The organism is Streptomyces sp. NPDC006332 (assembly GCF_040612855.1).
GTDB lineage: Bacteria > Actinomycetota > Actinomycetes > Streptomycetales > Streptomycetaceae > Streptomyces.
The window spans coordinates 1-56,148 of the sequence record NZ_JBEXRA010000020.1 but is presented as its reverse complement, the minus strand read 5'-3'; the positions used below and the strand labels follow the sequence as shown (position 1 = coordinate 56,148).

At 70.8% G+C, this 56,148-nt stretch carries 54 protein-coding genes and 1 pseudogene (1 of these 55 only partly in view); 35 read left to right on the top strand and 20 right to left on the bottom strand.

What is annotated here, in order from left to right; genetic code table 11:
* From ABZ027_RS19685 to ABZ027_RS19625, 13 genes are all read left to right on the top strand, one after another.
* Positions 1–459, top strand: the end of a protein-coding gene (locus ABZ027_RS19685; RefSeq protein WP_356769919.1) for an FAD-dependent oxidoreductase. It extends 1,326 nt beyond the left edge of the window; only the last 459 of its 1,785 coding nucleotides appear in the window; its start codon lies beyond the left edge, outside the window; it ends in the stop codon at positions 457–459.
* Complete coding sequence (locus ABZ027_RS19680) at positions 456–2,306, top strand: transketolase (RefSeq protein ID WP_356769917.1); 1,851 nt, start codon at positions 456–458, stop codon at positions 2,304–2,306. Before ABZ027_RS19685 ends, ABZ027_RS19680 begins: the two co-directional genes overlap by 4 nt.
* Entirely contained in the window at positions 2,303–3,232 is a 930-nt protein-coding gene (gene ligD / locus ABZ027_RS19675) for a non-homologous end-joining DNA ligase (RefSeq protein ID WP_356769915.1), read from the top strand. Before ABZ027_RS19680 ends, ligD begins: the two co-directional genes overlap by 4 nt.
* Before the next feature lie 45 nt (positions 3,233–3,277).
* Complete coding sequence (locus ABZ027_RS19670) at positions 3,278–3,706, top strand: gas vesicle protein (RefSeq protein ID WP_356769914.1); 429 nt, start codon at positions 3,278–3,280, stop codon at positions 3,704–3,706.
* Between the two features lie 67 nt (positions 3,707–3,773).
* Positions 3,774–4,199, top strand: coding sequence for a gas vesicle structural protein GvpA (locus ABZ027_RS19665; protein WP_356769912.1), 426 nt, complete (start codon positions 3,774–3,776; stop codon positions 4,197–4,199).
* Positions 4,196–4,966: a GvpL/GvpF family gas vesicle protein gene (locus ABZ027_RS19660; protein ID WP_356769910.1), complete on the top strand. Its 771-nt coding sequence runs from the start codon at positions 4,196–4,198 to the stop codon at positions 4,964–4,966. The genes ABZ027_RS19665 and ABZ027_RS19660 overlap by 4 nt, the downstream gene beginning before the upstream one ends.
* A gap of 7 nt (positions 4,967–4,973) precedes the next feature.
* Positions 4,974–5,237 (top strand): gas vesicle protein GvpG, encoded by a 264-nt coding sequence (locus ABZ027_RS19655; RefSeq protein ID WP_356769908.1) that lies wholly within the window; start codon positions 4,974–4,976, stop codon positions 5,235–5,237.
* Positions 5,234–5,938 (top strand): DNA primase, encoded by a 705-nt coding sequence (locus tag ABZ027_RS19650; protein WP_356769906.1) that lies wholly within the window; start codon positions 5,234–5,236, stop codon positions 5,936–5,938. The genes ABZ027_RS19655 and ABZ027_RS19650 overlap by 4 nt, the downstream gene beginning before the upstream one ends.
* Positions 5,938–7,047 carry an SRPBCC family protein gene (locus ABZ027_RS19645; RefSeq protein ID WP_356769904.1) on the top strand — a complete coding sequence of 370 codons (1,110 nt, stop codon included), beginning with the start codon at positions 5,938–5,940 and terminating at the stop codon, positions 7,045–7,047. Before ABZ027_RS19650 ends, ABZ027_RS19645 begins: the two co-directional genes overlap by 1 nt.
* The gene (locus ABZ027_RS19640; protein ID WP_356769902.1) at positions 7,044–7,379 is read left to right on the top strand and encodes a gas vesicle protein; all 336 of its coding nucleotides are present in this window, start codon (positions 7,044–7,046) and stop codon (positions 7,377–7,379) included. The genes ABZ027_RS19645 and ABZ027_RS19640 overlap by 4 nt, the downstream gene beginning before the upstream one ends.
* Positions 7,376–8,161: a GvpL/GvpF family gas vesicle protein gene (locus ABZ027_RS19635; RefSeq protein WP_356769900.1), complete on the top strand. Its 786-nt coding sequence runs from the start codon at positions 7,376–7,378 to the stop codon at positions 8,159–8,161. Before ABZ027_RS19640 ends, ABZ027_RS19635 begins: the two co-directional genes overlap by 4 nt.
* Positions 8,158–8,346 carry a gas vesicle protein gene (locus ABZ027_RS19630; RefSeq protein WP_356769898.1) on the top strand — a complete coding sequence of 63 codons (189 nt, stop codon included), beginning with the start codon at positions 8,158–8,160 and terminating at the stop codon, positions 8,344–8,346. The genes ABZ027_RS19635 and ABZ027_RS19630 overlap by 4 nt, the downstream gene beginning before the upstream one ends.
* The gene (locus ABZ027_RS19625; protein WP_356769896.1) at positions 8,343–8,627 is read left to right on the top strand and encodes a gas vesicle protein K; all 285 of its coding nucleotides are present in this window, start codon (positions 8,343–8,345) and stop codon (positions 8,625–8,627) included. Before ABZ027_RS19630 ends, ABZ027_RS19625 begins: the two co-directional genes overlap by 4 nt.
* A 77-nt stretch (positions 8,628–8,704) precedes the next feature.
* Here ABZ027_RS19625 and ABZ027_RS19620 read toward each other — a convergent pair whose 3' ends face one another.
* Positions 8,705–8,875, bottom strand: coding sequence for a hydrophobic protein (locus tag ABZ027_RS19620; protein ID WP_356769894.1), 171 nt, complete (start codon positions 8,873–8,875; stop codon positions 8,705–8,707).
* A 48-nt stretch (positions 8,876–8,923) separates the two neighbouring features.
* The gene (locus tag ABZ027_RS19615) at positions 8,924–9,739 is read right to left on the bottom strand and encodes a class I SAM-dependent methyltransferase (protein ID WP_356769892.1); all 816 of its coding nucleotides are present in this window, start codon (positions 9,737–9,739) and stop codon (positions 8,924–8,926) included.
* 176 nt (positions 9,740–9,915) lie between these two features.
* Between ABZ027_RS19615 and ABZ027_RS19610 the strand changes: the two genes are divergently transcribed.
* Positions 9,916–11,535, top strand: coding sequence for an ATP-binding cassette domain-containing protein (locus tag ABZ027_RS19610; RefSeq protein WP_356769890.1), 1,620 nt, complete (start codon positions 9,916–9,918; stop codon positions 11,533–11,535).
* A gap of 89 nt (positions 11,536–11,624) precedes the next feature.
* Here the strand turns inward: ABZ027_RS19610 and ABZ027_RS19605 are convergent, their stop codons facing one another.
* A complete protein-coding gene (locus tag ABZ027_RS19605; protein WP_356769888.1) occupies positions 11,625–12,740 on the bottom strand; it encodes a Vms1/Ankzf1 family peptidyl-tRNA hydrolase in 1,116 nt (371 codons plus the stop codon).
* A gap of 58 nt (positions 12,741–12,798) precedes the next feature.
* On the opposite strand from ABZ027_RS19605, the gene ABZ027_RS19600 reads away from it, so the two are divergent.
* Positions 12,799–13,077: a DUF6158 family protein gene (locus ABZ027_RS19600; RefSeq protein ID WP_356769886.1), complete on the top strand. Its 279-nt coding sequence runs from the start codon at positions 12,799–12,801 to the stop codon at positions 13,075–13,077.
* Between the two features lie 37 nt (positions 13,078–13,114).
* Here ABZ027_RS19600 and ABZ027_RS19595 read toward each other — a convergent pair whose 3' ends face one another.
* The 4 genes from ABZ027_RS19595 to ABZ027_RS19580 all read right to left on the bottom strand — a co-directional run bounded on the left by ABZ027_RS19595 (position 13,115) and on the right by ABZ027_RS19580 (position 16,797).
* Positions 13,115–15,214: a catalase gene (locus ABZ027_RS19595; protein WP_356769884.1), complete on the bottom strand. Its 2,100-nt coding sequence runs from the start codon at positions 15,212–15,214 to the stop codon at positions 13,115–13,117.
* Positions 15,214–15,756 (bottom strand): type 1 glutamine amidotransferase domain-containing protein, encoded by a 543-nt coding sequence (locus ABZ027_RS19590; RefSeq protein ID WP_356769882.1) that lies wholly within the window; start codon positions 15,754–15,756, stop codon positions 15,214–15,216. Before ABZ027_RS19590 ends, ABZ027_RS19595 begins: the two co-directional genes overlap by 1 nt.
* A gap of 190 nt (positions 15,757–15,946) precedes the next feature.
* Positions 15,947–16,399, bottom strand: coding sequence for a CBS domain-containing protein (locus ABZ027_RS19585; RefSeq protein WP_356769880.1), 453 nt, complete (start codon positions 16,397–16,399; stop codon positions 15,947–15,949).
* Positions 16,396–16,797 carry a DUF2795 domain-containing protein gene (locus tag ABZ027_RS19580; protein WP_356769878.1) on the bottom strand — a complete coding sequence of 134 codons (402 nt, stop codon included), beginning with the start codon at positions 16,795–16,797 and terminating at the stop codon, positions 16,396–16,398. The genes ABZ027_RS19585 and ABZ027_RS19580 overlap by 4 nt, the downstream gene beginning before the upstream one ends.
* 130 nt (positions 16,798–16,927) lie before the next feature.
* On the opposite strand from ABZ027_RS19580, the gene ABZ027_RS19575 reads away from it, so the two are divergent.
* On the top strand, positions 16,928–17,104 hold the full coding sequence (locus ABZ027_RS19575; RefSeq protein WP_356769876.1) for a hypothetical protein: 177 nt from the start codon (positions 16,928–16,930) through the stop codon (positions 17,102–17,104).
* 56 nt (positions 17,105–17,160) lie between these two features.
* On the opposite strand, the gene ABZ027_RS19570 is transcribed toward ABZ027_RS19575, so the two are convergent.
* The 3 genes from ABZ027_RS19570 to ABZ027_RS19560 form a co-directional block, all read right to left on the bottom strand.
* Positions 17,161–17,886 (bottom strand): SDR family NAD(P)-dependent oxidoreductase, encoded by a 726-nt coding sequence (locus ABZ027_RS19570; RefSeq protein ID WP_356770053.1) that lies wholly within the window; start codon positions 17,884–17,886, stop codon positions 17,161–17,163.
* 100 nt (positions 17,887–17,986) lie between these two features.
* Positions 17,987–18,313, bottom strand: coding sequence for a carboxymuconolactone decarboxylase family protein (locus ABZ027_RS19565; RefSeq protein WP_356769874.1), 327 nt, complete (start codon positions 18,311–18,313; stop codon positions 17,987–17,989).
* A 42-nt stretch (positions 18,314–18,355) separates the two neighbouring features.
* Positions 18,356–18,763, bottom strand: coding sequence for a cupin domain-containing protein (locus tag ABZ027_RS19560; protein WP_356769872.1), 408 nt, complete (start codon positions 18,761–18,763; stop codon positions 18,356–18,358).
* 192 nt (positions 18,764–18,955) lie between these two features.
* On the opposite strand from ABZ027_RS19560, the gene ABZ027_RS19555 reads away from it, so the two are divergent.
* The gene (locus ABZ027_RS19555; protein ID WP_356769870.1) at positions 18,956–19,843 is read left to right on the top strand and encodes a helix-turn-helix transcriptional regulator; all 888 of its coding nucleotides are present in this window, start codon (positions 18,956–18,958) and stop codon (positions 19,841–19,843) included.
* A 57-nt stretch (positions 19,844–19,900) separates the two neighbouring features.
* Here ABZ027_RS19555 and ABZ027_RS19550 read toward each other — a convergent pair whose 3' ends face one another.
* From ABZ027_RS19550 to ABZ027_RS19540, 3 genes and pseudogenes are all read right to left on the bottom strand, one after another.
* Entirely contained in the window at positions 19,901–20,404 is a 504-nt protein-coding gene (locus ABZ027_RS19550; RefSeq protein ID WP_356770051.1) for a zinc-binding dehydrogenase, read from the bottom strand.
* 48 nt (positions 20,405–20,452) lie between these two features.
* A pseudogene (locus tag ABZ027_RS19545) lies at positions 20,453–22,009 on the bottom strand (oxidoreductase).
* Positions 22,010–22,139: 130 nt separating this feature from the next.
* Entirely contained in the window at positions 22,140–23,936 is a 1,797-nt protein-coding gene (locus ABZ027_RS19540; protein ID WP_356769868.1) for a thiamine pyrophosphate-requiring protein, read from the bottom strand.
* Positions 23,937–24,178: 242 nt separating this feature from the next.
* On the opposite strand from ABZ027_RS19540, the gene ABZ027_RS19535 reads away from it, so the two are divergent.
* From ABZ027_RS19535 to ABZ027_RS19520, 4 genes are all read left to right on the top strand, one after another.
* A complete protein-coding gene (locus tag ABZ027_RS19535) occupies positions 24,179–24,976 on the top strand; it encodes an RNA polymerase sigma factor SigF (protein WP_356769866.1) in 798 nt (265 codons plus the stop codon).
* A gap of 211 nt (positions 24,977–25,187) precedes the next feature.
* Complete coding sequence (locus ABZ027_RS19530) at positions 25,188–26,009, top strand: hypothetical protein (RefSeq protein ID WP_356769864.1); 822 nt, start codon at positions 25,188–25,190, stop codon at positions 26,007–26,009.
* 235 nt (positions 26,010–26,244) lie between these two features.
* Positions 26,245–27,498, top strand: coding sequence for an aminotransferase class I/II-fold pyridoxal phosphate-dependent enzyme (locus ABZ027_RS19525; RefSeq protein WP_356769862.1), 1,254 nt, complete (start codon positions 26,245–26,247; stop codon positions 27,496–27,498).
* On the top strand, positions 27,495–28,571 hold the full coding sequence (locus ABZ027_RS19520; protein WP_356769860.1) for an MBL fold metallo-hydrolase: 1,077 nt from the start codon (positions 27,495–27,497) through the stop codon (positions 28,569–28,571). Before ABZ027_RS19525 ends, ABZ027_RS19520 begins: the two co-directional genes overlap by 4 nt.
* 68 nt (positions 28,572–28,639) lie before the next feature.
* Here ABZ027_RS19520 and ABZ027_RS19515 read toward each other — a convergent pair whose 3' ends face one another.
* Complete coding sequence (locus tag ABZ027_RS19515) at positions 28,640–29,251, bottom strand: VTT domain-containing protein (RefSeq protein WP_356770049.1); 612 nt, start codon at positions 29,249–29,251, stop codon at positions 28,640–28,642.
* An 11-nt stretch (positions 29,252–29,262) separates the two neighbouring features.
* Positions 29,263–30,036 (bottom strand): MBL fold metallo-hydrolase, encoded by a 774-nt coding sequence (locus ABZ027_RS19510; RefSeq protein WP_356769858.1) that lies wholly within the window; start codon positions 30,034–30,036, stop codon positions 29,263–29,265.
* A gap of 85 nt (positions 30,037–30,121) precedes the next feature.
* Between ABZ027_RS19510 and ABZ027_RS19505 the strand changes: the two genes are divergently transcribed.
* The 6 genes from ABZ027_RS19505 (at position 30,122) to dnaK (ending at position 37,589) form a co-directional block, all read left to right on the top strand.
* Entirely contained in the window at positions 30,122–30,553 is a 432-nt protein-coding gene (locus ABZ027_RS19505; RefSeq protein ID WP_356769856.1) for a hypothetical protein, read from the top strand.
* Between the two features lie 83 nt (positions 30,554–30,636).
* Positions 30,637–32,742, top strand: coding sequence for a phage holin family protein (locus ABZ027_RS19500; RefSeq protein WP_356769854.1), 2,106 nt, complete (start codon positions 30,637–30,639; stop codon positions 32,740–32,742).
* Positions 32,743–32,864: 122 nt separating this feature from the next.
* The gene (locus tag ABZ027_RS19495; protein ID WP_356769852.1) at positions 32,865–33,293 is read left to right on the top strand and encodes an OsmC family protein; all 429 of its coding nucleotides are present in this window, start codon (positions 32,865–32,867) and stop codon (positions 33,291–33,293) included.
* 169 nt (positions 33,294–33,462) lie between these two features.
* Positions 33,463–34,851 carry a hypothetical protein gene (locus tag ABZ027_RS19490; protein WP_356769850.1) on the top strand — a complete coding sequence of 463 codons (1,389 nt, stop codon included), beginning with the start codon at positions 33,463–33,465 and terminating at the stop codon, positions 34,849–34,851.
* Between the two features lies 1 nt (position 34,852).
* Positions 34,853–35,611, top strand: a complete 759-nt coding sequence (locus tag ABZ027_RS19485; protein ID WP_356769848.1) for a glycerophosphodiester phosphodiesterase family protein — start codon at positions 34,853–34,855, stop codon at positions 35,609–35,611.
* A gap of 103 nt (positions 35,612–35,714) precedes the next feature.
* Positions 35,715–37,589, top strand: coding sequence for a molecular chaperone DnaK (gene dnaK, locus ABZ027_RS19480; RefSeq protein WP_356769846.1), 1,875 nt, complete (start codon positions 35,715–35,717; stop codon positions 37,587–37,589).
* A gap of 8 nt (positions 37,590–37,597) precedes the next feature.
* Here the strand turns inward: dnaK and ABZ027_RS19475 are convergent, their stop codons facing one another.
* Entirely contained in the window at positions 37,598–38,461 is an 864-nt protein-coding gene (locus ABZ027_RS19475; RefSeq protein ID WP_356769844.1) for a helix-turn-helix transcriptional regulator, read from the bottom strand.
* A gap of 180 nt (positions 38,462–38,641) precedes the next feature.
* Entirely contained in the window at positions 38,642–39,475 is an 834-nt protein-coding gene (locus ABZ027_RS19470) for a helix-turn-helix transcriptional regulator (protein WP_356769842.1), read from the bottom strand.
* A 237-nt stretch (positions 39,476–39,712) separates the two neighbouring features.
* Between ABZ027_RS19470 and ABZ027_RS19465 the strand changes: the two genes are divergently transcribed.
* The 4 genes from ABZ027_RS19465 (at position 39,713) to ABZ027_RS19450 (ending at position 43,787) form a co-directional block, all read left to right on the top strand.
* Positions 39,713–40,018 carry a 4a-hydroxytetrahydrobiopterin dehydratase gene (locus tag ABZ027_RS19465; protein ID WP_356769840.1) on the top strand — a complete coding sequence of 102 codons (306 nt, stop codon included), beginning with the start codon at positions 39,713–39,715 and terminating at the stop codon, positions 40,016–40,018.
* Between the two features lie 5 nt (positions 40,019–40,023).
* Positions 40,024–40,776, top strand: coding sequence for a class I SAM-dependent methyltransferase (locus ABZ027_RS19460; RefSeq protein ID WP_356770047.1), 753 nt, complete (start codon positions 40,024–40,026; stop codon positions 40,774–40,776).
* 297 nt (positions 40,777–41,073) lie between these two features.
* Positions 41,074–42,936, top strand: coding sequence for a rhamnogalacturonan lyase (locus ABZ027_RS19455; protein ID WP_356770045.1), 1,863 nt, complete (start codon positions 41,074–41,076; stop codon positions 42,934–42,936).
* Between the two features lie 179 nt (positions 42,937–43,115).
* Entirely contained in the window at positions 43,116–43,787 is a 672-nt protein-coding gene (locus ABZ027_RS19450) for a hypothetical protein (protein WP_356769838.1), read from the top strand.
* A gap of 69 nt (positions 43,788–43,856) precedes the next feature.
* Here the strand turns inward: ABZ027_RS19450 and ABZ027_RS19445 are convergent, their stop codons facing one another.
* Both ABZ027_RS19445 and ABZ027_RS19440 read right to left on the bottom strand, forming a co-directional pair.
* A complete protein-coding gene (locus tag ABZ027_RS19445) occupies positions 43,857–46,514 on the bottom strand; it encodes a cellulose binding domain-containing protein (protein WP_356769836.1) in 2,658 nt (885 codons plus the stop codon).
* A gap of 257 nt (positions 46,515–46,771) precedes the next feature.
* Positions 46,772–49,687, bottom strand: coding sequence for a glycoside hydrolase family 48 protein (locus tag ABZ027_RS19440; RefSeq protein WP_356769834.1), 2,916 nt, complete (start codon positions 49,685–49,687; stop codon positions 46,772–46,774).
* Positions 49,688–49,938: 251 nt separating this feature from the next.
* On the opposite strand from ABZ027_RS19440, the gene ABZ027_RS19435 reads away from it, so the two are divergent.
* From ABZ027_RS19435 to ABZ027_RS19420, 4 genes are all read left to right on the top strand, one after another.
* Positions 49,939–51,438 carry a cellulase family glycosylhydrolase gene (locus ABZ027_RS19435; protein ID WP_356769832.1) on the top strand — a complete coding sequence of 500 codons (1,500 nt, stop codon included), beginning with the start codon at positions 49,939–49,941 and terminating at the stop codon, positions 51,436–51,438.
* Positions 51,439–51,467: 29 nt separating this feature from the next.
* Entirely contained in the window at positions 51,468–53,189 is a 1,722-nt protein-coding gene (locus tag ABZ027_RS19430; protein WP_356769831.1) for a glycoside hydrolase family 6 protein, read from the top strand.
* A gap of 259 nt (positions 53,190–53,448) precedes the next feature.
* Entirely contained in the window at positions 53,449–54,372 is a 924-nt protein-coding gene (locus tag ABZ027_RS19425; protein WP_356769829.1) for a class I SAM-dependent methyltransferase, read from the top strand.
* A gap of 124 nt (positions 54,373–54,496) precedes the next feature.
* A complete protein-coding gene (locus tag ABZ027_RS19420; protein WP_356769827.1) occupies positions 54,497–55,207 on the top strand; it encodes an SDR family oxidoreductase in 711 nt (236 codons plus the stop codon).
* Positions 55,208–55,220: 13 nt separating this feature from the next.
* Here ABZ027_RS19420 and ABZ027_RS19415 read toward each other — a convergent pair whose 3' ends face one another.
* Complete coding sequence (locus ABZ027_RS19415; protein WP_356769825.1) at positions 55,221–55,916, bottom strand: glycoside hydrolase family 75 protein; 696 nt, start codon at positions 55,914–55,916, stop codon at positions 55,221–55,223.
* Positions 55,917–56,148: the final 232 nt, after the last annotated feature.

The window sequence follows — 56,148 nt, the reverse complement described above, 5'->3', positions numbered from 1 at the left end:
CAGGACGCGAAGGCCCGGTCGGGTCCCGGCGCGGCCGTCCCCGAGGACGTGACCGACGGGCCCGGAGGCGGCGCCGACTACCAGACGATCACCGCGCCCACGCCGGACGTGGCGAGGGAGGGCGCCGACCCCGAGATCGCCGAGGCGGCCCCCGGCGCCGCATCCGTCGACGGGCCCGCGCAGCCCGACGAGCAGCAGACGATCACCTCCCCGACCCCCGAGGTGGCCCAGGACGAGGCCGGGCCCGAGGAGGCGGGGAACCGATCCGGCGCCGAACCCGCCAGGAAGCAGCCGGGCGGCGAACCCGCCAAGAACCAGCCGGGCGGCGAACCCGCCAAGAACCAGCCCGGCGGCGAACCCGCCGGTGACCCACCGGGCGGTGAGCCTCACCCGGCTCCCGGCCCCGTCAAGCGGACCGAAGGCACCCCCGACGGCACTCCCGCGGAAGGAAACTCATGAACACCGGTGAACTCGTCGAACTCGCCCAGCAGTTGCGCGTGGACAGTGTGCGCGCCTCGGCCGCCGCGGGCTCCGGGCACCCCACGTCCTCGATGTCCGCCGCCGACCTGATGGCCGTACTCCTCGCGAATCACTTCCGCTACGACTTCGACCGCCCCGCCCACCCGGGCAACGACCGCTTCGTGCTGTCCAAGGGCCACGCCTCACCCCTGCTCTACTCCGCCTACAAGGCGGCCGGCGCCGTCGACGACGAGGAACTGCTCACCTTCCGCAAGTTCGGCAGCCGACTCGAAGGGCATCCGACGCCCCGGCAGCTGCCGTGGGTGGAGACGGCCACCGGTTCGCTCGGGCAGGGACTGCCCGTCGGCGTCGGCATCGCGCTGTCCGGGAAGCGGCTGGACCGTGTCGGTTACCGCGTGTGGGTGCTGTGCGGCGACAGCGAGATGGCCGAGGGCTCCGTCTGGGAGGCCGCCGAGCACGCGGGGCACGAGCACCTGGACAACCTCACCGTGATCGTCGACGTGAACCGGCTCGGCCAGCGCGGCCCGACCCGGCACGGCCACGACCTCGACGCGTACGCCCGCCGCTTCCAGGCCTTCGGCTGGCACACCGTCGAGGTGGACGGCCACGACGTCGACGCGATCGACCGGGCGTACGGCGAGGCCGCGTCCACCAAGGGCCAGCCGACCGCGATCCTCGCCCGCACCCTCAAGGGCAAGGGCGTCGAGTCCGTCCAGGACCGCGAGGGCCTGCACGGCAAGCCGCTGCCGGAGGCCGACGAGGCGATCGCCGAACTCGGCGGCCGCCGGAACATCCGCGTCAAGGTGCACGAGCCGCAGGCGGCCCGCATGCTGCACTCCGTACCGGCCGGACACCTCGAACTGCCCCGCTGGGACAAGGGCGGCGACGACGTGGCCACCCGCAACGCCTTCGGGCAGGCACTCGCCGCGCTCGGCTCCGGACGCGGCGACGTCGTGGCCCTCGACGGCGAGGTCGGTGACTCGACCCGCGCGGAGTTCTTCGCCAAGGAACACCCCGACCGCTACTTCGAGTGCTACATCGCCGAGCAGCAGATGGTCGCCGCCGCCGTCGGGCTCGCCGCGCGCGGCTGGGTGCCGTACGCCACCACCTTCGCCGCGTTCCTCACTCGCGCGTACGACTTCATCCGCATGGCGTCGATCAGCGGCTCCGGCATCAACCTGGTCGGCTCGCACGCGGGCGTGGCGATCGGGCAGGACGGGCCCAGCCAGATGGGCCTGGAGGATCTGGCGATGATGCGGGCGGTGCACGGCTCGACCGTGCTGTACCCGTGCGACGCCAACCAGACCGCGCGCCTGGTCGTCGAGATGGCCGGGCTGGAGGGCGTCCGGTACATGCGCACCTCGCGCGGCGAGAGCCCGGTGATCTACGGCCCCGACGAGGAGTTCCCGATCGGCGGCAGCAAGGTGCTGCGCTCCTCCGAGCAGGACCGGATGACGATCGTCGCCGCGGGTGTGACGCTGCCGGAGGCGCTGGCCGCCGCCGAGGCGCTGGACGGCCAGGGCATCCCGGTCCGGGTGATCGACCTGTACTCGGTCAAGCCCGTCGACCGGCTCACCCTGCGCCAGGCCGCCGAGGACACCGGCTGCCTGCTGACCGTGGAGGACCACCACGAGGAGGGCGGCCTCGGCGACGCCGTCCTCGACGCGTTCACCGACGGCCGGCCGGTGCCGCGCCTGGTGCGCCTCGCCGTCCGTACGATGCCGGGTTCGGGCTCCCCGGAGGAACAGCTGCACGCCGCGGGCATCGACGCCGAGTCGATCGCGGCGGCCGGGAAGCTGCTGGTGGAGGAGGCGGTCGTGCGGTGAGCGGCGACAGTCCGCGCACGGTCCGGGCGGGCCGGCACACCGTCGAGGTGCACCGCCCGGACAAGGTGCTCTTCCCCGGGGACGCAGGCGCGAAGGAGTACACCAAGGCCGACCTGGTCGACTACCACCGGTCCGTCGCCCCGTTCATGCTGCCGCATCTGCGCGGTCGCCCGCTGATGGTGGAGCGCCACCCGGACGGCATCGACGGTCCGCGCTTCATGCAGAAGAACACCCCGGAGAACTACCCGGAGTGGATCACCCGCGTGGAGGTCGCCAAGGAGGGCGGCACCGTCTGCCACACCGTGTGTGACGACACCGCCACCCTGCTGTACCTCGCCGACCAGGCCGGCCTCACCCTGCACCGCTGGCTGTCCCGGGTCGACAGTGTCGAGCGGCCCGACCGGATGGTCTTCGACCTCGACCCCTCCGGGGACGACTTCGAGGCGGTGCGGGAGGCGGCCCGGCTGCTGGGCGCCCTGTTGGACGAGCTGAAGCTGCCCTCCGCGCTGATGACCACGGGCTCGCGCGGCCTGCACGTGGTGGTGCCGGTCGACGGCCGTCACGACTTCGACGAGATCCGCGCGTTCGCCCGGGACATCGCCGACACCCTCGTCGCCGCCCACCCCGACCGGCTCACCACCGCCGCCCGCAAGAAGGACCGCGGCGACCGCCTCTACCTGGACATCCAGCGCAACGCCTACGCCCAGACCGCGGTCGCCCCCTACACGGTCCGCGCCCTGCCGGGCGCCCCCGTCGCCACCCCGCTGACCTGGGAGCAGCTGGACGACCCCGGCCTCGACGCCCGCCGCTGGACCATCGCCGACGCCGTCGAGCAGGCCCGCAGCGACCCGTGGGCCGACATCATGCGCAAAGGCCGCGCTCTGGGACCGGCGCGCCGCCGCCTCGACGCGTTGATGTCCTCCTGAAGGTTTGGCCAAGGAACGAGCGGCCACCCGGAGTGAGAGGTGGCCATGTCGAACACAAGAAACACATCACAATCACAGCGTTCACAGGACGCTCCCGCACGGAAGCCGTCCTCGGAGCACTCGCCCGAGGACACCGAAGGCGACGACATCGAGCAGGAGGACACCGGACGGCGCGCCGAGCACCGCGAGGCGCACCGCCGTCGGCCGAGCACCATGGACGTGCTCCGTGGCGCGCGCGCCCAGCTCCAGGAGCTGACCGGCATGTCCGCCGAGAACGTGTCCTCGTTCGAGCAGACCGAGGACGGTTGGTCGCTGGAGGTCGAGGTCCTGGAGCTCTCCCGGGTGCCCGACACGATGAGCCTGATGGCGAGCTACCAGGTGGAGCTCGACCCGGACGGAGAGCTCACCGGTTACCGGCGCGTTCGCCGTTACGAACGCGGGCGGGCCGACGCACATCGGCAGGGCGGTCGCTAGGCCGTCCGCCCGTACATCCAATCGCTCACCATCCCCAGACACACACAGACAAGGAGGCGCGGTCGACATGACCGTTGTCCCGGCCCAGCAGAGCGGCGGCGGAGGCGGCAGCAGTGGCCTCTACGACGTCCTGGAACTCGTCCTCGACAGGGGTCTCGTCATCGACGCGTTCATACGGGTCTCCCTGGTCGGCATCGAGATCCTGAAGATCGACATCCGGGTCGTCGTGGCCAGCGTCGACACCTACCTGCGCTTCGCCGAGGCGTGCAACCGGCTCGACCTGGAGGCCGGGCCGCGCAAGGACCCCGGCCTGCCCGACCTGGTCGGCGAGATGACCGAGTCCGGCGCCCGCGGCAAGTCCAAGGGTGCGCTGTCCGGTGCCGCCGAGACCATCTCCGGAGCCTTCAAGGAGGCACGCGAGGAGGGACGCGGCGAGTCCCGGCCCCGTGCCCGTAAGTCGACCGCCTCACGCCGGAAGGAGGAAAGCGAGTGAGCACCTACGTCTACGGCATCACCGCCGCGTCGCATCCCGCGCTGCCGGACGGCCTGGGGGGTGTCGGCGACCCGCCGCAGCCCGTGCGCGTGCTGGAGGAGGGCGAGCTGGCGGCCGTCGTCAGTGACGCGCCGGAGGGGCTGCGCCCCAAGCGCAGGGACCTGCTCGCCCACCAGAACGTCCTCAGCGAGTCGGGCGCCGACGGCTGCATCCTGCCGATGCGGTTCGGCAGTGTCGCCCCCGACGACGCCGCCGTGACCGCGGTCCTCGCCGAGCGCGCCGACCACTACAAGGAGCGGCTGCGGACTCTGGACGGCAAGGTCGAGTACAACGTCAAGGCGACCCACGACGAAGAGGCCGTCCTGCATCTCGTGATGTCCAAGAACCCGGACATCCGATCCCTGACCGAGGCCAACCGGCAGGCCGGTGGCGGTAGTTACGAACAGAAGCTGCATCTCGGCGAGATGGTCGTCGCCGCCGTGAAGGCCCGCGAGGCCGAGGACGCCGTCGCGGTGCAGCAGGCCCTGGAACCGCTCGCGGACGCGACCAGTGTGGGCCCCGAGTCCACCGGCTGGCTCGCCAACGTGTCGTTCCTGGTGGAGCGGGACTCGGCCGCCGGGTTCCTGAACGAGGTGGAGCGGATCCGCAAGGACAACCCGCACCTGGATCTGCGCGTCAACGGCCCGCTGCCGCCGTACAGCTTCGTCGACCCCGGACCCGCGGAGCCCGCGGGCACCAAGGTCGGCCGGGAGAGCGCGAGGGAGTGACCGAGCCGTGGGACTGATCGGAGAAGTGCTGCTGCTGCCGTTCGCACCCGTGCGCGGCAGCGGCTGGGTGATCAGACAGGTGCTGGAGGAAGCCGAACGCCTGTATTACGACCCGGCCGCGGTCAGGGCCGAACTCGCCCGGCTGGAGGAGCGGTTGGAGGCGGGCGAGATCGACGAGGGGGAATTCGACCGGCAGGAGGACGAACTCCTCGACCGACTGGAGATCGGCCTGCGCGGTGGCGCGGGGACTGGCGATGGGACGGCACGATGAACCGAACGGCAATGGGCCTCGCGGTAGGGGCCGGATACCTCCTCGGACGTACGAAGAAGATGAAGCTGGCGTTCGCGGTGGGATCCCTCGTGGCCGGCAAGAAGATGAACCTGACCCCGAAGGGAGTCGCGGAGCTCGTCTCCCAGCAGCTGCAGAACAACCCGCAGTTCAAGGAGATCGGCGATCAGCTGCGCCAGGATCTGCGCGGGGTCGGCAAGGCCGCCTCGGGCGCCATGGTCGAGCGGCAGATCGACGCCATCGCCGACCGCTTGCACGGCCGTACCGCCCAGGTCCGCGACCAGCTCTCGGGCGTGGCGCCGGACGTGGGCGCCGAGGACGAGGACTCCGAGGACGAGGAGCGGGACGAGTACGAGGAGCCCGAGGCGGAGGAGAGCGACGAGGGCGACGAGGGCGACGACGAGGCCACCGCCGAGGACGAGGACGAGGACGAGGGCGGAGAGGCCGAGGAGGAGCCGCGCAGGAAGCCTGCGGCCAGGAAGGCGCCGGCGAAGAAGGCCCCGGGCAAGAAGGCGCCCGCCAAGAAGCCGGCGGCGGCCAGGAAGACTCCGGCCAGGAAGGCTCCCGTGAAGAAGACGGCGGCCAAGAAGACCGCCTCGAAGCAGACGGCCGGCAAGAAGACCGCCGCGGCCCGCAGCGCCGGCCGTGGCGCCCGTCGGCTCCCGAAGGGAGGCGGTGAGTGATGTCCGAGACGAACAGCAATCCGCTCACGGACGTGGCCAAGAGCGAGGCGGTCGACCGGCTCAAGGCCGAGGTGCAGGAATACCTCGCGGCCCAGGCTCAGCGCGTGCTGACCGGCGCCGGCCGCAAGCTCGGCGAGACCACGGGCAAGCTGAACGACATCGCCGAGGGCAACAGCCCCGGTTTCGCCAAGCTAGCCCTCGACGGCGGCCGCAAACTCGCCGAGGGCAAGGGGCCCTTGCGCAGTGCGCTGGAGGTCGGCGCCTCACGCGCCAAGGACAGCGTGACCGGCGCGTTCAAGAACCTCGGTGGCGGCGGCGACGGCAAGAGCAAGAAGAAGCGCGGGGCGGGCGGGAAGCCCACCGTCATCATCGAGTACGTCGACGTCGGCGTGCCGCTGCGCACGGCCTACGACCAGTGGACCCAGTACCAGGACTTCAGCACCTTCGCGAAGGGCGTCAAGAGCGCGAGCAAGGCTGACGACACGATGTCCGACTGGCAGTTGAAGGTCCTCTGGTCCAGCCGCAGCTGGAAGGCCACGACCACTGAACAGGTGCCGGACGACCGGATCTCCTGGACGACCGAGGGCGCCAAGGGCAACACGAAGGGCGTCGTCTCCTTCCATCGGCTCGCCGACAGCCTCACCCGCGTCCTGCTGGTCATCGAGTACTACCCCTCGGGTTTCTTCGAGAAGACCGGCAACATCTGGCGCGCCCAGGGCCGCCGGGCCCGGCTCGACCTCAAGAACTACGTCCGCTTCATCACGCTCAAGGGCGAGGCTGAGGACGGCTGGCGCGGTGAGATCCGTGACAGCGAGGTCGTCCGCGAGCACGACGACGCGGTGGCCGAGGAAGAGGAGGCCGCCCGCGCGGAGGGGGCGGACGAAGAAGAGGCCGCCGAGGACTCCGCCGAAGAGGGCGACGAGGAGTACGAGACCGACGCCGAGGACGCGGAGGGCTCGTACGACGAGGACGAGCCCGCCGAGGAGGACGAGGACGCCGAGGCCGAGTACGACGAGGACGCGGAGGACGCCGAGGAGCCGGACGCCGAGGCCGCCGAGGACGAGGAAGAGTACGAGTACGCCGACTCCGATGGAGGGAGCCGACGATGAGCACACCCAGCCGCCTGCCCGAGCCCTATGGCCAGGGCGGCGGCTCCAACCTTGCCGACATCCTGGAGCGGGTGCTCGACAAGGGGATCGTGATCGCCGGGGACATCCGGATCAACCTGCTCGACATCGAGCTCCTCACCATCAAGCTGCGGCTGATCGTCGCCTCGGTGGACAAGGCGAAGGAGATGGGCATCGACTGGTGGGAGGACGACCCGGCGTTGTCCACTCGGGCCAGGCGTGACGAACTCGCCCGGGAGAACGCGGAGTTGCGGGAACGACTGGAGCGCCTGGAGCAACTCGAGCCGTCCCGGGCCGAGGAGGAGTCGTCATGACCGGACTGCGGTATGTGTACGCCGTATGCCACCCCTTCGACACGCCTCTGCAGGCCCAGTTGACGGGGGTGGCCGGCGATCCGCCGAGACTGCTGCGGCATCACGGTCTGATCGCCGTGCTCAGCCGGGTACCGGAGCGGGACTTCGCCGAAGAACCGCTCCACAGGCATTTGGAGGACCTGGACTGGCTGACCGCGACCGCCCGCGCCCACCAGGGCGTGATCGACGCTCTCACCGTCGTCACCACCCCGCTGCCGTTGCGGCTCGGCACCGTCTTCCGCGACGACAGCGGGGTCCGCGTGATGATCGAGGAGCGTGAGGAGGCCTTCCGGCGCACCCTCGACCGACTGCACGGCCGGGTCGAATGGGGCGTCAAGGTGTACGCCGAGACGGACGCCGCGGGCGCGGAGAACGCCGGCGACGCGGACGGCGAGGCACCCGCGGAAAAGGCCATGTCGGGTCGGGACTATCTGCGTCGGCGGCGTATGCGGGTGCGCTCGCGCGAGGAGATGTGGCAGCAGGCGGAGGCTTTCGCGACCCGACTGCACGAGAAACTCTCCGAACACGCCGAGGATTCCCGGCTGCATGCCCCGCAGAATCCCGCTCTTTCTGGCGCCTCGGGGCAGAACGTACTCAACGCGGCCTATCTCGTGCCACGATCGGATTCCGAGAAATTCGTGGAAATGGTGGACCGCACCAAGGATGAGGCCCCGGGAATGCGGGTGGAGCTCACCGGCCCCTGGGCCGCCTATTCCTTCGCGGGCGAGGAGGAGATCCGGTGACGGTGATCGAACGCCGTGAGGTCGCCCTGGTGGACCTTCTCGACCGGCTGCTGGCCGGCGGGGTCGTCATCACCGGGGACATCACCCTGCGCATCGCTGACGTCGACCTCGTCCGTATCGACCTCAACGCGCTGATCAGTTCGGTGAACGCGCAGGTGCCGTCACCGTGGGGGGAGTCGTCGTGACCGAGCGCCGCAACCGGCTGGACCTCGAACCCGACACCGTCGAGCGAGACCTGGTCAAACTCGTGCTGACCGTGGTGGAACTGCTGCGTCAGCTGATGGAGCGCCAAGCGCTGCGCCGATTCGACGAGGGCGACCTCAACGAGGACCAGGAGGAGCGCATCGGGCTCACCCTGATGCTGCTCGACGACCGCATGACCGAACTGCGGGAGCGCTACGGACTGCGGCCCGAGGACCTGAATCTGGACCTCGGGCCGCTCGGACCGTTGCTTCCCCGGGAATGAACCCCTGGGAATGAATCCCGGTGCTTTCCCCGGAAATGAATCCCGGTTGTCGGGCCGGGATTCATTTCCGGGTCACTTCACCACCTGTACCAGCGACCCCTGCCGCCACCCGCGGTCGTACCCCGCATCAGGAAGCCCAGAAGCCACAGCACCAGAACAACCAGCGCAATCCACCACAGCAGTTTTACCGCGAAACCGGCACCGAAAAGGATCAGCACCAGCAGCGCTACCAGCAGGATCGGAACCATAGTGTGAACCTCCTGCACTTCTAGTTTCCGGAAATCTGGGATTCAGGCTTACTTTCGGCACAGAATTTCTCCGTGCAACACACTGAACCACCCGTCTTCCCGCGCGCCCCATTCTCGCCAGGCCTCCGACACGGCCCGCAGCTGCTCATCGGTGGCGTGACCGCCCTCCGTGGCCCGCTCCGCGTAGTCGGAGGTCAGGGTGCGGTCCGCCCACAGGCCGCTCCACCAGGCCCGCTCCTCGGCGGTGGCGAAGGTCCAGGTGCCGGCGGTGGCCGTGACGTCCGACAGTCCCGCCTCGAGCGCCCAGGCCTTCAGCCGGCGTCCGGCGTCCGGCTCGCCGCCGTTGGCGCGGGCCACCCGGCGGTACAGGTCGAGCCAGTCGTCCAGGCCCGCCGACGCGGGATACCAGGTCATGGCCGCGTAGTCGGAATCGCGGACGGCGATGAACCCGTTCGGTCTCGTCACCCGCCGCATCTCGCGCAGCGCCCGCACCGGGTCGCCGACGTGCTGGAGCAGCTGATGGGCGTGGACCACGCAGAAGGTGTCGTCGGGAAAGTCCAGTGCGTGCACGTCGGCGACCGCGAAGTCGACGTTGGTCAGGCCGCGCTCGGCGGCCGTGGCCCGGGCCCGGTCCAGGATGCCGGGCGCGTGGTCGACACCGGTGACCTGGCCGTCGGGGACCAGTGCCGCGAGGTCGGCGGTGATGGTGCCCGGACCGCAGCCGATGTCCAGGACCCGCATATGGGGCTTCAGCGAACCGAGCAGGTACGCCGCCGAGTTGGCGGCGGTGCGCCAGGTGTGCGACCGCAGCACCGACTCGTGGTGCCCGTGCGTGTAGACGGCCCTCTCCCCTGCCTCGGACATGGCTGATCCCCTCTCGACGCACCGGCTCACCGGGCCCCACGACCCCACCGGCAACACGCCTCACCGTACGCCCGCATGTCAAATTATGAGACCCCGTGTCTTGCTATACGGACAACTCGGGACCGGAGGGAAACCAGCTTGTCGGGGCCGGGCCCGGGACCGCAGACTGACTCCTCATGGGATATCTGGAAGCCGCGCACCTCGAGTACCACCTCCCCGACGGGAGGACGCTGCTCGGCGATGTGTCCTTCCGGGTGGGCGAAGGGGCCGTCGTGGCCCTCGTCGGACCCAACGGCGCGGGCAAGACCACCCTGCTGCGGCTGATCTCCGGCGAGCTGAAACCGCACGGCGGGACCGTCACCGTCACCGGCGGCCTCGGGGTGATGCGGCAGTTCGTGGGATCCGTACGGGACGAGACGACGGTACGCGACCTGCTGGTGTCGGTGGCGCCGCCCCGCATCCGCGAGGCCGCGCGCGCCGTCGACCAGGCCGAGCACGGCATCATGACCGTCGACGACGAGGCCGCCCAGCTGAGGTACGCGCAGGCCCTGTCCGACTGGGCCGAGGCACGCGGCTACGAGTCCGAGACGCTGTGGGACATGTGCACCACGGCCGCGCTCGGGATGCCGTACGAGAAGGCGCAGTGGCGGCAGGTGCGCACGCTGTCCGGCGGCGAGCAGAAGCGGCTGGTCCTGGAGGCCCTGCTGCGCGGCACCGACGAGGTGCTGCTGCTCGACGAGCCCGACAACTATCTGGACGTGCCCGGCAAGCGGTGGCTGGAGGAGCGGCTGAAGGAGACCCGCAAGACGGTCCTGTTCGTCTCCCACGACCGGGAGCTCCTCGCCCGCGCCGCCCAGAAGATCGTCTCCGTCGAGCCGAGCCCCGCGGGCGCCGACGCCTGGGTGCACGGCGCCGGCTTCGCCACCTACCACGAGGCCCGCCGTGAACGCTTCGCCCGTTTCGAGGAGCTGCGCCGCCGCTGGGACGAGAAGCACGCCCAGTTGAAGAAGCTGGTGCTCAGCCTCCGCCAGGCGGCCTCCATCAGCCATGAGCTGGCCTCCCGCTACCAGGCCGCCCAGACCCGTCTGCGCAAGTTCGAGGAGGCGGGACCGCCGCCGGAGCCGCCGCGCGAGCAGGACATCACGATGCGCCTGAAGGGCGGCCGGACCGGAGTACGGGCCGTCACCTGCGAGGAACTCGAACTCACCGGCCTGATGACCCCCTTCGACCTGGAGGTCTTCTACGGCGAGCGGGTCGCCGTCCTCGGCTCCAACGGCTCCGGCAAGTCGCACTTCCTGCGGCTGCTGGCCGGCGAGCCCGTGGCCCACACCGGCCGGTGGAAGCTGGGCGCCCGCGTGGTGCCCGGGCACTTCGCCCAGACGCACGCACACCCGGAGCTGGAGGGCCGTACGCTCCTCGACATCCTGTGGAAGGAACACGCCCAGGACCGGGGCGCGGCCATGTCCCGGCTGCGCCGCTACGAGCTGACCAACCAGGCCGAGCAGACCTTCGAGCGGCTCTCCGGAGGCCAGCAGGCCCGCTTCCAGATCCTGCTGCTCGAGCTCCAGGGCGTCACCGCCCTGCTGCTCGACGAGCCGACCGACAACCTCGACCTGGAGTCCGCCGAAGCCCTCCAGGAGGGTCTGGAGGCCTTCGAGGGAACCGTCCTCGCCGTCACCCACGACCGCTGGTTCGCCCGCTCCTTCGACCGCTTCCTGGTCTTCGGCAGCGACGGCCGGGTCCGTGAGACGGCGGAGCCCGTGTGGGACGAACGACGCGTGGAGAGGGCCCGGTAACCCATCGACGCGTGGAGAGGGCCCGGTAACCCATCAGGTCACCGGGCCCGGCCCCACGGCCACGGACGTGTCACGAGCACATCGGGGGGTTACTTCCAGCGCAGCAGGGCGCCCATACCGCCCACCGGCATCTCCATCTCCTCGGCCGCCGGAGCCGGGGTCACCGAGAGCACCGGGGCGCCCGTCGCGACCGCCGACCGGATCAGGGCGTCGTCCGCCCGCGCGGCCCAGGAGTGCTGCTCGCCGAGGATCTTCAGATCCGTCCGGCGCACCGCCAGCTGGTCCGGCTCCTCGCCGATCCACACCTCCCGGTGCGCGTCGGGGCCGTCCGGACGCATCAGCAGTTCCTCGATACGGTGCTCACGCGCCGCCTCGACCAGCGCGGGCACGCCCTCCACCGCTCGGGCGCGGCCGTCCTCGCCGGGCTCCCGGGAGGCCAGGAACCGCTCCAGCTCACGCTCGGCCCGCTGCCGTACGTGCTCGACGCGGGCCTGCTCCACGTCCTCGTCCAGCAGCCTGCTGCCGGCCCCGTGCGGGGCCTCCACGACCAGGTCGCGCAGCCGCTTGGGCAGCCGGTCGTGCACGGCCCGCCGCTCCCGGTCGTCGCCCACCAGGACCAGCAGGTCGGCGTGGGCCTCCTCCTGGCAGACGGCGAGCGCGTCCGCGATCTCGGCCGCGTTGTGCTCCCAGGTGTTCTCCACCCGGAGCTGGAAGTGCCGCTCCGACCAGTCCGCCGAGCTCGTACGGTGTACGGGGTACTGGCGGCCGGTGACCGAGCCCGCGTCCTGTCGGCCGAGCCCGGCACGCAGCTCGAAGTCGGCGCCCTTGCGGTCGATGTACGCCACCACGCAGACCGGGTCCTCGCCGGCCAGTTCCAGCAGCGGCGCGGTGTGCGGCAGCGGAGCCCACACCGCCCGGTCGCCGTCCGGGGCCCGGGTCAGCGGCGGATCCAGGACCACCTTCCCGGCCCGTGCGAACAGGGCCCGCCCGTGCGGTTCGGGGGAGTGCTTCAGCTCCTCCAGCGCCTCCCGCACGGCCTGGCAGGTCTCCTCGTCGGCGCCCTGCCCGGACAGCTCCCGGGACAGCGCCACGGCCGTCAGATGTCGTTCGTGGGCCGTGTCCTCCGTATGCCGGGAGGTGCTGACGTAGACGGAGGCCCAGGGGCCCGGATGTTCGTAGAGTGGATGGAGAAAGGCGAGATCCATGGTTTCTCTCCCGGATTCCGCTCGGGGGTAGTGCGTGCCGGGCGGGTACCCGAACCGTATGAACGAACACGACGAGCGGGGCCCCACAATGACCGGAGTCGAACCCAGCCGACTGGACGACCAACAGCTCATGAAGGAGCTGGAGACCATCCACCGCACGCGGCACGACACACTGCTGTACGCCTCGAACGACGCGCTGCGGGCGCACAACGACCGCATGGCGCAGCTCGAGGGCGAGTTCCTGCGCCGCAACCCGAACCGCCCGGTGGCCGCGAGCCGCACCCGCGAGGGGGCCCGGGAACGCGGAAGCGGGGAGTCGGCGACTCCCCGCTCCTGAATCCCTCGCACCGGTCGTTCCTGAACCTACGGACCGGTCAGCGACGCGCCGGCGGCCGGTTCCAGTGCCGGTGCGCGCCCACGGCGGCCACGAACTCCCTGGTGAACTCCTCGCTCGCGGCACCCGGCGAGGTGTCCGTCACCACGCCCTGGTCGGCGACCACCCGGTGGAACTCGGTGGACAGGTGCAGCCCCTCCGGTTCCAGGGCCGACAGGATCCCGACGCCCGAGCCGAGCGCGCCGACCGGCTTGCCGTGCCGATAGGCGTCCCGCACGAAGCGCATCGCGTCCGGGTCGGCGGTCGTCCCCGGAGTGCCCACGGGCCCGCCCGGCAGCAGGACGGCGTCGTACAGCACCGAGGCCACGGTGGGCAGCGCGCGGTCGACGGTGTACCGCTCGCCGTCGGAGCCCGCCACCGTGCCGTCGGTGGCCGCCAGGGCCTCCACGACCGCCCCTTCGGCCGCCAGCACCTCCCGGACGGACGCCACCTGTTCGGGGTCGACGCCGTCGGTGACCAGGACCGCGATCTGCCGGGTGCGGATCGACCCGTCGCCCCGCACCCGCTCCAGGCTGAGGGCGGCGGACGCCTCCTTGGACGCGCTGACCTTCTCGGTCGGCTCCGGCACCCCGATACCGGCTGCCACCTTGGCCGCCAACTCACCGTCGACCTTGGCCAGTTGCTCGACCGTTCGGGTGCGGACCGTCAACGCGTCGACCTTGCCGAGCTCGAACCGGAAGGCGTCCACGATGTGCTGCTTCTCCCAGTCCGCCATGCTGTTCCAGAACAGCGCGGGCTGACTGTAGTGGTCCTGGAAGCTCGGACTGCGCCGCCGGATCTTGTGCCCGTCCACACGTTCCGCGTAGTGCGTGAACGCGGACGCGTCCGCCCCGGCGTGCGCCGGGCAGCCGCCGCCGAGCGAGTTCGGGAAGTAGTTCGTGCCCCGGTGGACCGTGCTCTGGTGGTAGCCGTCGCGCTGGTTGTTCCGCACCGGTGCCACCGGGCGGTTCACCGGCAGCTGGGAGAAGTTGGGGCCGCCCAGCCGGATCAACTGGGTGTCCAGATAGGAGAAGTTGCGGGCCTGCAGCAGCGGGTCGTTGGTGAAGTCGATCCCAGGGACGACGTTGGCGGTGTGGAAGGCGACCTGCTCGGTCTCCGCGAAGAAGTTCTCCGGGTTGCGGTTCAGCACCATCCGGCCGATCGGCCGGACCGGCACCTGCTCCTCCGGGATGAGCTTCGTGGCGTCGAGCAGATCGAAGTCGAAGGCGAACTCGTCCTCTTCCGGCACGAGTTGGACGCCCAGCTCCCACTCCGGGAACTCGCCCGCCTCGATGGCGTCCCACAGGTCACCCCGGTTGAAGTCCGGATTGCGGCCCTGGCACTCCTGCGCCTCGTCCCACACCAGCGAGTGCACACCGAGACGTGGCTTCCAGTGGAACTTCACGAACGTGCCACGGCCGTCGGCGTTCACGAACCGGAAGGTGTGCACGCCGAAGCCCTGCATCATGCGGTAGCTGCGGGGGATCGCCCGGTCCGACATCAGCCACATGATCGCGTGCAGCGTCTCCGGCTGGAGCGACACGAAGTCCCACAGGGTGTCGTGCGCGGAGGCGCCGGTCGGGATGTCGTTGTGCGGTTCGGGCTTCACCGCGTGCACGAAGTCGGGGAACTTGATGCCGTCCTGGATGAAGAAGACCGGGAAGTTGTTCCCGACCAGGTCGTAGTTCCCCTCCGAGGTGTAGAACTTGGTCGCGAAGCCGCGCACGTCCCGCACGGTGTCCGCCGAGCCCTTCGGCCCCTGCACGGTCGAGAACCGTACGAACACCGGGGTCCGCACCGCGGGATCCTGGAGGAAGGCGGCACGGGTGAACTCCGCGCAGGACTCGTACGGTTCGAAGTAGCCGTAGGCGCCCGCGCCCCGGGCGTGCACCACCCGCTCCGGGATCCGCTCGTGGTCGAAGTGGGTGAGCTTCTCCCGGAAGTGGAAGTCCTCCATCAGCGTCGGCCCGCGCTCGCCGGCGCTCAGCGAGTCGTCGGTGTGGTCGACCTCCACACCCTGGTCGGTGGTGAGTGGCCCGGCGGTCGGGTCGTCCGCGTGGAACGACTCGCGCTGCCGTTGCTTGTCGGCGGCCGGGTCCATCAGGCGGCCTCCTCGGCGAACACGTCCAGGAACGCTTCGCAGAACGCCTTGAGGTCGTCGGGCTTACGGCTGGTGACCAGCTTGTTCGAGCCGTGGTCGCAGATCTTCACCTGCTCGTCCACCCAGGTGCCGCCCGCGTTGCGGATGTCCGTCCGCAGGCTCGGCCAGGAGGTCAGCACCCGGCCCCGGAGGACGTCCGCCTCGACCAGCGTCCACGGGGCGTGGCAGATCGCGGCCACCGGCAGGCCCCGCTCGAAGAAGTCCCGGACGAACGCCACGGCCTTCTCGTCCATCCGCAGGAAGTCCGGATTGGCCACCCCGCCCGGCAGCACCAGCCCGCCGAACGAGTCGGCCGACGCCTCACCGACCACCTCGTCCACGGGGAACGTGTCCGCCTTGTCGAGGTGCTCGAAGGCCTGGATCCGGCCCGGCTTCGTCGACACGAGCACCGGTTCGTGGCCCGCGTTCTTCGCCGCCTGCCACGGATCGGTGAGCTCGATCTGCTCGACACCCTCGGGTGCCGTCAGAAACGCAATGCGCATGATGGTTCAACGACCTTTCCTGAAAACTGTGTGGCGCGCGGAGCCGGCCCGTGGGCCTCGTCGCTCGTCGCGCGCTTCTTCCCCAGCGTGATGGGGAGCCCGATCTCGGCCCTCATGAGTGAGTGGATCCATGAGTGAGCGGATCAGGGACTCCTTGGTCCGATCTCCGCGGCCCGGTCGCGGACCGGACTCACAGAAACTCCCGCCCGTCGCCGCCGCGCTCCTCGCCCGGCTCGGCCCGGCTGATGTCGGCGAGCGTCGAGTCCGGGTCCTGAGCCTCGGCGAGGTCACCGAGGCTCACCACCCCGACCGGCAGCCCGTCCTCGACCACCGGCAGCCGACGCACGGCGTGCGCCCGCATCAGCGCGACCGCCGCCGACACCGGGTCGTCGGGAGCCACCAGTACCGGGTCGGGTGTGCACACGGCCTGGGCACTCACGGTCAGCGGGTCCGCGCCGTCGGCGACCGCGCGCACGGTGATGTCCCGGTCCGTGAGCACTCCGACGACGTGCTGCCCGTCGGCCACCAGGACGTCGCCGATGTTCTGCGCGCGCATCAGCTGCGCCGCCTCGACGAGCGAGGCGTCCGGGCGGACGGCGACCACGCCGGGCGTCATCACGTCCTTCACGAAGTCGGCCGTCATCGCGGGCCCCCCGCCGGGGCGGTGCCCGGGCCACGGGTCAGTGCCTGTGCGAGTTCCTCCAGATTGGCCTGGTGCTCCTTGCGCGGGAGCCGTTCCACGGCCTCGACCAGGGCGTCGGGCGCGTTCTCGCGGCGCAGGACGTGCGCCAGGTCGCCGGCGCTCGCGGGGAACGAGTGGCGGCCCAGGCTCCGGGCCAGTTCCAGCCGGACCGCCTCCAGCGACGCCCCGGCGCGTGGTGCCACCGGCCCGCCCGCGATCTCCGGATCGTCGTCGGCGGTCGGTTCGGGATCGTTCCACTCCTCGGCCCGGGTGGGATGCCCGGACCGCAGCAGACCCTGCAGTTCGTGCTTCATCTCGTCGTCACGGTGACGGCTCAGCCGGTCACTGCCTCGCTGCATGTCTCCCTCCACATCTTCGGGGTCCGCACCGCGTACCCGAGGACCCGAGGCCGACACGGGGTTTGCGCCCCCGATGCGGGGAGACCCGACTCGGACCCCCCGCGCACCTTTCCCGCAGAAGGAACAGGCCATGGCGCTGCTGACTGTGACGATTCCGCTGCTCTTGCTCGGCGTGATGCTGGCACTGGGCCGCTACGAGGACCTGCTGCTGCCCGGGGAGGAGGCCGACCGGTACGAACCGGTCGCCGCGCCGCCCGCGGCGGCCGGTGCCGGACGAGATACCAGGGTTCAGTCGACGACGCGGTGACCGACGCGGTGACTGGGGCCGCTCAGCTCTCCTGACCGCTCAGACCCCCTCACTGGTCAGAGCGCGGTGCCCGTCTCCTCGGCCAAGGTCTCCAGCAGGCGGTCCTGGAACGCCTCGTCGTGGACGGCGCGGTGCGGCTCCAGCCGCTGGCGGTGGTACCAGTACCCGCCGGTGGTCAGGGCCTCGGGCTCGTCGCTGGAGGCGAGCCACTCCTGGGTCCGGTGACCGAGTTCGAGATCGTCCGGCGCGCTCGGCCCGCCCATCCTGGTGGGCACCCACCCCGGATCGACGGCGTTGCTCAGCACCCCGGGTCGCAGCCGGGCCACCGCCGCGGCGAGCGTGGTGACGAACAGTTTGCTGTCGGAGTACGAGCCCGCGCTCACGCCCCGCCAGTCCACGCGCTCGAGCGAGGGCCGCCCACCGAAGTGCGAGCCGCTGCTCAGGTAGACCAGCCGGCTCGGTCCGCGAAGCAGGGCCGTGAGCAGGTACGGCGCGATGATGTTGACCGGCATGACCGCCGGTCCGCTCCAGACACCGGCGTTGTGGATGACCGCTTCGAGCGGCCCCGCCTTGTCGAGCTCCGCCGCGACGCCCCGTACGGCGTCACGTTCCGTGAAGTCACCGATCACGAGGTGTGCCCCACGGTCGATCAGTGCGTCCAGGCCCGCGGCGCGCTCCTCGTTGCGGGCGTGCACGACCACGTCGTGCCCCGCGGACAACAGCGCGTCCGCCGCGGCACGTCCCAGGCCGTCGGCGGAACCGGTCACCAGGATCCGACGCATGACTGCTTCTGGCATGGGAGCGTGTCCTTCCGTTCAGGGCCACCGCCTGGTGCGCGGTGCGGCTTCAGGGATCTCCTGACCAGAGCCGAGGGATCCATTCTCAGGCCGTGAAGACCTGCTTCGCGGTAGTGATCGCCGACATGGCCCTGGGCCAGCCCGTGTAGAAGGCGAGGTGCGTGATCGCCTCCACGAGTTCGGCCTCGGTGACGCCGTTCTCCTTCGCCCGCCCGAGATGGAAACGCAGCTGGTCGGTGTCACCGCCGGCGATGAGGACGGCGACGGTGATCAGACTGCGGTCGCGGGCGTCCAGCGCCGCGCGGTTCCACACGTCCTCGAACAGGACGTCGTCGGTGAGCTCGGCGAGCTTCGGAGCGAAATCGCCGATCATGCGGCGTCCGCCGCCGATCTGCTTCTGCCGGTCGGTCATCGAAGATCCTTTCGTTGGTCCGCAGGTCGGTAGGTTCGCAGGTCAGCGGGTGCGGGGGCGGTTGTAGTGCTCGTCGGCGACCGGCTCGTTCCAGACGACGTCCTCGCCGCCGTCGCGCTTGACCTCCCACAGGGCGATGTGCTCCATGAAACGGTCGGGGGTGGCACCGTGCCAGTGCTCCTCGTTCGGGGGGCAGGCGACGGTCTCGCCGGGGTGGGCCTCGAAGACGGTGCCGTCGCGGGTGCCGATCAGGGCGATGCCGGAGACGACGTGCAGGGTCTGGCCCAGCGCGTGGACGTGCCAGTGGGTACGGGCACCGGGGGAGAAGCGGACCAGGTTGGCGAACATCCGGGACGGCTCCTGGCCCGCGTAGAGCTGGTCGAACCAGACGTCGCCGGTGAACCAGTCCGCGGGCGCCTTGACAGTGGCCTGCTGCTTGACGAATTCCATGGTGTATCTCTCAGAGTGCGAGGTTGGGCGAGGTCTCGCGAGGTTCGCGATCCGGGACGCCGGCAGGTGTTCCGGCCTCCTCGACGTCCGCACCATCGAGGAGAACGCAGTCCCGGGCGCTGAAGAAGGGCCTGTCATGCCAGGTACTGACAGGCCCCCCTACGCGCGGACCGTCCCCCCTAGCCTGAAGGCGTGAGTACCGAGAGCGACATCCGCGAGTTCCTGGCCTCCCGCCGCGCCAAGATCACCCCGCGGCAGGCGGGTCTGCCCGCCTACGGCGGGAACCGGCGCGTGCCGGGCCTGCGCCGGGAGGAAGTCGCCCTGCTCGCCAGCGTCAGCATCGACTACTACGTCCGCCTGGAACGCGGCCGACTCGCCGGCGCCTCGGAGGAAGTCCTCGACGCCGTCGCGGGCGCCCTGCAACTCGACGACGCCGAACGCGCCCACCTCTACGACCTGGCCCGCGCCGCCGGTAAACGCCCCACCCGCCGCACCCGCGCCCGCGGCCCCCTGCCCGACAGCGTCCGGCGCGTCCTCGACTCCATGACCGACTCCCCGGCCTTCATACGCAACGGCCGCCTGGACATCCTGGCCGTCAACCGCCTCGGCCGCGCTCTCTACTCGCCCCTGTTCCCCGACGGCACCACGGGCACGGTCAACATCGCCCGCTTCCAGTTCCTCGACCCGCACGGACGCGACTTCTTCCCCGACTGGGACCAGTCGGTGAACACGACCGTCGCCCTGCTGCGCACCGAGGCCGGCCGCGCCCCGCACGACCGTGACCTGACCGGCCTGATCGGCGAACTGGTCACCCGCAGCGAGGAGTTCCGCACCTCCTGGGCCAAGCACAACGTGCGCCTGCACCACACCGGCCGCAAGGCCTTCCGGCACCCCGCCGTCGGCGACCTCACCCTCGACTTCGACGCCATGGATCTGCCCGCCCAGCCCGGCCTGACCCTCACCGCGTACAGCGCCGCCCCCGGCACACCCGAGCATGACGCCCTGCGACTCCTCGCCGCGTGGTCCGCCACCGAGGACGCGGAGCCCGCCGGCCCCTCGCCCGAACGTCGGGGCCGGTGAACGCCGGCCGGGTCCGGCCCGGGGTCTGTGCGGCGGGCGGCGCAGTTGCTCGGAGCGTCAGGCCAGTCCAGGTACCAACAGCACCTTGCAGGCGTCCCCGGTGAGCAGATCCATCGCCTGGTCGACCTCGCTGAGTTGCAGTCGGTGCGTGATCAGCCAGTCCAGGTCCAGGCGCCCGGAGTTCAGCAGGAGCAACGTCTGCTCCCAGGTTTCCCACAGGCGGCGGCCGAAGATGCCCCGAAGTGTGATGCCCCGCTTGTTGATCTGGGCAGCGACGTCGATCGGCACCGGCCGGCCCGGGTGTCCCACGGTCACGACCGTTCCTTCTCGGCGCACGGCGTCGAACAGGGAGGGGAGTGCGGCGGCCGCTCCCGAGCATGCGAAGGCGACGTCGGCCCCGCCGCGGTGACCGCTGAGTTCGCGGCTGCGCTCGGCGACACCCTCTCCGGGCTCCATCGTGATCACTCCGAGCCGTTCGGCTTCGGCGCGGCGGAACGGATTCGGCTCGATCACGATCACGTAGGCGGCGCCCATGAGCGAAGCCAGCCGCGCGACGACCATGCCCACCGCTCTGCTGGTAACGCCTGGACCAGCGGGCGTTGTCGCCGACTAGTTTTTCTGCAGTGCGCGGGTGACACCCGCGATGACGGAGGTCGTCAGTACCCAGCCGAAGGCGATCAGCAGGTAGGCGAGCCACTGGAGGCTGTCGTTCGACCAGTACCAGTCGGTGCGCTGGCCCAGGCCGCCGATGGGGACCAATAGGTCGAGTGTGTAGACGAGGGGCTGGAACGGGGCACCGTCGCCTCGCTGGACCGGAGTGGGGTTGTGCGTGCTGAAGGACAGCGTGCCCAGCAAGGTCAGCGCCAGGAGCCAGACGCCGGCCAGCCAGGGGCGGTAGCCGTAGCCGACCGTCACATCGAGAAGGTGTCCCCAGGCGCGCGCGACCAGGGGGAGGGTGTGACGCCGGTGGCGCTGTTTGGCCAGGAGCACACGGCGGGCTTCGTCGTCATGGCCAGCTCTGCGGTACCAGCTCGCCAACTGTTCGTAGGGCTGGGGGTTGTAGCCCGGGCAGCGTCGTATCCATGCCACACGGCGGGCCACGGAGTTGCGCCACCCCACTGCCTCCCGCCGTTCGCCTGCCTCGTCCACCTTGATGGAGCCGTAGACGAAGCCGTCCAGCTCCACCACGTCCGGCCAGCTGTATTCGCTGTCGTGGAGATAGGACACCTCTGCGCCCCGGAGGTCCACGGTGGCGGACGGTGGCCGGGCGAGAGTGAGGGCGAAGTCGACGGCCTGCATCAGCATGCCCAGCAGGGCCGGGCCGTCGCCGCCAGGAGGCCCGTTCAGGACGGCTCCTTCAAAGGTCAGGGTGCCCGAGATCCGGGCACCCCGCAGCCGTACGGTCCCGTCCGCGACGAAGCCGTCGGAGAAGTCGAGGGTCGAGGCGACGGCGTTGTCCAGGGCGAGAGCCACTCCGCGCGGGCCGGGGTCCATCAGGTGCGCGCCCTGCATGAACAGTCCGCCCGGCAACTGCGCCCCCAGCAGCCGTACTTCACCTTGTGCGACGAACCCGCCCTTACAGAACATGCCCCCTTCCAAGACCAGGCCGCCGGCAGCCACGGCCCACCCGCCGGGCGCTCGGATCTCGGCTCCGCTGAGAAGCAGGCCATTGGTCACCCGGGCGTCGGTGAGCGACAGGGCGGTGCTCACGTGGTTGAAAGGCGAGTAAGCGAGACTTTCCACGATAGAGCGCCGCAGGTCGAAGATTCCCTCGATGCGGGCTGAGTCGGCTTCGACGCCCGGCACCCGGCTGCCCGTGATCACGAGCGTCTGTAAGGACGCTCCGAGAACGTCCACCGATTCCTCGAACCAGCAGTCCTCGATCCAGAGAGCATGGGCGATCTACGCCCCAGCCAGGTTGAGTTGCCCGGAGATCCGCGCCCCGGCGAGCCTCAGGCACGCGACGGCGCCTGGCTGCGTGGTGTTCCCGCCCAGGAGGAGTGCCACAATCACGGCGGCCCGGACCGTCCGTTCTGCACCCCACTGCCCACCCTCGGCCGCACGGTCGTCCTCGGGAACGCCCGTGCGCAGGTCCACACGGTTTCCCTCAGGGAACGCGTCCCACAACTCACGTTCCGGTGAAGTCAACTCATCGTATGAGAGCACTTGTTCAGTGTAGTGATCTCCTCCTCTTCTGCCGGCATTCGAAGGGAGGGCCGGTGGGCCGACGCAGCCGGGCGAGGTGCACAGAACACTGCGCGACCGAACTGCTCGGTGCCGTTCAACACCGACCAGATCACTTCCTCTCCCGGCTCGGGAAGAACTCCTGCATCTTCGCCTTGAAACCCTGCCTGACCATGGACGCGCTGTCCGCGTCGCCCTTGAGGATCGAGGCGGCCGTGGCCTCCATCTGGTCCCAGGTGGCGTGCGGCGGGATCGGGGGCACGGCGGGGTCGGTGAGGAACTCGATCACCGCGGGACCGTCCGCCTCCAGGCCGGCCCGCCAGCCCGCCTCGACGTCCTCCGGCTTCTCGACCCGGATCCCGGTCAGACCCAGCGAACGGGCGAACGCCGCGTACTGCACGTCCGGCAGCTGCTGCGAGGGCAGGAAGGACGGGGCGCCCTCCATGGCCCGCATCTCCCATGTCACCTGGTTGAGGTCCTGGTTGTTCCAGACGGCGACGATCAGCCGCGGGTCCTCCCACAGGTCGCGGTACTTCGCCGCCGTGATCAGCTCCGCCATCCCGTTCATCTGCATCGCGCCGTCTCCGACCAGCGCGATCGCCGGCCGGTCCGGGTGCGCGAACTTCGCGCCGATGGCGTACGGCACGCCGCAGCCCATCGTGGCGAGCGTCCCGGACAGCGAGCCGCGCATCCCGGACCGCATCGTCAGGTGCCGCGCGTACCAGTTCGCCGTCGACCCCGAGTCGGAGCTGACGATCGCGTCGGACGGCAGCAGCGGATCCAGTACGTGCGCCACGTACTCCGGGTTGATCGGGTCCGCCGACTGCCCGGCCCGTCCCTCCATCACCTCGCGCCAGCGCTTCACGTTGTCGCACACCGTCTCGTACCAGTCGCGTTCGCCCCGGTCGGCGTCCAGCATCGGGATCAGCCGCTGCAGGGTCGCCCGCGCGTCGCCGACGAGATTGACCTCGTAGGGGTAACGCATCCCGACCATGTGCGGGTCGATGTCGATCTGCACGCCCCGCGCCTTGCCGAACTCCGGCAGGAACTGGGTGTACGGGAAGGAGGACCCGATGGTCAGCAGGGTGTCGCAGTCCCGCATCAGCTCGTACGACGGACGGGTGCCCAGCAGGCCGATCGACCCTGTCACGTACGGGAGTTCGTCGCTCAGGGCGTCCTTGCCGAGCAGTGCCTTCGCCACGCCCGCGCCGAGCATCTCGGCGACGCGTTCCACCTCGGCCCGCGCGCCTGCCGCGCCCTGGCCGACCAGGATCGCGACCTTGTCGCCGGTGTTGAGGATCTCCGCCGCGCGCCGCAGCGACTCCTCGGACGGAACCGCCGTCCAGGAACTGCGGTCCAGGCTGGAGGGCACCATCTTGAACTCGTGGGTGGGCGCCGAGTAGTCGAGTTCCTGCACATCGCCGGGGATGATGACCGCCGTCGGACACCGGCGCGCGTACGCGGTGCGGATCGCCCGGTCCAGCACGTTCGGCAGCTGCTCGGGAACCGTCACCGTCTCCACGAAGTCGGAGGCGACGTCCTTGTACAGCGAGTGCAGGTCCACCTCCTGCTGGTACGAGCCGCCCATCGCGGTGCGGTGCGTCTGACCGACGATCGCCAGCACCGGCACATGGTCCAGCTTGGCGTCGTACAGCCCGTTGAGCAGATGGATCGCACCGGGCCCCGAGGTCGCCGTGCACACCCCCAGACGGCCGCTGAACTTGGCATAGCCGACCGCCTGGAACGCGGACATCTCCTCATGCCGGGACTGGATGAAACGGGGCTGGTTGTCGGCGCGCCCCCAGGCGGCGAGCAGGCCGTTGATGCCGTCGCCGGGATAGCCGAAGACGTGCTCCACACCCCACTCGCGCAGCCGCTGAAGGACATGGTCGGAGACCTTGGTGCTCATGTACGGACCTCCCGGGCATAGGTGCCACAAGCAGCATCCCTACGAGTCACCCCGCGCGCCTCGGGAAAACCTGCCCGGCGTTTGCCGCCGCGGGCCCGGGGCAGGCGCAGCCCCAGTGCTTCGGACCGGAGGCACGTCCGTGGGAGTGGCCGCGAGGTCTCCCGGACGAGCCTGCCCGAATCTGCAACAGGCTCCCACGGTGACCGTTCCACCCCGGTACTACCTAGGGAGTTGCGGCGCGTATGCCCATTCATGCGAGCGCGAAGCACCACCCGCACAACGACGCACCCGAGACGGCGGCCGCCTTCCGCGAGCTCGCCGCGCTTCCCCCCGGTCATCGCCGCGACACCCTCAGTGGTGAGATCGTCGAGGCCTGGCTGCCCATGGCCCACCGCATCGCGGGCCGCTTCCGCAACCGCGGCGAGAGCCTCGACGACCTCCGCCAGGTCGCGGCCCTCGGCCTGGTCAAGGCTGTCGCCCGCTACGACCCCGAGCGAGGCAAGGCCTTCGAGAGCTACGCCGTACCCACCATCACCGGCGAGATCAAGCGGCACTTCCGGGACCACATGTGGACCCTGCACGTGCCGCGCAGGGTGCAGGACCTGCGCAACCGGGTCCGCTTCGCCCGCCAGGACCTGGCCCAGAGCGTCTCCGGGCGGCGGCCCACCGTCGCGGACATCGCCGCACACGCCGACATGAGCGAGGAGGACGTCCGCGTCGGGATGGAGGCCCTGGAGAGCTTCACCGCGTTGTCCCTGGACGCGGAGCTGCCCGGCAGCGAGGACGGGTACTCCCTCGGCGACGCGCTGGGCTCGGCCGACCCCGCCCTCGACCTGGTGGTCGACCGGGAGGCGGTGAAGCACCGGCTCGCCGCTCTGCCCGAGCGTGAGCGGTCGATCCTGTACATGCGGTTCTTCGGCGACATGACCCAGAGCCGGATCGCCGAGCAGCTGGGAATCTCGCAGATGCACGTGTCCCGGCTGATCAGCCGGTGCTGCGGGAGGGTGCGCGAACAGGTGATGAAGGACGCCATCCGGTAGGGCGGGCCCGAGGTGTCCGCGGGGCGGCGGGCCGGAGGTTGTCCGCGGGGCCCTGGCGACTGTCGTCCGGGTGCGCTCCTCGTGTCACCCGCTCGGCGGTCCGCGTCCCGCGAATGGTGTCCGGCCGCGCGCGGCCGGGCGGTGGGCGGGCTGTGATGGCTGCGGGGGCACGACCGCCGTGTCCCCGCAGTCGGCCGAAGGAGTTCACCCCATGCGCCGCAGCGCACGTGCCCTGTCCGCCGCCGTCCTGGCCGGTACCGTCATCGGCCTCGCCGGGCCGGCCGCCATCGCCGAACCGACAGCGGGACCGGCCGCGGAGCAACCGGCCGCTGAGCAGCCGGCCGCTGAGCAGCCGGCCGCGGCACCGGCGGAGGAGTGGGTCGAGGAGCAGCCGGTCGCCGATCCGGCGGAGGAGCAGCCGGTCGCGCAACCCACCGAGGAGCAGTCGGCCGGTGCTCCGGTCGAGGAGCAGTCGGTCGAGGCTCCCCTCGAGGACCCGGCCGCGGGACCGGTCGCGGAGGCGCTCGCCGACCCGGCCGCCCAGGTCAGTCCGAGCAGCGTGTCCCCGGGCGGCGACGTCACCGTCTCCGTCTCCTGCGATCCGACCGGCGGCACCCCGCCCGGCTCGATCACCGCCACCTCCGAGGCCGTCGACTCGGGCAGCGTCCAGCTGGGCCTGGTCTCCGGCGACGAGGCGACCGGCCCCGCCTACCGAGGCACCGCCCATATCACCCCCGACGCGACCCTCGAGGGCGCTGGGGAGGCCGGGGACACCGCCGGCAAGGAGTCCCCGTGGACCGTGGACGGCACCTGCCCGACGGCACCCGGCGGGCACGGCAAGCAGTGGAGCGCCCCGTTCACCGTGAACCAGGGGAGTCACGGCGCCGCCGTCCAGCACGGGGTACGGGCCGGTGAGGGCGGTGCCTTCACCGACTCCACGCCCGCCCTGGTCGCCGGCGGTCTGCTGATCGCGGGCGCGCTCGGCGCCGCCGTCCACCGCCTGCGCCGCAAGGAGCCCGCCACCGACGACTGACCCTCACCGTGCGCCGCCGACCTGACCCCCTCCTCGTGTGATCCGCGCAACTGGCATCGACGCTCATGGCACCGCGTCACCCTGGGTACTCAGAGCCCGAGGGCACGACCCGCCCCGTACGACACACCGCACGAGCCCACCGGCCCCGCCGACCTCATGCCGGCCAGGACCCACGGACGAGACGAGCAGCCCCACCGGCCCACCAGAGACCGTCGGGCCCCAGAGGGAGGTACGGATGCCGCCGACGGACCCGGAAGGCCACGGCCCCGTCCGTTTCGGCCCGCCGCTTCCCGAGGACGGGCTGCCCGTGCTGCCCGAACTGTCCGCCGTACTGGCCGCCGCGGCCGACCGCCCGGGCAGCGAGCCCGTCGGCGGCGGACCCGCCCTGCTGGACGCCGCCCGCGGCTACTGGGACCGGCGCGGCCTGACCACCGGACCGGACAGGGTGGCCGCCGCTCCCGGCGCCCCCGCCCTGCTCCTCGCGCTGACCGCCGCGCTCGGCGGCGACGTCCTGGTACCGCGACCGTGCGCCGCCTGGTGGGCGCCGTACGCACGTCTGCTGGGACGCCCCGTCTTCCATGTGCCGACCCCGGCCGAGTGCGGCGGTGTCCCGGACCCGTACGCCCTCCTGGAGACCGTGCGCCGGGTGCGGGCCGAGGGCGGCGATCCGCGGCTGCTCGTGCTGTCCGTCGCCGACGACCCCACCGCCACCGTCGCCCCGCCCGAACTGCTGCACGAGACCGTGGAGGCCGCCGTCGGCGAGGGCCTGCACCTGGTCAGCGACGAGACCTGGCGGGACACCCTGCACGACCCGCACGCCACCGTGCTGCTCAGCCCGGCCGAGATGCTGCCCGACCAGGTCACCCTCGTCACCGACCTGGCCGGCGCGCTGCTGCCGACCGGCTGGCCGGCCGCCGTCGCGCGCTTCCCCGCGGGCGAGGCGAACGGCGCCGGCCTGCACGCGCGCGTGCTCGACATCCTCACCGCACTCGGCGCCCGGGTCGCCGCACCCGTGGCCGCCGCGGCCACGTACGCCCTCGGAGAACCCGAACCGGTCACCGCACGTATGGGGGCCGCCGTGCGGCTGCACGCGCGGGTGGCCGCCGCGGCGCACACCACCGTCGTCACCGCGGGCGCCCTCGCCCGGCCCCCGCAGGCCGGCCGTCACCTCTACGTCGACCTCGACCCGCTGCGGCCCGCGCTCGGCGCGCACGGCGTGGGCGACGCCCAGGAACTGGAGGACTTCCTGACCGCCCGGCTCGGCATGCCCGCGCCCGGCGGCCACCGCTTCGGCGACGACCTCCAGGCGCTGCGCGTGCGACTGTCCACCGGTCCGCTGCTGGCCGGGGGTACGCACGAGGAGCGCGCGGAATTCCTCGACGCCCCCTCGGCGTTGGAACTGCCGCACGCGCACCACGGGTTGGCCCTGCTGGAATCGGTCTTCGACGATCTCCGCGACGACGCTCAAGGACGGGAGTCTCCTCGATGACGCAGCAGTCCGAGTCCAGCAGGAGCATGCCCACCCGGGGAGCAGCCGCGCCGACGGCCTCACCTCCGTCGCCTCCCGCGTCCTCGTCGCCCTCTCTCGCGCCACCCGTCGCGCCCAGACCGCTCGGTGAGCGGCGGGTGTGGCCGCGGACCTTCCACGACCGGCTGACCGCCCCGCTGCCCGGCCTGAAGTCCATGGCCCGCTTCGCCCGCGAGGGCTCCATCCGCCCCGGCCGTGAAGGCCTCGCCGACATCCCCAGGCTGCCCTTCGAGCCGGGGCCGCCGCCCCGGGTGGACGCCCGCACGGTCGCCGTGTCCTGGGCGGGGCACGCCAGTTGGGTCGTGCAGATCGGCGGGCTGACCGTCCTCACCGACCCGGTCTGGTCCCGCCGCATCCTCGGCACCCCGGCGCGGATCACCCCGGTCGGGGTCGCCTGGAGCCAACTGCCGCCCGTGGACGCGGTCGTCATCAGCCACAACCACTACGACCACCTGGACGCGCCCACGCTGCGCCGACTCCCGCGTCAGACCCCGGTGTTCGTCCCCGCCGGACTCGCCCGCTGGTTCCACCGCCGACGGTTCACCAACGTCACCGAGCTGGACTGGTGGGAGGGCGCCGTACTGGACGGCGTCCGCTTCGACTTCGTCCCCGCGCACCACTGGTCCAAGCGCAGCCTCACCGACACCTGCCGCACCCTGTGGGGCGGCTGGGTCCTCACCGCCACGGACGGGCAGCGCGTCTACTTCGCGGGCGACACCGGATACGGCCACTGGTTCGCCCGCATCGGACAGCGCTACCCCGGCATCGACCTGGCCCTGCTGCCGATCGGCGCCTACGACCCCCGCTGGTGGCTCAGCGACGTCCACTGCGACCCGGAGGAGGCGGTCCGGGCCGCTCAGGACCTCGGGGCCCGCCGGATGGCGCCCATGCACTGGGCGACGTTCGTTCTGTCGGCGGAACCGGTACTGGAGCCGCTCACCCGGGTCCGGGCGGCCTGGGAGAAGGCGGGCCTGGCCCGGGAGAACCTGTGGGACCTGCCGGTGGGCGGATCCCGGATCCTCGGTCAGGGCTAGGATCACGCCGGGCTCGCGGGGTCCCCGGCCTGATCCGAACGAAAAACCCTGAGCCCCGAAATCCCCCATCACGCCTTCGCGGGCCGGCGGATCCTCTTCCACACACTCGGCGCCGCGCTGATCACCACGGTCAGTGCGACCGCGGCGACCACGCCCTCCCAGGGCTCTCGGAACAGTGAGCCCCCGAGGATCCCGATCACCTGGTACGTCACCGCCCAGGCCAGGCACGCCGGCAGGTTCCCCCGGGCGAACCGCCGCATCGGCCACTCGGCCATCAGGCAGGCCAGCATCACCGGTATCCGGCCGGCCGGCACCAGCCGGGACAGCACCAGCACCGCCACCCCGTGGTCGGCGAGCTTCTCCTGGGACTGCGCGAGCCGCTCCTCCGGCGCGCGCGAACGGATCGCCTCCAGCCAGCGCGAGCCGTTCTTCGACTTCATGCCGCGCCGCCCCAGCCAGTACAGGGCCATGTCACCGAGGAACGCGGCCGTCGAGGCCGTCACGAACACCAGCGCCAGCGTGAGCGGAGCCGTCTGGTGGAAGGCCACCACGGCCGCCGAACTCACCAGCGCCCCCGTCGGGACCACCGGAACCAGCGCCCCGATCAGCACCAGCAGGAACAGCGACGGATAGCCGAGCGCCTGCTGCGCGGACGCGGTCGGCGCCACCGTCGGGACCATGGCGAGCCAACTCACCGTGCGGCCCCCAGCCGTATGTTCTCCCCGTGCCCGAGCCGGTGCACCGCCACCTGGGGCGCGTGCGTGGCCGCGAGGCGGACGAACTCGTCGCCCGGCGTGTGGAACTCGTGCGGGCGCACGGCGTCCATCCCGATGGGCCAGTACGTGCCGTAGTGCACCGGCACCGCGCTGTGCGGCGCGAGCCGGGCCAGCGCCTGAGCGGCCCGCCCGGCGTCCAGATGCCCCTCGCCGAGGTACGGTCCCCAGCCGCCCACCGGCAGCAGCGCCACATCGACGGGCCCGACCTCCTTCGCCATCTCGTCGAAGAGGCCGGTGTCCCCGGCGAAGTAGGTGCGTGCCTCACCCTCGACGACATAGCCGAGGGCGGGGGAGCGGTGCGGCCCGAGCGGCAGCCGCCGCCCGTCGTGCCGGGCCGGCACGACCCGTACCACCAGGTCGCCGACCCGGACCTGGTCCCCGGGCGCCACCTCGCTCAGCCGGAGATGAGTGAGCCGGCGCAGCCCCGGTACCGCACGGGGCGCACCCCGGGGTACGAGCAGGCGCGTGCCCGGTGCGAGCCGCGTCAGCGACGGGACGTGCAGATGGTCGGCGTGCAGATGGGAGACCAGCGCCACGTCGGCCTGCCAGGCGCCCGGCGGGGGCAGCGCGCCGCGACGGCGCCGCAGATGCGCCAGCCGTCTGGCGAACAGGGGATCGGTGAGCACGCGGACGTTCGAGTCCGTGACCGTGCAGGTCGCGTGACCCCACCAGGTGATCTCCACCGGCACCTCTTTGCCTCCTTCGCGCGACTCCCCCGAAGGGTACGGGCAGGAGTAGGGTCAGCGGCGAAACCCGGAGGTGAGGGGGGACTCCATGGGACGGGTACGAGGTGACCTCGACACACCATTACCGATGCGCGTCACGGCCATCGCCAGCCTGACGCCCCTCGAAGAGCTCGACGACGACCCGTTCCTGGTGGACTCCCGCAGCCAGCACGCGATGTGCGCCCGCTGGGCCGCCGAGCGCGGTCAGGTCGTCACCAGGGAACTCCTGGTGTGCGCGCTGCGCCCCGACCACGGCGTCCTGTGGGAGGGAGTGCGGCCGGGCCGTGACCTGTTCGTCGCGCCGAGCCTGCGGGTGCTGCGCAGCGCGCTGGCGTCGGTGGACGAGTTCACCGCCGAGTGCGCCCGACGCGGGGTGCGGGTGGAGACCGTCGGCCACGCGGAACCCGCGTACGACGCGCAGATGAAGGCCCGGGTGCACCGCAGGCTGTCGATGCCGACGGCCGGCTACGACGGGCGCTGACGAAACCGTAGGGGCCTGCTTCGAAAACCCGTATGACAGTCTGGGCCCAGGGCCCGCACCGACGACGGGCTGGGACGTGAGGTGTGCGGGGCGTGCGATCAGAGCGTTGGCGGCGGGTCGCGAGTCAGGTCGGGCGGAGCGTCGCGGTATGGGTGGTCTGCACCCTCACGATGCTGGTACTGGCGGGGATCCTGCCGGACTTCCGGCTCCAGTCCGCCGACGGTGACAGTGCCACCCATATCGCCGTCACGGCCGCGTTCGGCGCCGGCGCCTTCGGCCTCCTGTCGGCCCTCGTCTGGCCCCTGCTCGTACGGCTGTTGCTGCTGGTGCCTGCCCTGGTGCTGGGGCTGCTGGTGTTCTTCCTCAACGGCGCGCTGCTGCTGCTCGCGCTGCGTCTGAACCCCACCGAGCAGGGCGACGCCGCTCCGGAGACCGCGGTCGTGGTGGCCGCCGTGATGTCCGCCGTCGCCTCCGCGACCGGCGCCGCGCTCGCCGTCCGCGACGACGACGCCTACCGGCGCCGCCTGTACCGCCTCGCCGACCGCCGCCGCCGATCCGGCCCGGCCTGCTCCGCCGCTCCCGGCACCGTCTTCGTCCAGCTCGACGGGGTCGGCCACGACGTGCTGCTCGACGCCGTCGGCAGGGGGCTGATGCCCACCGTCGCCCGTTGGCTCGCCACCGGCATCGGCGTCGGCGTCGGTACCGGACGCGGACCCAGCCACCGGCTCACCCCGTGGCGCACCGACTGGTCCAGCCAGACCGGCGCCAGCCAACTCGGCATCCTGCACGGCAGCAACCACGACATCCCCGCCTTCCGCTGGTACGAGAAGGACCGCGGCGAGGTGATGGTCTGCAACCGCCCGACCAGCGCCGCCGAACTCCAGCGCCGCGCCATGGAGGCCACCGGCGACGCCGGACTGCTCACCGTCGACGGCGCCAGCCGGGGCAACCTGTTCTCCGGCGGCGCCGACGAACAGGCCCTGGTGCTGTCCATAGCCGCCCGCCGCCGCAACCGGGAGACCCGCTCCAGGGCGGGGTACTTCGCCTACTTCTCCGACCCGGCCAACGCGGTGCGCACCGCCATGTCCTTCGTCGCCGACGTCGGACGTGAGATAGGCCAGTCCAGCCAAGCCCGCGCGCGCAAGGTACGGCCCCGGGTGGGGCGCGGCGGCCTCTATCCGTTCGTCCGCGCCTTCGCGACCGTGGTCGAACGCGATGTCGTCGTCGCCGCGGTGATGGGCGACATGCTCGCCGGACGCACCGCCGTCTACGCCGACCTCGTCGCGTACGACGAGGTGGCCCACCACTCCGGGCCGGCCAGCCGGGACGCGGAGAAGGTCCTCGAACGCCTCGACCGCTCCCTCGCCCTCATCGAGAACGTGGCCGAGCACGCCCCTCGCCCGTACCGGATCGTGGTCCTGTCCGACCACGGGCAGAGCCCCGGCGAGACCTTCCGCTCCCGCTACGGACTCACCCTCGCCGACCTGGTGCGGGCCGGCGCCGGGCTGCCCGTGCCGCGCCGGGCGCGGCGCACCCACAGCGGCACCGAGGCCCGCGCGGCCGTGCGCGCCGCACTGCGCCGGCCGGTCGAGGAACGCGCCGAGCAGTTCCGGCCGTCGAGCCCGCGCTCGGAACCCATCGTGCTGGCCTCCGGAAACCTGGGCCTGGTCTCCTTCCCCGACGTTCACCACCGGATGAGCAAGGAGGAGATCGACGCCCGCCATCCCGCCCTGCTGACCACCCTCGCCAACCATCCCGGCATCGGCTTCCTGCTGGTGCGCAGCGAGGAGCACGGGGGAGTCGTCCTCGGTCCGTTCGGCGCGCAGATCCCGCTCGACGAACTCGACGACAACCCCGGTCCGCTCGCCGACTTCGGGCCCGGCGCCGCCGACGCCGTCCGCCGTACCCACTCCTTCCCGCACACCGCCGACATCATGGTCAACTCCTGGTACGACCCGGCCGACGGGGAGGTCCTCGCCTTCGAGGAGCAGATCGGCTCCCACGGCGGTCTCGGCGGCGCCCAGGCCAAGGCCTTCCTGCTGTCGCCGCTGGACCTGTCGGCGCCCGCCGAGGACGGCGCGGAACTCGTCGGAGCCGAACACATCCACCAGGTGCTGCGCCGCTGGCTCGAGGAGACGGACGGCCCCCAGGTCCCGCTGACCGAGCGTCAGGAACGACGGGTCGCCTGATACGTGTTGCCGGGCGCGGCCGCCGTCCGGCGCGGGCGGGCAGGTCCTTCGCGTGCGCCGGGCCGGAGTGTGATCGGATGGTGCCGTAATCCCGTGACCGGGACCATACGAAAGGAAAGACCGTGGCCACCACGCGCTCCGCACACACCGTCTGGGAAGGCAACCTGCTCGAGGGCAACGGCGTTGTCACCTTCGACACCTCCGGCGCCATCGGCGAGCAGCCGGTGACCTGGGCTGCCCGCACCCAGGAAGCGAACGGCAAGACCAGCCCCGAGGAGCTGATCGCGGCCGCCCACTCCAGCTGCTTCTCGATGGCTCTCTCGCACGGCCTCGCCGGGGCCGGCACCCCGCCCACCAAGCTCGTCACCTCCGCCGACGTCAACTTCCAGCCCGGTGAGGGAATCACCGGCATCCACCTCACCGTCGAGGGCACGGTGCCGGGCCTCGACGAGGAGGGCTTCGTCGCCGCCGCCGAGCAGGCCAAGGTCAACTGCCCGGTCAGCCAGGCCCTGAAGGCCGTATCGATCACGCTGTCGGCGAAGCTCGCCTGAACCGGCACCCGGGACAGCGCATCCGCCGGGCGGCCCACCCCGGGGCGTCCGGCGGGTGGGCGGCCGACGCGTGCGCCCGGCCGACGCGTGCGCCCGGCCGGTTCACCGGCACCGGCCCGGGTAGGTAGCTGACGGTGGTGGAACGACGGCGCGGTGGGAGGACTCATCGGTGGCGGGAACCTCTGGCGGGACGACGGTGCTCGACTCCGCGACCCGTGAACTCACCCGCGCGGTCCTGCTGTTCAGCCTCGACGGCCGCGCCCGCCCGCACAGCACCGCGTCCGACGCGCTCGTCGACCGGCTGGACTTCGGCCGTTTCGAACCCCATCTGAGGTCCAGCGAAGCGGTCCTGCCCGTGCCGGTCCTCAGCGAGCGCCTGGGCCCCGACGAGCTGCGCCCCGCGCACGGCGACCACGCCCTCGCCCTCGCCGCCGCCGAACTCCTGGTCCTGGCCACCCCGCGCGGCGATGTGACCCTCGTCGTCGACTGCGGCTTCGCCGCGGACACCGCGTCCGACGCCCTCGCCGCCTGGCTGGCGGACACCTGCTTCGACCGCCGGCGCATCCTGCTCGGTGACCGGCCGCTGCTCGACGTGGTCAACGAACGGCTCGCCCTGCCGACCCCCCTCACCTACGGCCAGAACGTCCACCAGCTGGTCTTCCCCGGCGGGCGGTTGCGGCATGACCTGCTGAGCGCGGACCTCGCCGACGCCACCCGCAGGCCCGATCTGCTGAACGAGATCGTCTACCGCGGCCGGCTGCCCGCGCACCGCCCGTCCGACGCCGAGGACACCCTGCCGCCCAACCTCAGGAACCACGGCGTCACCCTCTCCGCGCACGGCCGCGGCGTCTCCGTCCAGGCCGGCTGGGCACCGCACGTCGAGAACGGCCTGATCCTGGTCGCCGTCGGCATGGTCTCCGCCCTCGCCGTGCTCCAGCGCACCCGGCTCGCCGCCTTCGAGACCATGCGCGCCAACGAGCTGGCCCCCATGACCGACTCGCCGTACGAGGTCCGCTCCCTCATCTCCCGGCTGTCGGCCGGAGTGAACGAGCTCCAGCTGGACCTGGCCTTCGGCGTCGAGGCGTACGTGGACAGCCTGCTGATCCCGGAGATGCTGATGGAGGCCTTCCAGACCTCCCTGCGCGACACCCTGGGCATCCGCGACAGCCTGGAGAACTCCGCGCGCATGGTCGAACGGCTCACCTCCGTCATCGGTGCCCGCTCCGCCGCCCTCGACGCCGAACTCGCCGAGCGCGACGACCGCCGGGACCGCACCGTCTCCGCGCTCGTCGCCGCGGCCACCCTGATCGCGCTGCCGCCGACCCTGCTGCTGACGTACTTCGGGGTCAACGGCACCAACGTCCACTCCGACCGCTCCATCTTCGACCTCGGCACGTACGGCACCGCGTACGCGCTGGCCTGGCTGCCCTTCGTGGTCCTCGCCGTGATCGGATACGTGCTGCTCCGGAGGGTCAGCAGACGCTCCGGAGCCCTCCTGTCCCCGCCCGACGGCCGGCCCGCCACGGTGCCCGCGCCCCGATCCCCGTCCGGGAGCTGACATGTCGCGACGACCCGCCGTGTCCGCGCACCGGGGCGGATCCGAACGCGCCGAGGCCGCCACCCGGGAGGCGTACGAGGACGCGGTCCGCTCCGGCGCCGAGTACGTGGAGTTCGACATCCGGCGTACCGCGGACAAGGTCCTCGTCGTCTACCACGACCCCCGGGTCGGTCCCGGCGGCCCGCCGCTGTCGACGATCACGCACGCCGAACTGTGCGAACGGGCCGGATACGCCGTACCGGTCATGGAGGACATCATGTCCCTGATCGCCGGGAAACTGGCCGGGCACCTGGACCTCAAGGAAGTCGGGTACGAGCGCACGGTGATCGACCGCGCGATCGCCCTGCTCGGCGCCGACGGCTTCGTCGCCACCACCCTGGAGGATCGTTCCGTCGCCGCCGTCGCGCGTGCCTTCCCCCAGGTGCGCACGGCCCTGTCGCTGGGCCGCGACCGCAGGGACATCGCTCCGGCCCGCCTGGCCGCCACCCGGTTGAGCGAGCTGCTGCCCATGCGGCGGGTCCGGGCCTGCGGAGCCGGCGGGGTCGCCGTGCACCACCGGCTGGCGCGCGCGGGTGTGCTGCGCGAGGCGGCCCGGCACGGCCTGTTCAGCATGGTGTGGACGATCAACGAGGACCTGCCGATGCGGACCTTCCTGGCCGACCCGCGGGTCGACGTCCTGGTCACCGACCGCCCTCGGCGCGCCCTCGCCCTGCGCGGCGGACGGCACGACGAGCGCCCGGCGGGGTACCCGTCCTCCTGAGCCGGGGTACCCGTTCCTTGACAGGAGCCACCCATTGACAAGAGCGCACTCAAGTTTTCTGCTGGAGTGCACAGGCTCCCTGGCACGGTGGAAGGGAACAGCGATGGGACGTGCGGTCGGAATCGATCTCGGGACCACGAACTCGGTGGTGGCGGTGCTGGAAGGCGGCGAGCCCACGGTCGTCGCCAACGCGGAGGGCGGCAGGACCACACCGTCGGTGGTGGCCTTCGCCAAGAACGGCGAGGTGCTCGTCGGAGAGGTCGCCAAGCGGCAGGCCGTGACGAACGTGGAGCGCACCGCCCGCTCGGTCAAGCGGTACATGGGCGACTCGAACTGGCGTTTCCCCCAGGAGGGCTCCATCGACGGCACCCGCTACCGGGCGCAGGAGCTGTCCGCGCGGGTGCTGCAGAAGCTGAAGCGGGACGCCGAGTCCTACCTCGGCGAGGACGTCACCGACGCCGTGATCACCGTGCCCGCGTACTTCGACGACAGCCAGCGGCAGGCCACCAAGGAGGCCGGGGAGGTCGCCGGCCTGAAGGTCCTCAGGATCATCAACGAGCCGACCGCCGCCGCCCTCGCCTACGGCCTCGACCGGGGCGAGGAGCAGACGGTCCTGGTCTTCGACCTCGGCGGCGGCACCTTCGACGTGTCGTTGCTGGAGATCGGCGACGGGGTCATCGAGGTCAAGGCCACCAATGGCGACACACACCTCGGCGGCGACGACTGGGACCAGCGGGTAGTCGAGTACCTCGTCAAGCGCTTCAAGGCGCAGACCGGCGTCGACCTGGGCAACGACAAGATGGCCCTGCAGCGACTGCGTGAGGGCGCCGAGAAGGCCAAGATCGAGCTGTCCAGCTCCTCCGAGACGACGATCAACCTGCCCTACGTCACCGCCTCCGCGGAGGGCCCGCTGCACCTCGACGAGAAGCTGACCCGCGCCCAGTTCCAGGAGCTCACCGCGGACCTCCTCGACCGCTGCAAGACCCCCTTCCACCAGGCGGTCAAGGACGCCGGCATCAAGCTCGCCGCGATCCACCACGTCATCCTCGTCGGCGGTTCGACCCGTATGCCCGCCGTCACCGAGCTGGTCAGGGAGCTGACCGGCAAGGACCCGCACAAGGGCGTCAACCCGGACGAGGTCGTCGCCGTGGGCGCGGCGCTCCAGGCCGGTGTCATCCGCGGCGACGTGAAGGACGTCCTGCTCCTCGACGTCACCCCGCTGTCCCTGGGCATCGAGACCAAGGGCGGCATCATGACCAAGCTCATCGAACGCAACACCACGATCCCCACCCGCCGCTCGGAGATCTTCACCACCGCCGCCGACAACCAGCCCTCGGTGGGCATCCAGGTCTATCAGGGCGAACGTGAGATCGCCGCGTACAACAAGAAGCTCGGCGTCTTCGACCTCACCGGCCTGCCGCCCGCGCCGCGTGGTGTGCCGCAGGTCGAGGTCGCCTTCGACATCGACGCGAACGGGATCATGCACGTCTCGGCGAAGGATCTCGCCACCGGCCGGGAGCAGAAGATGACCGTCACCGGCGGCTCCGCCCTGCCCAAGGACGACATCGACCGCATGATGCGGGAGGCGGAGCAGTACGCCGAGGAGGACCGGGGCCGCCGGGAGGCGGCGGAGACCCGCAACCAGGCCGAACAACTCGTGTACCAGACCGAGAAGTTCATCCGTGAGAACGAGGACAAGGTCCCGGCCGAGACCAGGGGAGAGGTTCAGGCGGCGGTCGCCGAGGTCAAGCAGCTCCTGGAGCAGAACGCCGAGACCGACGCCCTGCGCACCGGCGTCGAGAAACTCGCCTCCGTCAGCCAGCGGCTGGGCCAGGCCATGTACGCCCAGGCCCAGCAGACGCCGACGGAGAACACCGGCGACGGCCCGCACGGCTCACCGCAGGACGAGGAGGGCGTGGTCGACGCCGAGATCGTCGACGACGACAAGGACCAGGACCGCAAGGGCGGCGCAGCCTGAGCCCTGCTTCAGAAGTCCTTGAGGCGTTCCCGCAGGAGCTGCTTGGTGCGCTCCGCCGAGGCCGCCCGCGCCGACATGTGGTCCAGGACCTCCAGATGCGCGACGACCTCCTTGCGGGAGTCCAGGTAGAGGGCCCCGGTGAGGTACTCGGTGAACACCATGTCGGGCAGTTCCGGCTCGGTGAAGCGGAAGAGGGAGAACGGCGCGTACGTACCCGGGTGCGGACCCTGTGCGAACTCCGCGACCTGGAGCGTGATCCGGTCGTTCTCCGCCAGCTGGACGAGTTTGTCCAGCTGGTCGCGCATGACCTCGCCGTCGATGCTCACCGGCCGGCGCAGCACCGTCTCGTCCATGATCACCCACAGGTGCGGCGGGTTCGGGCGCTCCAGCAGCCCCTGCCGGGCCATCCGCAGCGACACATGTCGGTCGACCGTCCCCGGGTCCGCCTGCCCGATCGTCCCGGCCTCCATCACGGCGCGCGCGTAGGCCTCGGTCTGCAGCAGTCCCGGCACGAAGTGCGGCTCGTAGGAGCGGATGATCCCGGCGGCGCCCTCCAGGCTCACGTACATGCTGAACCACTCCGGCAGCACGTCGTGGAACCGCTGCCACCAGCCGGGCCGGTTGGCCTCCTCGGTCAGTGCCACGAACGCGGCCGCCTCGTCGTCGGCGACTCCGTACGTCTCCAACAGCACCTGCACGTACGGGATCTTCAGCGCGACGTCGGCCGTCTCCATCCGCCGTACGGTCGCGGGGGCCACCCGCAGCGCCCGCGCGGCCTCCTCGCGTTTGAGGCCGGCCGCCTCCCGCAGTTCCTGCAGCCGCCTGCCGAGCACCACCTGGCCCACCGTGGGAGCAGGACGCCGCTCACTCACGCCACGCCTCCCCTACGCGTCGAAGTCCGGATGCAGTGTGTCATGTTCCGCTGCCTGTCTCATCAGTCTCTCCGGGCCGGAACCGAGGCACACGCGACACGGGTGCCGTTTTGCGTCGGTGGCCCCATTACCCGCGGTATCAGCTGCCGTCCGCCTCCGCCACGTTGACCTGAGAGTCCCTCAAGGCAGCAGTGAGTGAAGGTACTTGACCGTCGACGGGTCGGCCGGGAGGAACGTCTCGATGGCCAGCTCGGAGACGGTCACGTCCATCGGGGTGTTGAAGGTGGAGATGGAGGAGACGAACGACAACGTCCGTCCCTCGTGCTCGATCCGCATGGGCAACGCGAAACAGGCACCCGGCTCGGCCGGTGGACCTGCCTCGTCGTCCTGCTCCGGCACCGGATACGCGGACACCTCGTCGTACAACGCCCGCAGCCGCTGCGAACGGCGCAGGGCGATCTGCCGCCCCATCTGCGCCAGCAGATGCCCGCGCCACTCACGGAGGTTGCGGATACGGGGTGCCAGGCCCTCCGGGTGGAGCGTCAGCCGCATCGCGTTCAGCGGCGGGACGAGCAGGGACTCCGGCACGCCCTCCAGCAGCATCAGGATGCCCCGGTTGGCCGCGACGACGTCGTACAGCGCGTCGACCACGAGCGCCGGGTAGGGCTCGTAGCCCTGGATGAGGCGCTCCATGCCCTCGCGCAGGGCCTCCAGCGCCGGGTCGGTCAGCGGGGTCTCGGGGTAGCGGGGCGCGTACCCGGCAGCCAGCAGCAGCGCGTTGCGCTCCCGGACGGGCACCTCCAGGTGCTCGGCCAGCCTGAGCACCATCTCCTCGCTCGGCCGTGAACGGCCCGTCTCGATGAAGCTGACGTGCCGGGCCGAGGAGTCCGCCCGCAGCGCCAACTCCAGCTGGCTGACCCGCCGTTCCTCCCGCCAGGCCCGCAGCAACGGGCCGACGCCCGGGTCGGCGGGGGCGGTGGGGGGAGCGGCGTCACCGGACGCGATGATCGTCATACGGACGACCGTAGCCGAGGAACGCCCGCCAGGAGCGGAGTCGCCTAGCCGGGGGACGGGCGCTCGACGGTCGACCTCGGGGAATGCGGCGCACCGGCGTGCACGACCGCCCGCCGGGAGGGGCGATCGGGGACGCCCTCGGCGACCCGATCCCTCGGAGACCCGTCTGACCAGGGCCGAAGCGGCCCAGCTGTGGCAGGCTGGACAAGCATCCGCAATTCAGGAAGGAGCGAGGTCATGCCCGTGGAACCGCTGTCGCAGAAGGAGATCGAGGACCGGCTCGCGGAACTGCCCGGCTGGTCGGTCGACGGCGACCGCCTCTCCCGGTCCTACCGGCTCGGCACGCACTTCGCCGCGACCGCGATGGTCGTCCACATCGCCCAGGTCCAGGAGGAGCTCGACCACCACTCCGACCTCACCCTCGGCTACAACACGGTGTCCCTCAGCGTGAACACGCACAGCGTGGGCGGCGCCGTGACCGAGCTGGACTTCGAGCTCGCCCACAAGGTGCAGGAGCTCGCCCCCGCCCACGGAGCCCAGTGACGGCGGTGCTGGACTACGACAAGGAGGCCGACGCCTACGACGTCACCCGCGGCGGCGAGCCCAGGGCCGCCGCGGCCGCAGAAGCCGTGCTCGGCCTGGTCCCCGAGGGTGCCCGGCGGCTCCTCGACGTCGCCTGCGGCACCGGGATCGTGACCCGGCGGTTCGCCGCGGCCCGCCCCGGCCTGCGGGTGACGGGCGTGGACCTGACCTACGGCATGGCCCGGACGGCCGCCGAACGTCTCCCCGGGGCGATCGTCCTGGCGGACAGCAGACGGCTGCCGTTCCCCGACGGCGCGTTCGACGCCGTCACCAGTGTCTGGCTGCTGAATCTGCTGGACGGTCCGGGCGATGTCCGCGAGGTCGTCGCCGAGTGTGCCCGCGTGCTGCGGCCGGGTGGCGCGTACGTCACCACCGTCGACAAGGCCGCCGCACACGACGTGGGCAGCGACATCGACGCGGTCCTCGCGCCGCGCCCGCGCCGGCCGGCCCAGGACGCCACCGAAGCCGTCACGTCGTACGCGGTCGCCTGCGGACTGGATCCGGTCGGCCGGGCCCGTTTCCCCGGCGTCGGTCAGGGGCGCAGCCCCCGCAGTACGGCCGCGGACCTGCGGCGCGGCTGGTTCACCCGGGTCCCGCCCGACGACCCGCTGGCCGAACGGTTCGCCGCGCGACTGGCGGCCCTCCCCGACCAGGACCGACGGCGCGCCGATCCGGTGTTCAGCGTGCTCGGGTTCCGCAAACCCGAGCGAAGTCCATGAACCGGTCGGTCACCCAGCCTCCCCGTCGTCCACCGACCAGGCCTGCCTCCGGCCGCACCGAGCAGGACGGCTTGGCGGTCGTCACCGTTCCTATCGAGCCCGTCGACCAACACCGCGCGCAGTTGGCTGGAAGACACGGCAACCCGGGCGAGCACGGCGGCGACTGACAGGGACCGGAATGCGTCCGTCCCCCCAGTTCAGGAGGCCCGTCCCGTGCAGCACCCGCACCCCCAGCCGCCCCCGCTCCCCGCCCCGCGCTCGCGCGCGCACCGCAGACGCCGCGTGCTCCTCGGCGCGATGACCGCAGCCGCGGCCCTGGTCGGCGCCGGACTCACCACACTCACCACCCCCGACACCTCCCCCACGCTCGAACTGACTCGCGCGGCAGGGTCCCCCGTGGCGGCCACCGCCCGGCAGGTCGAGAAGCTCGACCGCGGCGTGGTCAGCGTGCACACCGACAGCGGAAACCTGGTCAGCTGGCGCTGGCTCGGCACTGACCCCGGCGACGTCTCCTTCAACGTCTACCGGGCCGGTACGAAGGTCAACTCCACGCCGGTCACGGGCTCGACGAACTACTTCCACTCCGGCGCCCCCGCCCAGGCCGACTACACGGTCCGCGCGATCGTCGGGGGCGTGGAGCAGGCCGACTCCGTGCACGCGGTCCAACTCCGCACCGGCTACAAGGACGTTCCGATCTCCCCGCCGGCCGGCGGCACCACCCCCGACGGCGTCGCCTACACCTACGCGGCCAACGACGCCTCCGTCGCCGACCTCGACGGCGACGGCGCCCTCGACTTCGTCCTCAAGTGGCAGCCCACCAACGCCAAGGACAACTCGCAGTCCGGCTACACCGGCAACACCATCGTCGACGGCGTCAAACTCGACGGCACCCGCCTGTGGCGCGTCGACCTCGGCCGCAACATCCGCTCCGGCGCGCACTACACACAGTTCCAGGCGTACGACTACGACGGCGACGGCAAGGCCGAGGTCGCCATGAAGACCGCGGACGGCACGGTCGACGGCACCGGCACGGTCATCGGCAGCTCCTCGGCCGACCACCGCAACTCCAGCGGCTATGTGCTCTCCGGCCCCGAGTACCTGACCATGTTCAACGGGCAGACCGGCAAGGCGATGCAGAGCGTCGACTACGTCCCGGCCCGCGGCACGGTCTCCTCCTGGGGCGACTCGTACGGCAACCGGGTGGACCGTTTCCTCGCCGGCACCGCCTACCTGGACGGCGCCCGTCCCTCCCTGATCATGGCCCGCGGCTACTACACCCGGACGGTCGTCGCCGCCTGGGACTGGCGGGGCGGCACCTTCACCCGCCGTTGGACCTTCGACACCAACTCCTCCACCAACAGCGGCAAGGGCTACGACGGCCAGGGCTCACACAGCCTCTCCGTCGGGGACGTCGACGGCGACGGCAAGGACGAGATCGTCTACGGCGCGATGGCGGTCGACGACAACGGAAACGGCCTGTGGACGACCAGGACCGGGCACGGCGACGCCCAGCACCTCGGCGACCTCGACCCGTCGCACCCCGGCCTGGAGTACTTCAAGGTCTCGGAGTCCACCAGCCAGCCCGCCGAGCTGTACATCGACCCGGCGAACGGCACGGTCGACTGGAAGCTGGCCGCCTGCTGCGACAACGGCCGCGGCGTCGCCGCTGACATCTGGGCGGGCAACGACGGAGCCGAGGTCTGGTCGGCCTCCGACACCTCCATCCGCGACGAGTCGGGCGCGACGAAGGGCCGCGAACCGTCCTCGGCCAACTTCCTCTCCTGGTGGGACGGCGATCCCGTCCGCGAACTCCTCGACAACACCCATATCGACAAGTACGGCCCCTCGGGCGACACCCGGCTGCTGACCGGGTCCGACGTCCACTCCAACAACAGCACCAAGGCGACGCCTTCCCTGTCCGGTGACATCCTCGGCGACTGGCGCGAGGAAGTCGTCTGGCCCACGTCGAACAACACGGCCCTGCGGGTGTACTCCACGCCCATCGAGACCGGCACAAAGATCACGACCCTGCTGCACGACACGATGTACCGCACGGCACTCGCCTGGCAAAATACGGCTTACAACCAGCCCCCGCACCCGAGCTTCTTCCTCGGCAACGGCATGGCGACCGCGCCCCGGCCGACGGTCTACACCCCGTGACGCCGGCCACGCCCCTGAGCCGCTGACATCAACCGGATCCCGCGCCCTCCCACCGCCCCCACCGCGGGCACGGGGCGCGGGACCCACTCGTCATGAACACGTTTTCGTTACGAGATGTCCATATGCGCGTCTTCTCGGGGATGATTCACACTGCAAACAGCACCATCCCTGGGGGAGCCATGAGTCAGAACATCACGCCGCCGCCGATGCCGGGCTTCCCGCCCCCGCCGCAGCCGCCGCACCAGAAGAAGGGTCCCGCCAACGCGATCGTGCTCGGATCCGCGGCGGCCGTGATCGTCGCCATCGTCGCCACCGGCGTCGCGGTCGGGGCCAACGTCGCCGACGAGGCGAAACCCGCGCCCACGGTCACCGTCACCAAGACCGTGTCCCCCGAGGAGGCCGCCGCCGCGGCCGAGGACGCGTCCGAGGACCCGGCCCCCGAGGAAACCGACGACGACGGCGTCTACGCCCTGGACGACACCGTCACCTACGAAAGCGACGTGGACGTCAGCCTCTCGAAGTTCTCGCGGTCGGTCTCGGGCGAGTACGCGTCACCGGAGAACACCCCGTACGTGAAGTTCACCGTGAAGGTCGTCAACGGCGGGGACAAGACGCTCGACGCCACCATGCTGACGGTCAACTGCTCCTACGGAAAGGACGGGAGCAGCAGCGAGTCCATCTTCGACAGTGAGAACGGCCTCGACGGCGGACCCGACACGAAGGTGCTGGCCGGCCGGTCCCTCAACGTGCCGTGGGGTTGCGAACTCCCCAAGGGCGAGAAGCTGTTGCAGGTCGAGGTCGCTCCCGACTTCGACTCCGAGACGGCGATCTTCACCGGCAGTGTGAAGTAGGGCCACAGGTCAGGCCCGAGTTGCCGCGCGCCCCCGTCCGGTCCCGTGCCCGGACGGGGGCCCACGGCGTCAGTTCACCGCGCAGTTCTGGTCGCCCAGCTTGAACGCGGTCGGTTTCGGGTTGGTCCCCGACCAGCTTCCGGTGAAGCCGAAGCCCACCGAGGAGCCGGCCGCCACGGTCCCGTTCCAGCCGACGTTTCTCGCCGTCACCGCCGTACCGGACTGCGCGGTCTCGGCGTTCCACGCCTGGGTGACCTTCTGACCGGCCGCGAAGGCCCAGCCCAGTGACCAGCCGTTCCAGGCACCCGAACCGGTGTTGGTGAGCCGCACGTCCGCCTGGAAGCCGCCGGACCACTGGTTGGTGACCTTGTACGCCACCGAGCAGGCACCGGTGGGAGTGGGATCCGGGCCCGGCCCGGGATCCGTTCCGCCGCCGCTGTCCGAGCTGTCGCCGTAGATCACCCCGCGGCCGTTCGTCGACACGTACACCCGGCCGTACACCTGTGGGTCACCGGTGATCGCCCCACCCGTCCAACCCCACTGGTGGGCGTCGTCGTTGATGCGGGTCCAGGTCGCGCCCTTGTCGGTGGAACGGAAGATGCCGCGGACCCCGCCGATCTTCGCGCTGGTGTACAGCGTCTGGTACGACGCTCCCGTGGCCGCCTTGCCGAAGCCGATGGTGTCGGCCTGCTCGACGCCGGAGAGCTTGGTGAAGGAGGCCCCGCCGTCGGTGGAGTGCCACAGCCCGTACGCGCCGTCACTCGCCCCGCCGGCCAGCCACACATCGCCCTTCGTGCCGGGCAGCGCCTTGAAGCGCACGCTGTCCCCGCCGGGCAGACCGGTCGCCGAGGACGCCGTGAAGGTGGCGCCGCCGTCCGTACTGACGTAGAACTTCCCGGACTTGAAGCCGTAGAACGTCTTCGGGTCAGCCCGGTCGGACTCGACGATCGCGCCCGCCGGGATACCGCTGGATGCCGCCCACGAGGTGCCGAAGCCGGCCGCGTACCGCACGCCGGTGCCCTCCGGGCTCCACACGAACCGGCTGCCGTCGGCCGCCGCGGCCACCGTGCCGCCACCGCTGACGCCCGAAGGGTCGGTCCCCGCGAACCAGTTGGCACCGTTGTCCGTCGAGAAGGCGATGTGCGGGCCGGAGTCGAGGTTGCCGACCCGCACCACCGTGTTCGGGGTGGTCTCGGCGAAGTCCAGGCTGGTCGTGGTGGTGAAGTTCGGCGAGGTGAACATCATCGACGGGACCTTGGTGAGGTCCGTGTGGCGGAAGCCGCCGACGTCACCGAGCGCGCTGAGCAGCGGGGCGCCCGACGGGGGAGAGGCGAGGTCGTTGACCGCCGTCTCCTCCAGCCCCCGCACCATCGGTGTGACGGTGAACTTGCCGCCGCCGTCCCAGTTGGTGAGATTCTCGGTGCCGTACACCGTCGCACCCGTCCCGTACATCATCCGGTTCGAGTTGAACGGGTCGATCTCCAACGACTCCGTCATCCAGCCGAGTTTGGGCGCCTGCTCGGGCGGTGAGGGGTTCGCGCCCCAGGTCAGCCAGGGCGACGAGGAGACGTCGATCGTGTAGCGGTTCTCGCGGTTCCCGGACGACGCGTAGTCCCAGGCCTTCGTCCAGGTCGCGCCGCTGTCCGTGGAGCGGAAGATCTGGGTGTCCGGCCACCAGGAACTGTACGCGGTGGCCATCACGGTGCCGGGTTTTTGCCGGTCCACGGTCAGTCCGCTGAAGCCGTAGTAGGTGTCGGCCTCGGCGACCGGGCTGATGTTCGTCCAGGTGCCGGTGGCGGTCGCGTACCGCCACAGCTGCCCCTTGCCCCCGTCGTACGGACCGCCCTTGTCGCTGTAGGAGAGGTACAGATAGCCGTTCTTCGCGTCCAGCACGCCCTTGTGCGCGAGGTATCCCGTCGGCTGCCCCGCGAGCCGCGTCCAGGTCGCGCCCGCGTCCGTGGACCGGTACACCGCGTTGTCCTTGTCCGCGACCCCCACGTAGACGGTCTTCGTCGCGGTGCCCGCGGTGCCCGTCGACTCGTCGAAGGTGACCCACACGATGCCCTGGTTGTCGCTGGCGTAGCCGCTCGTGTCGGTCGGATCCTGCTGGTAGTCGCCGACATTGGGGAAGTTCGTCACCTGCGACCAGGTGACACCTGAGTCCGTCGACCGCCACAGGCCCTTGCCGCTCGGCGCCCCCAGGTACAGCACGCTGTCGCGGTTCGGGTCGATCGCGAGACGCTCGCCCATGCCCCGGCCGGGCATGTTGCCGCCCAGCTTGAACGGCAGGTTCGTCCGCTGCCAGCTCGCGCCCCGGTCCGACGAGCGCATGACCGCCCCGTTGCCCGGGTCCCAGCTGTTGGTGTACGTGCCGACCGCCGCGTACACCTTGTTCGGGTCGACGGAGTCGGAGGCCAGGCTCACCACGCCCGTGTGCCCCCAGTTGTCCCAGCCCACCGAGTCCAGCAGCGGTGTCCAGGTCTTCGTCGACTCCTGCCAGCGGTAGGCGCCGCCGATGTCGGTCCGGGCGTACGCCAGGTTCTTCTCGGCGCGGTTGAAGATGATGCCGGGGACGAAGCCGCCACCGTCGACGCGGGCGTTCTTCCAGGTGTACGTGTCGGCGGCGATCGCCGCCCGCTCGGGGCCGGCGGCCAGCGCGGGCGGCGTGCCAGCGAGCAGACCGGCCGCCAGCGCCAGCACGGCCGTGAGGATGCGGGTTCTTCGCACGGTGGGGGACCTTCCTTCCGGGAGGGCCGTTCAGGAGGAAAGCATGCGAGGACCGGGCGACCCCCAGTGCGGGAGAAGGCCGCCCGGCCGACCGGCCCCGTCGTCAGGTGACGAGACCACGTACGCGAAACTTCCAAGCGGTTCCGCAGAAGAAGCGGTGCCTACAGCGCCCCGTTAGGGGCGCGGGGAACTGCGCGACCAGCCACGACGGACCCGCAGTCGAAGAACCGCCCTCTGAGCAGAGCGCATGGCGGGGACTATTCGAGAAGCTCCGCGTACGAGCCCATGGCCAGGGCGATGTCCGCCTGGGCCCAGAACCGGTGGTACGTGAAGGAGGGCGCCGCTCCGCCCGCCAGGTAGGCCTCGATCTTCGACCAGGCCGGGTCGTCCTCGTAGAAGGAACGGATGGACTCGAAGGTGGACGAGGAATTGATCGCGTCGCCGTTCGGCATCGTCCCGGTCCAGCCGGACGGGATGAACACGCCGTCGTCGAAGCGGTTGTAGTCGGCGCGGGTCTCCGGGACGGCGATGCCCAGGCTGTCCTGGTGGTTCTTCCACATGCCGTCGAGGAGCGCCTTGGCGGTCGTCGCGGCCTGGGTGTCACCGGAGCGGTCCGCGTAGTACGTCAGGGTCTTGGCGTACGCGGCGGCCACGCCGACGTCGTCGGTGTAGTCGGCGACGGTGACGTGCAGGCCGCTGTTGGCGCCCGGGCTGGTGGCGTTCCAGGTGTCGGGCTGGCCCGACCACTGGAGCGTCGACGGGATCAGATAGGTGCCGTCCGGGTTGACGGTGGTCTTGGACAGCGCCCACGTGACCCACTTGTCGAGGACCGCCTTCGCGGAAGCGTTCCCCGTCTGCTGGTAGTACTCCGCCACCCGTTCCATCGACCACGCCTGGAAGCCGAACCACTGGTTGGACGGCGGGTCGTGGTACACCGGCTGCTGGTCGTAGTACATGCCGTAGAACGTCGACTTGCCGGCCGGCGGGGTCGCGTACCGGCCCGCCCAGCTGTTGGTCGCGCCGCCCGCGATGGCGCCCTCGTTCGACTGCAGCCAGCGGTAGAACTCCAGCTGCCGGTCGAGCGACTTGGCCCAGTCCGCCGCTCCCGTCGCCGACTTGGGCTTCAGGTCGGCGTAGGAGCTCAGCGCGTAGGCGGCCAGCGGATTCTGGTAGCCGCCGTGCGCGTGGCTGGAACCGATGCGCCAGGCCCAGCCCGCCGAGGTGTCGGTGGCGCCGCCCCACGCGTAGTACCAGGACATCAGGTACATCGAGGCGTCCTTGCCGGTACCGGCCGGGCAGGTCGACGGTCCGACACAGTTGCCGACCTTCTTGAAGTACTTGTCGTACATCGAGTAGCGCAGGTAGTCGCCCATCTTCGCGGCCTTGCCGACGGTCGCCGAGACGGCACTGCCCTTGCCCTGCTGCTTGGCCCAGACGTCCGCCCAGTACGCGGCCTGCACCGCGCGCGCGTCGGCGTCCGGGGCGTTGGTGAACTTCCACTGCTTGGCGTAGGAGGCGTCACCGGTGAACAGGTCCAGGTAGCCGTTCCTGCCGCCGTACTTGAAGGCGTCACAGGTCGGCTGCGGCACGGTCTCCCACACCGACTCCTGCGCACCGCGCTGGAAGGTGTTGATGTACGACGGTCCGGTGTCCGTGGGACCCGCCTCGCACTTGCCGGGCGAGTTGCCGTAGCCGTACACGTTGTCGACGTCCTGCAGCCAGTGCATGCCGTAGACGTCGTCGGTGCCGTAGGCGCTCTTCAGCTCACCGGCGATCGGGTCCGAACCGACCGAGACCGACGTGTCGAGCTTCGCCGGGTACTCGTTCGGGGTGTCCAGCTCGGGCGCGTAGGTGGCCGGCTTCGAGACGTTGTAGAAGGAGTTCGTCGGCTGGTCGGCGTGGGTGGGGATCATGTACTTCTCCATGATCTCCCAGGCGCCGTTGAACTTCGTCCAGTCGCCGGTGACCTTGCCGTACATGGCCTGCAGCCACAGGAGGTAGCTGTACGCCTCCGAGGTCGTCTCGTGGCCGTTGTCGGGCGCCTCGACGATCAGCGTCTCGACCGAGTGGTAGGGGATGCCCTCGGGGGAGAAGTAGCCGTTGGCCGGGTTGGTGATCTTGCCGTACAGCTCCAGGAACCGGGCGTCGTACGTCTTGGCCGCCGCGATCTGGGTGACCGTCACCGAGGCCTTGCCGTGACCGGTGGCCGTCGACTCGAACGTCGCCGCGCCGGTCCCGGAGGAGTCCGCTGTGATCGTCACCTTCTGCGCGGTGCTCCAGTTCGACGGCGTGAAGGTGAGCGACGCCCCGCCGGTCACCGTGAGGCCCGAGTTGCCGGTGGTGCGTGCGGTGGTCACGGTCACGTTGGCGGACGGCTGCGTGGACAGCTTCACGTCGTACGTGGCCGTCTTGCCCTGCTGGACGGCCAGTTGGTTGGTCGAGGCCACCACGGCGGGACCCGAGGCGACCGTGATGCCGACCGGCGTGGACTCCGCGGACGCGCCCAGGCTGTCGTACGCCTTCGCCAGCAACGAATGACTGCCCACGGTCAAGCCAGAAGCGGAGAACGAGTAGGGCGCGCTCGTGTCGGTGCCCAGCAGCGTGGTGTTGTCGTAGAACTCGACCTTGCTGATCGTCGCGCCGTCCGCGGCGGCGGCGGTCGCCGCGAGCGGGACAGCGCCGCCCTGGGTGTAGACCGCGCCCGCGGTGGGGCTGGTGAGCACGGTGATCGGCGGCTGGTGGGCACCCGTGCAACTGGTGCCGTTGACCGCGAAGTTCGTCGGCGCGGCGTTGGTGCCGCTGTACGTGAACTGCGCGCCGGTCGACACCGCCGCACCGGCCGCGATCCTGGCGTTGTAGGTGGCGTTCTTCGCCGTGATGGTCTGGCCGGACTGGGACCAGGTGCCGTTCCAGCCGTTCGTCAGCTTCTGGTTACCGGTGTAACCGTAGGTGAGGGTCCAGCCGTCGATGGCGTCCGTGCCGCGGTTGGTGATCGTCAGTTCCGCGGTGAAACCGGCACCCCAGTCGTTGGTCTTGTAGTCGACGCTGCACTGAAGTGGCGCCGCCTGAGCAGGAGTTGAACCCGCACTCAGCATCGTGAACGGAAGCGCGAGGGCCGCCACGACAGCGGTCCACATACGCCGAGCGGCCCGGCGTCTTTGCGTGGGGGGCATGTGCTGGTTCCTCCTTGCGGCTCGGAGAAGTCAAGGCTTGAACCAGTGGGAGCGCTCCCATAGTGGGGACGGGTGTGGTAAGGGTCAAGGTGCTTGAAGAGTCGAAAAGATTCGACGCGGGGTGTTGAAGGAAAGTCAGTGACCCCTCTGTTCTTTGCCGTCACTTGGCGCTACCTTCCTTGACACCAGTGGGAGCGGTTCCATCAGTCGACGCGTTGGTCACGACGCGCCTGATCTGCAAGGAGTCGCTCATGCGACACCCCCCTCCTTCAGTAGTTTTAGCCGTCACCGCCGCGGTCGCCCTTCTCGGGTCCGTGACGGTGCCGGCGGTCACGGCGTCCGCGGCCGTCCCTGCCTGCACGGTGGAGTACTCCGTCACCAGCCAGTGGGACACCGGCTTCCAGGGTGCCGTGAGGATCACCAACAACACGGCTGCACTGAGCGGCTGGAACCTCACCTTCGACCTCGCGGGCGGCCAGAAGGTCAGCCAGGGCTGGAACGCCAAGTGGTCCCAGTCCGGCACGACCGTCACCGCCGCCAACGAGAGCTACAACGGACAGCTCGGCAGCGGCGCGAGCGTCAGTGCCGGGTTCATCGCGTCCCGGTCGGGCGGCGGCACCGTACCGACGACCTTCACACTCAACGGCACCCTCTGCAACACCGACTCCGACCCGACGGACCCGACGGACCCGACCGACCCGACGGATCCGACCGATCCGCCGGCCCCCGGTGACGGCACGGCACCTGTCCTGCGGGTCCTGGGCAACAAGCTGGTGGACAGCGCGGGCAGGACCCGCCGCATGCTCGGTGTGAACCGCTCGGGCGGCGAGTTCATGTGCGTGCAGGGCCGTGGCATCTGGGACGGCCCGGTCGACGACGCCTCGGTCAAGGCGATCGCCGACTGGAAGGCCAACACCGTCCGCATCCCGCTCAACGAGGAGTGCTGGCTGGGCCTGTCCAACATCCCAGCGCAGTACGCCGGCGCCAACTACGTCAACGCGGTCAAGGACCTGGTGGCGAAGGTCAGGGCGCACGGCCTGACACCCATGCTCGAACTGCACTGGACCTACGGCCAGTACACCGGCAACTCGTCCGGCTGCTCCGACGTGCACGCCAGCTGCCAGAAGCCGATGCCCGACATGCAGTACACGCCGTCCTTCTGGACGTCGGTGGCGAACACCTTCAAGGGCGATCCGACCGTGGTGTTCGACCTGTTCAACGAGCCCTACCCGGACCGTGCGACCGCCACGACCACCCAGGCATGGCAGTGCTGGCGGGACGGCGGCACCTGCCCCGGCATCGGGTACCAGGTGGCCGGCATGCAGGATCTGGTCGACGCGATCCGGGGCACCGGCGCGAAGAACCTGATCCTGGCCGGCGGACTGGCCTACTCCAACGACCTGAGCCAGTGGCTCACGTACCGGCCCACAGACCCGGCGGGCAATCTCGCCGCCGCCTGGCACGTCTACAACTTCAACACCTGCTCGAACGAGAGCTGCTGGAACTCCACACTCGCCCCGGTCGCCGCCCAAGTGCCGCTCGTGGCCGGGGAGATCGGCGAGAACACCTGCTCACACGGTTTCGTCGACCAGGTCATGAAGTGGTTCGACGACCGCGGACTGTCCTACCTGGGCTGGACCTGGAACACCTGGAACTGCGCCACCGGTCCGTCCCTGATCTCCAGTTACGACGGCACCCCCACCGCGTACGGAATCGGGCTGCGTGATCACCTGCGCGCCCTGAACGGCTGACACCCGCAACCGAGAGGGAACCCGCACTCATGAGTCGTACCAGAACCGCGTTGCTTTCCGCCCTGGCGCTGGTCGCCGGGGCCTCCGGGACGGCGTTCGCCGTCGCCGGGGACGCAGCTGTCGCCGCAGTCCCCTGCACCGTCGACTACAAGGTGCAGAACCAGTGGGACACCGGCTTCACCGCCAACGTCACCGTCACCAACAACAGTACCGCCAAGTCGAGTTGGGCGGTGAAGTGGGCGTACGCCGGTAACCAGAAGGTCACCAGTGGCTGGAACGCCAAGGTCAGCCAGAGCGGCTCCACCGTCACCGCGGCCAACGAGAGCTACAACGGCTCGCTGGCCACCGGCGGCTCGGTCAGTTTCGGCTTCCAGGGCACCTACAGCGGCACCAACGCGATCCCGGCCGCCTTCACCCTCGACGGCGTGACCTGCAACGTCGACGGCGGCGGCCCCACCGACCCCACTGATCCCACGGACCCGACGGACCCCGGTGGCGGCACCCGGGTCGACAACCCCTACAGCGGCGCCAAGGTGTACGTGAACCCGGAGTGGTCCGCGAAGGCCGCGGCCGAGCCCGGCGGCAGCCGTATCTCCAACCAGCCGACCGGCGTCTGGCTGGACCGCATCGCAGCGATCAACGGTGTCAACGGCGGGATGGGCCTGCGCGCCCACCTCGACGAGGCACTGAAGCAGAAGGGCTCCGGCCAGCTCGTCGTCCAGCTGGTGATCTACAACCTGCCCGGACGGGACTGCGCGGCCCTCGCCTCCAACGGCGAGCTCGGACCGACGGAGATCGACAAGTACAAGACGCAGTACATCGACCCGATCAAGACGATCCTCGCCGACGCGAAGTACGCCTCCCTGCGGATCGTCACCACCATCGAGATCGACTCGCTGCCCAACCTCGTCACCAACACCGGCAGCCGGCCCACCGCCACCCCGCAGTGCGACGTGATGAAGGCCAACGGCAACTACCAGAAGGGCGTCGGCTACGCCCTGAACAAGCTGGGTGACGTGCCCAACGTCTACAACTACATCGACGCCGGACACCACGGCTGGATCGGCTGGGACGACAACTTCGCGGCCAGCGCCACCGTGATGAAGGAGGCGGCCACCTCGGAGGGCGCCACCGTCAACGACGTGCACGGCTTCATCACCAACACGGCCAACTACAGCGCCCTGAAGGAGAACAACTTCTCCATCAACGACAACGCGGGCGGCAAGTCGGTCCGCGAGTCGAAGTGGGTGGACTGGAACCGGTACACGGACGAGCTGTCGTTCGCCCAGGCCTTCCGCAACCAGTTGGTCACCACCGGCTTCAACTCCGGCATCGGCATGCTGATCGACACCTCCCGCAACGGCTGGGGCGGCACCGCACGGCCCACCGGCCCCGGTGCGACGACGGACGTCGACACCTACGTCAACGGCGGCCGCTACGACCGCCGTATCCACATCGGCAACTGGTGCAACCAGTCCGGTGCCGGTCTCGGCGAACGCCCGAAGGCCGGCCCGGCCGCCGGGATCGACGCGTACGTCTGGATGAAGCCCCCGGGTGAGTCCGACGGCTCCAGCAGCGCGATCCCGAACGACGAGGGCAAGGGCTTCGACCGGATGTGCGACCCGACCTACACGGGCAACCCGCGCAACGGCAACAACATGTCCGGCGCCCTGCCGAACGCCCCGGTCTCCGGGCACTGGTTCTCGGCCCAGTTCCAGGAGCTGATGAAGAACGCCTACCCGGCGCTGTAGCGGCCTGGGCGATGCGCCGGGGGCGGGCCCTCGCGGGCCGGACCCCGGCACATCGGGTGCGTGGCTGTCCTTGGTCCCCGTCCGGCCGCAGGTGGTGCGGCCGGCCGGGGACCGTTCCTTCTCACCGTGCCTCATGCCGTTTTTCGCCGTGTCGTGTGCCGGATTTCTTGCCGGGTTTCTTGCCGGGTCGGCAACAGTGGTGGCCCGGGAGCGGTGCGTCGGCGCACGCTGGCCGTATCGCGACGAGAGGCTGACCACCATGGCGCACCCACACCACGACCTCGGGCACGACCACGACCACGACCGGTCCGGTCACGATCACGGCCACGGCGGCACCGACACTGACGTCGACTGGAACGAACATGCTCCGATGCTGGAGTCCCAGGCGGAGCTGTTCACCCCCCTGTACGAGCGGGCTCTGGCCTGGCTCGGGCACAAGCAGACCGACCCCGGGCTGATCGTCGACGCGGGCAGCGGTCCCGGCGTCATCTCCTGCCTGCTCGCGGATGCCTTCCCCGGAGCCCGGGTCGTCGCCGTGGACGCCACCGAGCCACTGCTGGAACGGGCCCGCGCCCGGGCCGCCCGGCTCGGCGTCGCCGACCGCTTCGGCACCCTCGCCGGTGAACTGCCCGGTGTCCTGGACGACTTGGAGTACCCCGCCGACCTGCTGTGGGCCAGCCACAGCCTGCACCACATCGGCGACCAGCGGGCCGCCCTCGCCGGCTTCGCCGCCAGGCTGGCTCCCGGTGGGACGCTTGCCCTGCTGGAGGGTGGCCTGTCCGCCCGCTTCCTGCCCCGTGACATCGGCATCGGTCGGCCAGGACTACAGGCGCGGCTGGACGCGCTGGAGGAGGAGTGGTTCGCGCGGATGCGCGCGGACCTGCCCGGCACCGTCGCCGAGGCCGAGGACTGGCCGGGGCTGATGGCCGCCGCGGGCCTGCGGCACACCGGCACCCGCAGCTTCCTGCTCGACCTGCCCGCCCCCACCACCGACCGGGCCCGCGCCCATGCGGCCGCCACCCTCTCCCGCCTGCGCGACGGCTTCGGCGACCACCTCGACACCACCGACCGGGCCACCCTCGACCGACTGCTCGACCCCGAGGACCCGGCGAGCGTGCACCGCCGACGGGACGTCTTCGTGCTGGCGGCGCGCACGGTGTACACGGCGGAACGTACGGGCTGAGACCGTCGGGACCCCGCCCGGCACATCCGGCGGCCACGGAATCCTCCGCCCTTGACTTGGAGAGCACTCCAACTGATGGAATTCCGGCGTCGCTTGAACACATCAAGGCAACACAGGGGGATTCATGACCGACTCTCACGACGCTCCGGTAGCACTGATCACCGGCGGTGGCAGCGGCATCGGTGCCGCGGTCGCCCGGCGGCTGCTCGACGCCGGGCACCGCGTGGCCGTCACCGGCCGCGGTGAGGCCCGGCTGCGCGGCTTCGCCGAGGAACTCGGTGATCCGGACGGCCTGTTGACGTTCGTCGGCAACGCGGCCGACTACGACGACGTGCGCTCGGCGGTCGACCGTACGCTCAAGGAGTTCGGTCGGCTCGACACCGTCGTCGCCAACGCCGGGGTCGCCACCCACGACTCCGTCGCGGAGGGTGACCCCACGGGCTGGACCGAGATGGTGCTGACCAACGTGCTCGGCCCCGCGCTGCTCATCCGCGCCTCGATCGACGCGCTGAAGGAGACCCGGGGCCGGATCGTGCTGGTCGGCAGCGTCGCCGGGTTCGTGCCCACGCCCGGCAACATCTACGGGGCGACGAAGTTCGCGGTGACCGGCCTCGCCGAGAACGCCCGCCGTGAGGTGACCGAGTTCGGGGTGGGCGTGACACTGATCGCGCCGGGCCGGGTGGAGACCCCGTTCTGGGACAGCTACGGCAGTCTGCCGCCCGGCCATCTGCTCACCGCCGACCAGATCGCCGACTCGATCGTGTGGGCCGTCGGGCAGCCCGTCGGCGTCGACGTCAACACGGTCGTCGTACGGCCGATCGGGCAGCCCAACTAACAGGTTCTGTACGTCAGTTGTCCCGCAGGAACTGCTGCGCGAGGCGGTCGCCGAGGGTGACCGCCGCGTTGTGGTTCTCGATGGGGGACACCTGGGAGTTCTTGAACAGGATGTAGGTCACCCCGGAGTCGGTTCCGCCGGACTCCGGGTCCGGGTCGATGCCGAGGGCCTTGGCGGTGGCGTAGGAGGCCTCGCCGATGATCTTCGAGGGGCCGGTGTCGCCGACGACGGCGTACTCGACCTTGTTGTTGTAGATCACGGCGACCACGCCGCCGCCCTTGATGCCGGCGCCGGAGTAGTTCCAGATGCTGCTGGAGCTGGGCACGACGACGTACGGCAGTGAATCGGCCTTCAGCGGCTTGCCGTTGGACTGGTGGAACGCCGTGTCGTCCTGGTACCAGGGGTCGGTGTCCTCGTTGCACTTCGAGGTGCGCTGGCCGTCGCAGTCGATGTCCATGTCGGCCTTCCAGAACACCGCGCCGTTCTTGCCGCACACCGGGATCGTGGCCGAAGTCTCGTCGTCGGTCCGGTACTTGCCGTTGGAGAGCTGGGAGCAGCCCGACACCTTGGCGAGCAGGTCGGCCGCGCTGACCGTGCCCTCCTGGGGGGACGCCGGTGAGGGGGCGCCGGTGGCGGTCGAGGGGAGCACTCCGGCGGTGAGCAGGGCGGCCGAGCAGGCCACGGCGAGGGTCAGTGGTCGCATACGCACTGTGGGGACCCTTCTGTTAGGAAAGTTTCCTTACCTGACGGGAACCAAGGTGCCCCTCTCGGCATGGCCGCGTCAATCCTCTGGACGGCGGTCCGTCACGACTTCCGTTCACAGGCCGGGCACGACGGCGCCCCGGCACGACAGCGCCCCGGGACCACGTCGGGCGAGTCCGTGCTGCCGGGCGTACGGCTGGCCGTGGAGGGTTACGTGAACTTCTGCATACCTGACGCGC

Excerpts from the sequence above, each read along its gene's own strand:
- ABZ027_RS19680 (WP_356769917.1), top strand. The coding sequence starts at position 456 with ATGAACACCGGTGAACTCGTCGAACTCGCCCAGCAGTTGCGCGTGGAC.
- ABZ027_RS19670 (WP_356769914.1), top strand. The coding sequence starts at position 3,278 with ATGTCGAACACAAGAAACACATCACAATCACAGCGTTCACAGGACGCT.
- ABZ027_RS19665 (WP_356769912.1), top strand. The coding sequence starts at position 3,774 with ATGACCGTTGTCCCGGCCCAGCAGAGCGGCGGCGGAGGCGGCAGCAGT.
- ABZ027_RS19650 (WP_356769906.1), top strand. The coding sequence starts at position 5,234 with ATGAACCGAACGGCAATGGGCCTCGCGGTAGGGGCCGGATACCTCCTC.
- ABZ027_RS19645 (WP_356769904.1), top strand. The coding sequence starts at position 5,938 with ATGTCCGAGACGAACAGCAATCCGCTCACGGACGTGGCCAAGAGCGAG.
- ABZ027_RS19640 (WP_356769902.1), top strand. The coding sequence starts at position 7,044 with ATGAGCACACCCAGCCGCCTGCCCGAGCCCTATGGCCAGGGCGGCGGC.
- ABZ027_RS19635 (WP_356769900.1), top strand. The coding sequence starts at position 7,376 with ATGACCGGACTGCGGTATGTGTACGCCGTATGCCACCCCTTCGACACG.
- ABZ027_RS19620 (WP_356769894.1), bottom strand. The coding sequence starts at position 8,875 with ATGGTTCCGATCCTGCTGGTAGCGCTGCTGGTGCTGATCCTTTTCGGT.
- ABZ027_RS19615 (WP_356769892.1), bottom strand. The coding sequence starts at position 9,739 with ATGTCCGAGGCAGGGGAGAGGGCCGTCTACACGCACGGGCACCACGAG.
- ABZ027_RS19610 (WP_356769890.1), top strand. The coding sequence starts at position 9,916 with ATGGGATATCTGGAAGCCGCGCACCTCGAGTACCACCTCCCCGACGGG.
- ABZ027_RS19605 (WP_356769888.1), bottom strand. The coding sequence starts at position 12,740 with ATGGATCTCGCCTTTCTCCATCCACTCTACGAACATCCGGGCCCCTGG.
- ABZ027_RS19600 (WP_356769886.1), top strand. The coding sequence starts at position 12,799 with ATGAACGAACACGACGAGCGGGGCCCCACAATGACCGGAGTCGAACCC.
- ABZ027_RS19595 (WP_356769884.1), bottom strand. The coding sequence starts at position 15,214 with ATGGACCCGGCCGCCGACAAGCAACGGCAGCGCGAGTCGTTCCACGCG.
- ABZ027_RS19590 (WP_356769882.1), bottom strand. The coding sequence starts at position 15,756 with ATGCGCATTGCGTTTCTGACGGCACCCGAGGGTGTCGAGCAGATCGAG.
- ABZ027_RS19585 (WP_356769880.1), bottom strand. The coding sequence starts at position 16,399 with ATGACGGCCGACTTCGTGAAGGACGTGATGACGCCCGGCGTGGTCGCC.
- ABZ027_RS19580 (WP_356769878.1), bottom strand. The coding sequence starts at position 16,797 with ATGCAGCGAGGCAGTGACCGGCTGAGCCGTCACCGTGACGACGAGATG.
- ABZ027_RS19575 (WP_356769876.1), top strand. The coding sequence starts at position 16,928 with ATGGCGCTGCTGACTGTGACGATTCCGCTGCTCTTGCTCGGCGTGATG.
- ABZ027_RS19570 (WP_356770053.1), bottom strand. The coding sequence starts at position 17,886 with ATGCGTCGGATCCTGGTGACCGGTTCCGCCGACGGCCTGGGACGTGCC.
- ABZ027_RS19565 (WP_356769874.1), bottom strand. The coding sequence starts at position 18,313 with ATGACCGACCGGCAGAAGCAGATCGGCGGCGGACGCCGCATGATCGGC.
- ABZ027_RS19560 (WP_356769872.1), bottom strand. The coding sequence starts at position 18,763 with ATGGAATTCGTCAAGCAGCAGGCCACTGTCAAGGCGCCCGCGGACTGG.
- ABZ027_RS19550 (WP_356770051.1), bottom strand. The coding sequence starts at position 20,404 with ATGGTCGTCGCGCGGCTGGCTTCGCTCATGGGCGCCGCCTACGTGATC.
- ABZ027_RS19540 (WP_356769868.1), bottom strand. The coding sequence starts at position 23,936 with ATGAGCACCAAGGTCTCCGACCATGTCCTTCAGCGGCTGCGCGAGTGG.
- ABZ027_RS19535 (WP_356769866.1), top strand. The coding sequence starts at position 24,179 with ATGCCCATTCATGCGAGCGCGAAGCACCACCCGCACAACGACGCACCC.
- ABZ027_RS19530 (WP_356769864.1), top strand. The coding sequence starts at position 25,188 with ATGCGCCGCAGCGCACGTGCCCTGTCCGCCGCCGTCCTGGCCGGTACC.
- ABZ027_RS19525 (WP_356769862.1), top strand. The coding sequence starts at position 26,245 with ATGCCGCCGACGGACCCGGAAGGCCACGGCCCCGTCCGTTTCGGCCCG.
- ABZ027_RS19520 (WP_356769860.1), top strand. The coding sequence starts at position 27,495 with ATGACGCAGCAGTCCGAGTCCAGCAGGAGCATGCCCACCCGGGGAGCA.
- ABZ027_RS19515 (WP_356770049.1), bottom strand. The coding sequence starts at position 29,251 with ATGGTCCCGACGGTGGCGCCGACCGCGTCCGCGCAGCAGGCGCTCGGC.
- ABZ027_RS19505 (WP_356769856.1), top strand. The coding sequence starts at position 30,122 with ATGGGACGGGTACGAGGTGACCTCGACACACCATTACCGATGCGCGTC.
- ABZ027_RS19485 (WP_356769848.1), top strand. The coding sequence starts at position 34,853 with ATGTCGCGACGACCCGCCGTGTCCGCGCACCGGGGCGGATCCGAACGC.
- dnaK (WP_356769846.1), top strand. The coding sequence starts at position 35,715 with ATGGGACGTGCGGTCGGAATCGATCTCGGGACCACGAACTCGGTGGTG.
- ABZ027_RS19470 (WP_356769842.1), bottom strand. The coding sequence starts at position 39,475 with ATGACGATCATCGCGTCCGGTGACGCCGCTCCCCCCACCGCCCCCGCC.
- ABZ027_RS19465 (WP_356769840.1), top strand. The coding sequence starts at position 39,713 with ATGCCCGTGGAACCGCTGTCGCAGAAGGAGATCGAGGACCGGCTCGCG.
- ABZ027_RS19455 (WP_356770045.1), top strand. The coding sequence starts at position 41,074 with ATGACCGCAGCCGCGGCCCTGGTCGGCGCCGGACTCACCACACTCACC.
- ABZ027_RS19450 (WP_356769838.1), top strand. The coding sequence starts at position 43,116 with ATGAGTCAGAACATCACGCCGCCGCCGATGCCGGGCTTCCCGCCCCCG.
- ABZ027_RS19440 (WP_356769834.1), bottom strand. The coding sequence starts at position 49,687 with ATGCCCCCCACGCAAAGACGCCGGGCCGCTCGGCGTATGTGGACCGCT.
- ABZ027_RS19435 (WP_356769832.1), top strand. The coding sequence starts at position 49,939 with ATGCGACACCCCCCTCCTTCAGTAGTTTTAGCCGTCACCGCCGCGGTC.
- ABZ027_RS19430 (WP_356769831.1), top strand. The coding sequence starts at position 51,468 with ATGAGTCGTACCAGAACCGCGTTGCTTTCCGCCCTGGCGCTGGTCGCC.
- ABZ027_RS19425 (WP_356769829.1), top strand. The coding sequence starts at position 53,449 with ATGGCGCACCCACACCACGACCTCGGGCACGACCACGACCACGACCGG.
- ABZ027_RS19420 (WP_356769827.1), top strand. The coding sequence starts at position 54,497 with ATGACCGACTCTCACGACGCTCCGGTAGCACTGATCACCGGCGGTGGC.